48 protein-coding genes and 2 pseudogenes (2 of these 50 running past the window's edge) are annotated in these 57,671 nt (G+C 70.2%); 16 read left to right on the top strand and 34 right to left on the bottom strand.

Translation table 11 applies throughout. The features are described from left to right. The 8 genes from JIG36_RS01805 to JIG36_RS01770 all read right to left on the bottom strand — a co-directional run. Positions 1–935, bottom strand: partial view of an ABC transporter ATP-binding protein gene (locus tag JIG36_RS01805; protein ID WP_203374193.1) — the 5' portion only. The gene continues 781 nt to the left of window position 1, outside the view; only the first 935 of its 1,716 coding nucleotides appear in the window; it begins with the start codon at positions 933–935; its stop codon lies beyond the left edge, outside the window. Then, positions 925–2,610: a nickel ABC transporter ATP-binding protein NikE gene (gene nikE, locus JIG36_RS01800; protein WP_203374192.1), complete on the bottom strand. Its 1,686-nt coding sequence runs from the start codon at positions 2,608–2,610 to the stop codon at positions 925–927. The genes JIG36_RS01805 and nikE overlap by 11 nt, the downstream gene beginning before the upstream one ends. Further along, positions 2,607–3,479 carry an ABC transporter permease gene (locus JIG36_RS53850; protein ID WP_307872523.1) on the bottom strand — a complete coding sequence of 291 codons (873 nt, stop codon included), beginning with the start codon at positions 3,477–3,479 and terminating at the stop codon, positions 2,607–2,609. Before JIG36_RS53850 ends, nikE begins: the two co-directional genes overlap by 4 nt. Beyond that, entirely contained in the window at positions 3,476–4,432 is a 957-nt protein-coding gene (locus JIG36_RS01790) for an ABC transporter permease (RefSeq protein WP_203374191.1), read from the bottom strand. The genes JIG36_RS53850 and JIG36_RS01790 overlap by 4 nt, the downstream gene beginning before the upstream one ends. A gap of 5 nt (positions 4,433–4,437) precedes the next feature. Beyond that, a complete protein-coding gene (locus JIG36_RS01785) occupies positions 4,438–6,060 on the bottom strand; it encodes an ABC transporter substrate-binding protein (protein ID WP_203374190.1) in 1,623 nt (540 codons plus the stop codon). Positions 6,061–6,067: 7 nt separating this feature from the next. Continuing rightward, positions 6,068–7,207, bottom strand: a complete 1,140-nt coding sequence (locus JIG36_RS51475; protein WP_203374189.1) for an acyl-CoA dehydrogenase family protein — start codon at positions 7,205–7,207, stop codon at positions 6,068–6,070. Further along, positions 7,204–8,397, bottom strand: a complete 1,194-nt coding sequence (locus JIG36_RS01775) for an LLM class flavin-dependent oxidoreductase (RefSeq protein WP_203374188.1) — start codon at positions 8,395–8,397, stop codon at positions 7,204–7,206. The genes JIG36_RS51475 and JIG36_RS01775 overlap by 4 nt, the downstream gene beginning before the upstream one ends. Positions 8,398–8,588: 191 nt before the next feature. Next, entirely contained in the window at positions 8,589–8,903 is a 315-nt protein-coding gene (locus JIG36_RS01770; protein ID WP_203374187.1) for a hypothetical protein, read from the bottom strand. 411 nt (positions 8,904–9,314) lie between these two features. On the opposite strand from JIG36_RS01770, the gene JIG36_RS01765 reads away from it, so the two are divergent. The 3 genes from JIG36_RS01765 (at position 9,315) to JIG36_RS01755 (ending at position 14,453) form a co-directional block, all read left to right on the top strand. Next, a complete protein-coding gene (locus JIG36_RS01765) occupies positions 9,315–11,474 on the top strand; it encodes a tetratricopeptide repeat protein (protein WP_203374186.1) in 2,160 nt (719 codons plus the stop codon). A 92-nt stretch (positions 11,475–11,566) separates the two neighbouring features. Further along, positions 11,567–13,891 (top strand): putative bifunctional diguanylate cyclase/phosphodiesterase, encoded by a 2,325-nt coding sequence (locus JIG36_RS01760; RefSeq protein WP_307872522.1) that lies wholly within the window; start codon positions 11,567–11,569, stop codon positions 13,889–13,891. 4 nt (positions 13,892–13,895) lie between these two features. Then, positions 13,896–14,453 carry a TetR/AcrR family transcriptional regulator gene (locus JIG36_RS01755; RefSeq protein ID WP_203374185.1) on the top strand — a complete coding sequence of 186 codons (558 nt, stop codon included), beginning with the start codon at positions 13,896–13,898 and terminating at the stop codon, positions 14,451–14,453. Here the strand turns inward: JIG36_RS01755 and JIG36_RS01750 are convergent. Both JIG36_RS01750 and JIG36_RS01745 read right to left on the bottom strand, forming a co-directional pair. Beyond that, complete coding sequence (locus tag JIG36_RS01750; protein ID WP_203374184.1) at positions 14,416–15,324, bottom strand: pyridoxamine 5'-phosphate oxidase family protein; 909 nt, start codon at positions 15,322–15,324, stop codon at positions 14,416–14,418. The two genes, JIG36_RS01755 and JIG36_RS01750, sit on opposite strands and share 38 nt — an antisense overlap. Before the next feature lie 85 nt (positions 15,325–15,409). Beyond that, a complete protein-coding gene (locus tag JIG36_RS01745; RefSeq protein ID WP_307872521.1) occupies positions 15,410–18,295 on the bottom strand; it encodes a glycosyl hydrolase in 2,886 nt (961 codons plus the stop codon). A gap of 182 nt (positions 18,296–18,477) precedes the next feature. Here JIG36_RS01745 and JIG36_RS01740 point away from each other — a divergent pair, with 182 nt between their 5' ends. Further along, positions 18,478–19,281 carry a hypothetical protein gene (locus tag JIG36_RS01740; protein ID WP_203374182.1) on the top strand — a complete coding sequence of 268 codons (804 nt, stop codon included), beginning with the start codon at positions 18,478–18,480 and terminating at the stop codon, positions 19,279–19,281. Between the two features lie 61 nt (positions 19,282–19,342). On the opposite strand, the gene JIG36_RS01735 is transcribed toward JIG36_RS01740, so the two are convergent. The 3 genes from JIG36_RS01735 to JIG36_RS01725 form a co-directional block, all read right to left on the bottom strand. Then, on the bottom strand, positions 19,343–20,857 hold the full coding sequence (locus JIG36_RS01735) for a glycosyltransferase family 2 protein (protein ID WP_203374181.1): 1,515 nt from the start codon (positions 20,855–20,857) through the stop codon (positions 19,343–19,345). Then, a complete protein-coding gene (locus JIG36_RS01730; RefSeq protein WP_203374180.1) occupies positions 20,854–21,462 on the bottom strand; it encodes a hypothetical protein in 609 nt (202 codons plus the stop codon). Before JIG36_RS01730 ends, JIG36_RS01735 begins: the two co-directional genes overlap by 4 nt. Before the next feature lie 130 nt (positions 21,463–21,592). Next, positions 21,593–22,525 (bottom strand): helix-turn-helix transcriptional regulator, encoded by a 933-nt coding sequence (locus JIG36_RS01725; protein WP_203374179.1) that lies wholly within the window; start codon positions 22,523–22,525, stop codon positions 21,593–21,595. 62 nt (positions 22,526–22,587) lie between these two features. On the opposite strand from JIG36_RS01725, the gene JIG36_RS01720 reads away from it, so the two are divergent. Next, complete coding sequence (locus JIG36_RS01720) at positions 22,588–22,977, top strand: VOC family protein (protein WP_203374178.1); 390 nt, start codon at positions 22,588–22,590, stop codon at positions 22,975–22,977. A 128-nt stretch (positions 22,978–23,105) separates the two neighbouring features. Here JIG36_RS01720 and JIG36_RS01715 read toward each other — a convergent pair whose 3' ends face one another. Both JIG36_RS01715 and JIG36_RS01710 read right to left on the bottom strand, forming a co-directional pair. Continuing rightward, positions 23,106–23,729 (bottom strand): hypothetical protein, encoded by a 624-nt coding sequence (locus JIG36_RS01715; protein WP_203374177.1) that lies wholly within the window; start codon positions 23,727–23,729, stop codon positions 23,106–23,108. Positions 23,730–23,856: 127 nt separating this feature from the next. Further along, entirely contained in the window at positions 23,857–24,327 is a 471-nt protein-coding gene (locus JIG36_RS01710; protein WP_307872520.1) for a MarR family winged helix-turn-helix transcriptional regulator, read from the bottom strand. A 59-nt stretch (positions 24,328–24,386) separates the two neighbouring features. Between JIG36_RS01710 and JIG36_RS01705 the strand changes: the two genes are divergently transcribed. Both JIG36_RS01705 and JIG36_RS51465 read left to right on the top strand, forming a co-directional pair. Continuing rightward, positions 24,387–25,226, top strand: coding sequence for an alpha/beta fold hydrolase (locus JIG36_RS01705; protein WP_203374176.1), 840 nt, complete (start codon positions 24,387–24,389; stop codon positions 25,224–25,226). A 178-nt stretch (positions 25,227–25,404) separates the two neighbouring features. After that, complete coding sequence (locus tag JIG36_RS51465; RefSeq protein WP_236045480.1) at positions 25,405–25,680, top strand: hypothetical protein; 276 nt, start codon at positions 25,405–25,407, stop codon at positions 25,678–25,680. Between the two features lie 66 nt (positions 25,681–25,746). Here the strand turns inward: JIG36_RS51465 and JIG36_RS01695 are convergent, their stop codons facing one another. From JIG36_RS01695 to JIG36_RS01660, 8 genes are all read right to left on the bottom strand, one after another. After that, entirely contained in the window at positions 25,747–30,207 is a 4,461-nt protein-coding gene (locus tag JIG36_RS01695; protein ID WP_203374174.1) for an NACHT domain-containing protein, read from the bottom strand. 21 nt (positions 30,208–30,228) lie between these two features. After that, entirely contained in the window at positions 30,229–31,188 is a 960-nt protein-coding gene (locus JIG36_RS01690) for a LacI family DNA-binding transcriptional regulator (RefSeq protein WP_203374173.1), read from the bottom strand. Next, complete coding sequence (locus JIG36_RS01685) at positions 31,185–32,345, bottom strand: hypothetical protein (RefSeq protein ID WP_203374172.1); 1,161 nt, start codon at positions 32,343–32,345, stop codon at positions 31,185–31,187. Before JIG36_RS01685 ends, JIG36_RS01690 begins: the two co-directional genes overlap by 4 nt. A gap of 8 nt (positions 32,346–32,353) precedes the next feature. After that, complete coding sequence (locus JIG36_RS01680; RefSeq protein ID WP_203374171.1) at positions 32,354–32,983, bottom strand: ABC transporter ATP-binding protein; 630 nt, start codon at positions 32,981–32,983, stop codon at positions 32,354–32,356. Beyond that, complete coding sequence (locus JIG36_RS01675) at positions 32,970–35,669, bottom strand: hypothetical protein (protein WP_203374170.1); 2,700 nt, start codon at positions 35,667–35,669, stop codon at positions 32,970–32,972. Before JIG36_RS01675 ends, JIG36_RS01680 begins: the two co-directional genes overlap by 14 nt. A 19-nt stretch (positions 35,670–35,688) precedes the next feature. Beyond that, the gene (locus JIG36_RS53845) at positions 35,689–37,842 is read right to left on the bottom strand and encodes a rhamnogalacturonan lyase (RefSeq protein WP_203374169.1); all 2,154 of its coding nucleotides are present in this window, start codon (positions 37,840–37,842) and stop codon (positions 35,689–35,691) included. 58 nt (positions 37,843–37,900) lie between these two features. Continuing rightward, complete coding sequence (locus tag JIG36_RS01665; protein WP_203374168.1) at positions 37,901–38,380, bottom strand: hypothetical protein; 480 nt, start codon at positions 38,378–38,380, stop codon at positions 37,901–37,903. Between the two features lie 70 nt (positions 38,381–38,450). Continuing rightward, positions 38,451–38,963, bottom strand: coding sequence for a CGNR zinc finger domain-containing protein (locus JIG36_RS01660; RefSeq protein ID WP_307872519.1), 513 nt, complete (start codon positions 38,961–38,963; stop codon positions 38,451–38,453). A 90-nt stretch (positions 38,964–39,053) separates the two neighbouring features. On the opposite strand from JIG36_RS01660, the gene JIG36_RS01655 reads away from it, so the two are divergent. Beyond that, positions 39,054–40,160, top strand: a complete 1,107-nt coding sequence (locus tag JIG36_RS01655; RefSeq protein ID WP_203374166.1) for an epoxide hydrolase family protein — start codon at positions 39,054–39,056, stop codon at positions 40,158–40,160. Here the strand turns inward: JIG36_RS01655 and JIG36_RS01650 are convergent. Then, positions 40,122–40,625 (bottom strand): hypothetical protein, encoded by a 504-nt coding sequence (locus JIG36_RS01650; protein WP_203374165.1) that lies wholly within the window; start codon positions 40,623–40,625, stop codon positions 40,122–40,124. The genes JIG36_RS01655 and JIG36_RS01650 overlap by 39 nt on opposite strands. A gap of 99 nt (positions 40,626–40,724) precedes the next feature. Between JIG36_RS01650 and JIG36_RS01645 the strand changes: the two genes are divergently transcribed. The 5 genes from JIG36_RS01645 (at position 40,725) to JIG36_RS01625 (ending at position 45,591) form a co-directional block, all read left to right on the top strand. After that, on the top strand, positions 40,725–42,680 hold the full coding sequence (locus tag JIG36_RS01645) for a bifunctional copper resistance protein CopD/cytochrome c oxidase assembly protein (protein WP_307872518.1): 1,956 nt from the start codon (positions 40,725–40,727) through the stop codon (positions 42,678–42,680). Between the two features lie 141 nt (positions 42,681–42,821). Next, positions 42,822–43,196 (top strand): hypothetical protein, encoded by a 375-nt coding sequence (locus JIG36_RS01640; protein ID WP_203374164.1) that lies wholly within the window; start codon positions 42,822–42,824, stop codon positions 43,194–43,196. Between the two features lie 79 nt (positions 43,197–43,275). Next, complete coding sequence (locus JIG36_RS01635) at positions 43,276–43,815, top strand: copper chaperone PCu(A)C (protein ID WP_203374163.1); 540 nt, start codon at positions 43,276–43,278, stop codon at positions 43,813–43,815. 73 nt (positions 43,816–43,888) lie between these two features. Beyond that, positions 43,889–45,061: a Dyp-type peroxidase gene (locus JIG36_RS01630; protein ID WP_203374162.1), complete on the top strand. Its 1,173-nt coding sequence runs from the start codon at positions 43,889–43,891 to the stop codon at positions 45,059–45,061. After that, a complete protein-coding gene (locus JIG36_RS01625; RefSeq protein WP_203374161.1) occupies positions 45,058–45,591 on the top strand; it encodes a copper resistance CopC family protein in 534 nt (177 codons plus the stop codon). The genes JIG36_RS01630 and JIG36_RS01625 overlap by 4 nt, the downstream gene beginning before the upstream one ends. Here the strand turns inward: JIG36_RS01625 and JIG36_RS01620 are convergent. Then, positions 45,588–46,505: a LysR family transcriptional regulator gene (locus JIG36_RS01620; protein ID WP_203374160.1), complete on the bottom strand. Its 918-nt coding sequence runs from the start codon at positions 46,503–46,505 to the stop codon at positions 45,588–45,590. The two genes, JIG36_RS01625 and JIG36_RS01620, sit on opposite strands and share 4 nt — an antisense overlap. Before the next feature lie 82 nt (positions 46,506–46,587). Here JIG36_RS01620 and JIG36_RS01615 point away from each other — a divergent pair, with 82 nt between their 5' ends. Then, a complete protein-coding gene (locus tag JIG36_RS01615) occupies positions 46,588–47,478 on the top strand; it encodes an SDR family NAD(P)-dependent oxidoreductase (RefSeq protein WP_203374159.1) in 891 nt (296 codons plus the stop codon). Here the strand turns inward: JIG36_RS01615 and JIG36_RS01610 are convergent. From JIG36_RS01610 to JIG36_RS01600, 3 genes are all read right to left on the bottom strand, one after another. After that, positions 47,421–48,833 (bottom strand): PepSY-associated TM helix domain-containing protein, encoded by a 1,413-nt coding sequence (locus JIG36_RS01610; RefSeq protein ID WP_203374158.1) that lies wholly within the window; start codon positions 48,831–48,833, stop codon positions 47,421–47,423. The two genes, JIG36_RS01615 and JIG36_RS01610, sit on opposite strands and share 58 nt — an antisense overlap. A gap of 144 nt (positions 48,834–48,977) precedes the next feature. Next, a complete protein-coding gene (locus JIG36_RS01605) occupies positions 48,978–49,604 on the bottom strand; it encodes a hypothetical protein (RefSeq protein ID WP_203374157.1) in 627 nt (208 codons plus the stop codon). Positions 49,605–49,744: 140 nt separating this feature from the next. Continuing rightward, positions 49,745–51,940 carry a glycoside hydrolase family 3 N-terminal domain-containing protein gene (locus JIG36_RS01600; RefSeq protein ID WP_203374156.1) on the bottom strand — a complete coding sequence of 732 codons (2,196 nt, stop codon included), beginning with the start codon at positions 51,938–51,940 and terminating at the stop codon, positions 49,745–49,747. 78 nt (positions 51,941–52,018) lie between these two features. Here JIG36_RS01600 and JIG36_RS54605 point away from each other — a divergent pair. Next, positions 52,019–53,098 (top strand): annotated as a pseudogene (locus JIG36_RS54605) (cation:proton antiporter); the annotation flags it as partial. Here JIG36_RS54605 and JIG36_RS53095 read toward each other — a convergent pair. Continuing rightward, on the bottom strand, positions 53,075–53,200 hold the full coding sequence (locus tag JIG36_RS53095) for a hypothetical protein (RefSeq protein ID WP_268919485.1): 126 nt from the start codon (positions 53,198–53,200) through the stop codon (positions 53,075–53,077). The pseudogene JIG36_RS54605 and the gene JIG36_RS53095 sit on opposite strands and share 24 nt — an antisense overlap. On the opposite strand from JIG36_RS53095, the gene JIG36_RS01590 reads away from it, so the two are divergent. Further along, positions 53,193–53,951, top strand: coding sequence for a cation:proton antiporter domain-containing protein (locus JIG36_RS01590; protein ID WP_203374155.1), 759 nt, complete (start codon positions 53,193–53,195; stop codon positions 53,949–53,951). The two genes, JIG36_RS53095 and JIG36_RS01590, sit on opposite strands and share 8 nt — an antisense overlap. A 635-nt stretch (positions 53,952–54,586) precedes the next feature. Here the strand turns inward: JIG36_RS01590 and JIG36_RS01585 are convergent. The 5 genes and pseudogenes from JIG36_RS01585 to JIG36_RS01560 all read right to left on the bottom strand — a co-directional run. After that, entirely contained in the window at positions 54,587–54,985 is a 399-nt protein-coding gene (locus JIG36_RS01585; RefSeq protein WP_203374154.1) for a DUF3592 domain-containing protein, read from the bottom strand. A 672-nt stretch (positions 54,986–55,657) separates the two neighbouring features. Continuing rightward, complete coding sequence (locus JIG36_RS01575; protein ID WP_203374153.1) at positions 55,658–55,864, bottom strand: hypothetical protein; 207 nt, start codon at positions 55,862–55,864, stop codon at positions 55,658–55,660. A 16-nt stretch (positions 55,865–55,880) separates the two neighbouring features. After that, on the bottom strand, positions 55,881–56,879 hold the full coding sequence (locus JIG36_RS01570; protein WP_203374152.1) for an SEC-C domain-containing protein: 999 nt from the start codon (positions 56,877–56,879) through the stop codon (positions 55,881–55,883). Between the two features lie 441 nt (positions 56,880–57,320). After that, positions 57,321–57,446, bottom strand: a pseudogene (locus tag JIG36_RS54760) (ClpX C4-type zinc finger protein); the annotation flags it as partial. 19 nt (positions 57,447–57,465) lie between these two features. Continuing rightward, positions 57,466–57,671, bottom strand: the final stretch of a protein-coding gene (locus JIG36_RS01560) for a hypothetical protein (RefSeq protein WP_203374150.1). Its footprint extends 763 nt past the window's final position; 206 of the gene's 969 nt are visible here — the last part of the coding sequence; its start codon lies off the right edge, out of view — the gene reads right to left on this strand; it ends in the stop codon at positions 57,466–57,468.

The raw sequence follows: 57,671 nt of genomic DNA, 5'->3' as shown, positions 1-57,671 counted from the left end.
CTCTCCAACCCAGCGCCGGACATCGGCAGCATCGACAGAAACCGGCTGATCACGTTGAGCGGAATCGCGATCGTGATGAGCAGGTAGACCACCCCGACCAGATCGCCGGGGGTGAGCGCGCCATGCTGCACGCGCGGCGCGCCCACAACCAGCACCACGAGCACGGCCGCCGTGGGCAGCAACTCCAGAAGCGGATCGAACACCGAGCTGACCCGGGCCATCCGCAGATCGGCCGCGCGCAGCCGCTCGACCCCGGCACCGAACCGGGCCTCCTCGACCCCGGCCAGCCCCAGGCTGCGCACCACCGGACCGCCCTCGACCGACTCGTGTGCGACCGTTCCCACCGCACCGCGGGCGGCCTGGACCGCACGGGCGCGCGGCGCCAGCAACCGTTGGTAGACCGTGTTGAGGCCGAGCACGAGCACGACCAGGCCCAGCCCGATCAGGCCGAGCGCGGCATCCCGGCGGAACAGCTCGACGAGGGCCAGCACCAGCATGAACGCCATGCCGAAGGCGAAGTAGGCGAACTGCATCGGCGACCACAGCGCGTCCACATCGGACACAGCGTGGGCGAGCAGGCGTCCGGGGGAGCGGTGGCGGTGCCAGCCCTCGTCGAGCGCGAGGAACTGCCGTACGACGGCCCGGCGCGTCTCGGCCTGAGCCCGGTACTGCACCTGGCCGGTGGCCACACCCCGGACGAAAATCGTGCTCCACCGCACCGCCGAGATGCCGAGGATCAGCAGCGCGCTGATCCACCACGCACTCGCCTCCCGCTGGTCCGGGACGACCAGGTGATCGGTGGCCCAGCCGACGGCCGCCGCGCCCGCCACCATCGTGGCGCCGTTGAGCAGCCCGGTCGCGGTGGCGAGCAGCGCGGGGCCGGGATGAGCGCGGGCGGCGGCGAACTGGGCCGCGATCGGGTGGTCAGGCAGCATGGATCCGCCGGCCCGGGATGGCCTCGATGAGCTCCCGGGTGTAGTCGCTGCGCGGGTTGCCGAAGACCTCGGCGACCGGCCCCTGCTCGACCACGCGACCCGCGCTCATCACCGAGACGGTGTGGGCGATGCGGGCCACCACCGAGAGGTCGTGCGAGACGAACAGGTAGCTCAGGCCGAGCCGGGCCTGCAGATCGGCCAACAGCGTGAGGATCTGCTCCTGCACGAGCACGTCGAGGGCGCTGACCGGCTCGTCCAGCATGATCAGGTCGGGTTCGAGGGCCAGGGCGCGGGCGATGGCGACCCGCTGGCGCTGCCCGCCCGAGAGTTCGCGCGGCCGCCGGTCCAGGTACGCGTGCGGCAGGGCCACCTGGTCGAGCAGCTCCCGGGCGCGGGTCTCGCGGGTGCGGCGGTCGCCGACGCGGAACGACACCAGGGGCTCGGTGATGGACTGCCGTACGGTGAACTTGGGGTCGAGGGTGGCGAACGGGTCCTGGTGTACGAGCTGGGCTTTCCGGCGCAGCGGGCGCATGCGGTTCCAGGACAGACCGCGGATCTCGGTGCCGGCCAGCTCGATCGAGCCGTTGGTGGCGGTTTCGAGGCCGAGGGCGATGCGCAGGGTGGTGGTCTTGCCGCAGCCGGACTCGCCGACCAGTGCGTGGGTGCCGCCGCGGGGCACCTCGACGTCGACGTTGTCGAGGGCGTTGAAGCCGCGGTGGCCGCGCCGGGGGTCCCTGATCGCGAACGTCTTGCTGACGCCCGCTAGCACAAGAATCGGCTTTTCCGAGTCGGATATCTCTCCGGGGGCGGCGCTGCCGACGGCCTGTGGATATTCCGTTTTGTCGCTCGCGGGCGGCGTAGTGTCGGCGCCGTCCCGGGGTGGTTGGGGGTGGATGGTGGGTAAAAAGGAAAGAAAATCCGTCGGCGGCGCGGCGGCTGCGATCAAGCGCCGGGTATAGGGCGAACCGGGCGTGACCAGCAAAGACTCGGGCGTGCCCTCCTCAACTTTGCGACCGTGCCGCATGACCACCACCCGGTCGGCCCGGTCGGTCGCCACCGCCAGGTCGTGCGTGATGATGAGCAACGAGATGCCCTGCTCGCGCACCAGACCTTCGAGATGGTCGAGGATCCGCTTCTGCACCGTCACGTCGAGGGCGCTCGTCGGCTCGTCGGCGATGATCAGCTTGGGCTTTCCGGCCAGCGCGATCGCGATCAGCACCCGCTGCCGCAAGCCGCCCGAAAGCTCGTGCGGATATTGCCGGGAGCGCATCTCGGGGTCGGGCACCCCGGCCTGCTCGAGGAACGTCAGCGTCTCGGAGCTGGGGGCCCCGCGCAGGCGTACGGCCTCGGCGACCTGGGCCCCGATCCGTTTGGTGGGGTTGAGACCGACCATCGGGTCCTGGGGAATCAGGCCCACCACCCGGCCGCGGAGAGCCCGCAACGTACGCTCCCGGGCCCCGGCTGTCTCCACGCCGTCGACGACGGCCGAACCCGCGGTGATCCGGCCGTTGGTGGGCAGCAGACCGATCAGCGCGTTGGCCGTGGTCGTCTTGCCCGAGCCGGACTCGCCGACGACGGCCACCACCTCACCCTGGCCGACGGTGAGGTCCAGCCCCACCACCGCGGGCTGCCGGCCGTAGCTGACGTCCAGGTTCCGGATGTCGACGAGGCTCATCGGGTCAGCTCCTGCAGCGTTTTGGAGATGTGGTTGAGGCTCAGCACGAGCAGGGCCACGAACAGGCCGGGCAGCAGCGACAGCCACCACGACGTGACGAGGTAGTTGCGGCCGTCGGCGATGAGCGTTCCCCACTCGGCGGCGGGCGGGGCGGCGCCGAAACCGAGGAAGCTCAGCGACGCGATCGCGATGATGGCCACGCCGGCGTCGAGGACGGCGAGCACAGCTACCGGTCCCCACGAGTTGGGCAGGATGTGCCGCAGCAGCACCCGCGTCCACGAGGCACCCCCGGCCCGGGCCGCTTCGACGTACGGCAAGGTCTTGACCCGCAGCACCTCGGCCCGGGTGGTGCGGGCGAAACCGGGGACGATGCCGACCCCGACGGCCACGGCGACCGGGATCGTGCCGTAGCCCAGCGCGGTGACGATGGACAGGGCCAGCAGCAGGCCGGGGATTGCCAGAAGCACGTCGACGAAGCGCATCAGGATCGAGTCGGTGATGCTGCCGAAGAACCCGGAGACGATGCCCAGCGCCAGCCCGGCCACGACGGCGATCCCGAGCGCGATCAGGGTGGCCTTGATGGTCAGCGGGGAGCCGTAGAGCACCCGGGTCCACAGGTCGCGACCGTAGATGTCGGTGCCGAACAGGTGGTCGAGGCTGGGCGCGAGCGCCACCGAACCGGGGTCGGTGTCGATCGGTCCGTACGAGGTGAACAGCTTGGGCCAGAACGCGGAGGCGAGCACGAAGACGACGTAGAAGGCGGCGATGAGGAACAGGGGCCGGCGCACCAGGGGGATCCAGCGGCTGCCGGGCCGGACGAGGGGAGGGGCGACATCGACGTCGACGGGTTCGGCGATCGTGGCGGTCACAGGGCAACTCCCTCGACGGAGGCGACGGAGGCGGCGGCGGGCCGCGTATGCGAGATGCGCGGGTCCAGCAGCGGGTAGAGCAGGTCGACGACCAGGTTGACGAGGACGAACACGGCGGCGGCGACGGTCACGACGGCGAGTACGACCGGCACGTCCTGCGACAGCACCGCCTCCTGGGCCAGCTTGCCGATGCCCTCGCGGGTGAACACGGTCTCAACCACGATCGAGCTGGTCACCGTCAGACCGACGATCACGCCGAGGATGGTCATGGCGGGCAGGGCGGCGTTGCGGAACGCGTGTCTGAGGTGCACCGCCGAACGGGACAGGCCCTTGGCTCGGGCCGTGGTGACGTACGGCTGGGAAAGGGTTTCCTCGAAGCTGCGGATGAGCACCTGGGCCAGAACCGAGGACGCCAGCACCGCGATGGTGATGACCGGCATGACCAGGCCGCCGGTGGCCGGGAACCAGCCGAGCTGGAACGAGAAGAACTGGATGAGGAACAGGGCCACGAAGAACTGGGGGAACGACGCGCCCAGGGCGGGCAGGCGGGTCAGGAAGGTCAGGCGGGTGAAGGTGGCCAGGTAGGCGAGGGCCGAGCCGAGGACCAGCGCCACCGTGGCGGCGCTGACGCTGAGCAGCAGGGTCGGGCCGATCCGGTCGGCCAGCAGCTGACTCACCGGCACCTGCTGGGTCAGCGAAGTGCCGAAGTCGCCCCGGAGCAGCCCCGCCAGATGGTGCCAATACTGCAACCAGATGGGCTGGTCGAGCCCGAACTGGTGCTTGATGGCGGCCACCTGCTCGGCGCTCAGGCTGTCCGGCTGCACCCCGGCGGCGGCCAGCTGCAGCTCCATCGGGTCGCTGGGCAGCAGATAGAGGATCGCGAAGGTCAGCGTGTACGCGGCCCACAGGACCAGCACCGCCTGCCCGATCCGGCCCAGCACATACCTGGCCATTCCCGTCAGCCCTTCGTCACGTCGTTGAGCCGCAGGAAGCTCTCCGAGGTGAACGCGAAGCCCTGCACCTTGTCGCTGACGCCGGCGTTCTGCACCCGCTCGAACAGCGGGATCGTGACGCCCTCGTCAATGAGGTAGTCCTGCAGGTCCGCGTATGCCTGCCCGGTCTGCTTCTCATCCGTCGTCTCGAGTGCCTTCGCGAACAGGGTCTGGATCTGCTTCACGCCCGCCGCCGAGGCCGACCGCTGCGCGAGGGCCTTGGAGTTGGCGACGTCGGGGTTGAGGATGAACTGCAACGCCCCCGGGTCGGCCCGCGTGAAGTAGGTGTTGGCCAGGTCGTACGCGCCCTCGGTGGTGTAGGTGGCCTGCTGCGCGGTGGTCAGGGTGCGCAGTTCGAGGTTGATGCCGGCCTGCTTGAGCTGGGCCTGCAACAGTTCGGCGCCCGCGCTGTACTGGGTGATCGGGTATTCCAGCTTCAGCTCGGTGCCGGCCTTGGCCCGGAAACCGTTGCCTCCCACGGTCCAGCCCGCCTCGTCGAGCAGCTTCTGGGCGCCCGGTAGGTCGTAGGCGAGCTTCGCCGACTCCGGCTTGAAGTAGGGCGTGGTCGAGTTGAAGGCGCCCTGCACCACGGGGTAATCCGGGCCGAAGATCGTGGACGCGTACGTCTTGAGGTCGATCGCCTTGATCAGGGCCTGCCGCACGGCCGGGTCGGCCAGGGGCTTGCCGGGCGCGGTGTTGGCGAACAGCGTGTAGGCGACGCCCGGCAGCGCCCGCTTCTCCACCTTGTCGCCGCTCTTCGCGATGAGCGCGGTGTCCTGCGGGGTGAACGGGTTGCGCGGCCAGGCGATGTCGGTGGCGCCGCTGATCAGGTTGCCGGTGCGGACGCTGTCCTCGGCCACGTAGTTGAAGGTGACCTGGTCGAGCTTGGCCTCGCCCTTGTTCTGCACCAGTTCCGAGCCCCAGGCATAGCCGGCCCGCTTGGTGAGGACGGTCTCGACCTTCGGCGTGTAGTGGTCGAGCACGAACAGGCCCGAACCGACGACCCCCTTGCCGGCGCAGCGGTCGGCCGGCGACAGCTGGAACTCGGCCGGGTCGGTGATGGCCAGGTTGGTGGTCGAGGTGGCCTGCAGGAACGACGAGTTGGGCTTGCTCAGCTGGAACTGCACGGTCAGCGGGTCGACCGCCTTGGCGCCGGTCAGGCCCTGCACGTACGAGGCGCCGAAGGCCGCGCCGTTGGTGGCCTTGACGGTGGCGATCCAGCCGGCCGCGTTGTCGGCCACCGCTTGCGCGTCCAGCTTCTTGCCGTTGCTGAAGGTGACGCCGTCGCGCAGCTTGAACGTGTACGTCTTACCGTCCTCGCTGATCTCCCAGCTCTGCGCGAGCCAGGGCACGATCTTGCCGGTCTCCGGGTCCTGGTCGGTGAGCGAGTCGGCGAAGTTGCGGATGATCGACCGGTGCTCGATCCAGTAGACCTGGAACGGGTCGATGCACGAGAACGACGGGTTGTCGGGCCAGAACGACACCTTGAGGTTGCCGCTGCCGCCGGCGGAGGCGTCGTCGCCGCTGCCGCAGGCGGTGAGCGCCATCACGGCAGCGGCGGCCACGGCGAGGGGTGCAGTGATTTTCATGATGTCCTTAAGGGAAGAGAACGCGTCGGCCGCTCGCGAGGACGACGGCGTCCTCCTGAGGCGGGTGCACGCGGATGCAGAGGGCGTCGCGCAGATGCCGTTCGAGCGGGAGGTGCCGCGACAGCCCCGGGTTGCCGAGGGCGGCCACGGCGGTCTGGGTGGCGGCGATGACCGAGCGGGCGATGGCCACCTTCACGGCCGAGAGGTTGGGCTTCTCGCCCGCCTCGACGCGCAGCAGGGCGCCGTGCAGCAGGGTTTCGGCCTGTTCGATCTGCAGGTCGATCTCGCCGGCCACGGCCTGGATGCGTTCGGTCTCGGCGATCGGCCGGCCGAGCGAGGCCGGCACCCGGTTGCGGGCGAACTCGGCGAACGCCGTCCGGGCGGCCCGGGCGACTCCGATGTAGAGCGCGGGATGCCCGAAGCTACCAGCGCTCGCGGCCGCGGCCGGGTCGCGGTAGACACCGTCGGGCCCGCGCGGGATCTCGGCGAACGCATCGGCCGGCACGTGGACGTTCTCGTAGACGACGTCGTGGGTGTTGGAGGCGCGCAGCCCGAGGTGGTCCCACGTGTCGATCCAGGTGATGCCCTCGGCGTCGCCCGGCACGATCACATGGCCGACGCGCTCACCCTCGACGGCCCACACGACGTGATAGGCCAGACCGCGGCCACCGGTGGCATAGGCCTTGCGTCCGTTGAGAACAAAGCCTTTCCCGTACGGCGTGAGGGTGGTCTTCGGTAGCCCGCCGCGAGCCGGGGCGCCCAGTTCCGGTTCGGCCCGGATCGCGTTGGCGAGCGCGGGCCCCTCCTGGGAGCGTCGCAGCAGATCGTCGTAGGCGGCGGCCGGCCACGACGAGTGTACGGCCTGCGCGGAGTGGGTGTTCAGCAGGTTGGCCGCCAGCAGGCCGACCGACGCGTCCCCCTCGCCGATGGCGGTCAGGATGCGCGCGGCGTCGCGGGCGCCCAGACCGGGCCCGCCGTAACGCTTTCCGACGGTCGCGGTGAGCAGCCCCGCCCGGTGGGCCGCCTCGACGCCCTTGACCGGGAACTCGCCCGTACGGTCGTAGTCGGCGGCGGTCGAGGCGATCTCGGCGGTGACGAGGGCGAGGGCGCCGGGGGAGAGGTCCGGGGCGGCGAACGTGTGCGTCACGACTGGCCGGCCGTGGCGAGCTGGGCGTACTCGGGCGCGTAGTTGCCCGGGTGCTGCGCCTGGAACCCGCTGCGGCGGCCGGTTGCCCTGCGGTGGGCGATTTCCTGCCGTACGAGGGGAAGGATGTATTTGCCGTAGTCGACCGCGTCCGCGAGGGTGTCGTAGCCGCGGATCGACACCAGCGACGCGCCCTGGTCGACGTAGTCGAGGATCGCGGCCGCCACCGTCTCGGGCGACCCGACGAGCGCCGTCGAGGCCCCGGCCGCGTTCGTGACCGCCGCCGTCTTCGTCCACAGGGCCCGGTCGTAGAGCTCGGACCGCTCGGCGAAGGCCAGCGCGCGCTGCGAACCCGCGTTCTGCGGCTCCCCTTGCCGGTTGATGCCGAACTTGGTGAAGGTGGCCGCGACCTTGGCCACGTACTCGTGGGCCTTCTCCCAGGCCAGGGCGTCGGTCCGGGCGATGATGGGCCGGAAGGTGACCCAGATGCGGGGGAGCGTGGTGCGGCCCGCCGCCCGCGCGATGTCGTGCACCCGGTCGATCTCGCTGCGCAGGTCGGCCAGAGGCTCACCCCAGAAGCTGAAGATGTCGGCCTTCGCGCCCCCGACCGCGAACGCCTCGTCCGACTGCCCGCCGATCGAGATCGGGATCGGGCTCTCGTACGGGGCGAAACCCGGTCCGAAACCGTCGAACTTGTAGAACTCGCCCTCGTGGTCGAACGGCGCCGGCTCGGTCCAGGAGCGGCGCATGACGTCGATGTATTCCGAGGTGCGGGCGTACCGCCGGTTCTTCGGCAGGTAGTCGCCCTGGCGGGCCTGCTCGGCGTCGCTGCCGCCGGAGATGAGGTGCACGACCGCGCGGCCCTCGGTGAGCTGGTCGAGGGTGGCGAGCTTCTGCGCCCCGACGGTCGGCGGCGTGGTGTTGGGCCGCAGCGCGACGATCGGCCGGATCCGTTCGGTGAGCTGCCCGACCGCGCTCGCCACAACGAACGAGTCTGCGGTGCCGGAGCCGTACGGAAGGAGGGTGTAGTCGTAGCCCCCGTCCTCCAGAGCCCTCACGTAGCGCCGGAAGTAGGCCAGGTCGATGCCCCGGGCCGGGATCGGCGCGAGCTCGGTCGACGGGTTCAGGTGCGAGAGGCTGATGAACTCGACCTCGGGCGAGGCGGTGGTCGGAATGCTGTCGTCAAAGCTCATGCTCGGTCCCATCACGCGCCGATTGCCTATAACACCCATTAAACTAGTAGGGTTTAGGAAAGCATGTCCAACAACAATCCGCAATCACGCCGATCACGACCGCTTATCAGAGCCGAGCCTCCCTGGGGTCGCGCTCAACGCCGCCAGGGGTGCAGCCCCGTGTCTGCACCCCTGGACGGTCTGAGCGGGCTCTACCCCAGGAGCTGCAGGGTGGGGTTGTACGCCCGGTGGGTGGTTTTGTCGCACCAGACGGCGCTGGTTGTGGTGCCCGGGGTGGTCCACGGGCTCCAGCGGGTGTAGTCGGGCCAGTTCGGCTTGTCGCAGTCGATCCGCACCCGGAACTGGCCGGTGCCGCCGGAGCAATAGGCGGAGTAGCCATCGGTATGACCGGCGAGCTCCACATCGCAGCCGCTGGGGAACGCCGCTGCCGGTGACACCAGCATCATCGACGAGAGGATTCCGGCCGCTACCGCCGCCGTGACAAGTCGCGTTGTCTTTCTGATCATGCCTCTGGCCTTTCTGTCCGGTCAGTTTCCGTTGACTCAGGCGCCGTTGCGTGCTGCGGGCGCGACCTCATCGTTGATGACCGGCGGCCGTCATGGGTCCGGTACCGGACGGAACCGGAAAGCGGACATTTGACATAGATCCTCGACGATTTTGAGTAAACTCGTGTCGTGGCTCACGGGGATCGGGATCCGGTGGAGGAGTTTCGGGCCGGACTGCAGCACGTCTACGAGCTGGTGCGACGGCCCACCTACCGCACCCTGGAGAGACAAGCCGATCTGGCCGGGCAGAGGCTGCGGAGCTCGACGATCGGAGACCTGCTCAACGGGCCGAGCACCCCTCGCTGGGAGACGGTGGCGTCGTTCCTCGGAGCGTGCCGGCGGAACGCGCAGGCACACGGGATCCCGGTGCCGGTGGAGCAGTTGGATCTGGACCGATGGCATGCTTCGTATCGCAAGTTGGAGATCCTTCTCGCCGATCGCGGCACCCTGACCGAGCGGGCCGCCAAGCCGCGGCGGCCGACACGGCGTGGGCCGGCCCCGGTGGTGCCGGCGCAGTTGCCCGCCGACGTGGTCACCTTCACCGGCCGGTCACATCAGATCGGTGAACTGGACGAGCTGTTGAGCGCCGGCCCGGCCGGCGGCGCGGCCCACGCTCGGCCTTCGACCGTGGTGATCTCGGCGATCGACGGCACCGCGGGGGTCGGAAAGACGGCTCTCGCCGTGCACTGGGCGCATCGGGTCGTCGACCGGTTCTCCGATGGCCAGCTGTATCTGAATCTGCGGGGCTTCGATCCCGACGGCAATGCGATGAACCCGCACGAAGCCGTGGGAAATCTCCTGGACGCCTTCCATGTGGAACCGCATCGCATTCCCGCGTCGCTCGACGCCCAGGCCGCCCTGTATCGCAGCTTGCTGGCCGGCAAACGGGTGCTCATCCTTCTGGACAACGCCCGCGACAGCGACCAGGTCCGTCAACTGCTGCCGGGAACGCCCGGGTGTTTCGTCATGGTCACCAGCCGCAATCTGCTCACGGGGTTGGTCGCCGCGAACGGGGCCCACTCCGTCACACTGGACCTGCTGTCGTACGACGAGGCCCACAGGTTCGTGACGCATCGCCTGGGCGCGGATCGGACCATCGCCGAGCCGGAAGCGGTGAAGGCCATCATCACCGCGTGTGCCCGGCTTCCCCTCGCGCTGGCGCTGGCCACCGCACACGCCGCGACGCGGCCGACGCTGACTCTCGGCATGCTCGCCGAGGCTCTGGCCGATCGCCGGCACCGGCTCGAAACCCTGGCCGGTGATGCGCCGAGCACGGATATCGAGGCGGTGTTCTCGTGGTCCTACCACACGCTCACGGCATCCGGCGCCCGCCTGTTCCGGCATCTCGGGCTTCATGTCGGCCCTGACATCTCCGCCTCCGCGGCAACGAGCCTGGCCGGGGTTTCCGTCTCGTCGGTGGGTCCACTGCTGGCGGAACTCACCCTCGCCAACCTGCTCGTCGAGAATGCGCCGGGCCGATACGCATTTCATGACCTGCTCCGGGTGTACGCCGCGAAGACGGCCGCCGCCGAGGAATCCGACGAGCAGCGTCGCCGGGCCACGCGGCGCATGCTCGACCATCTGCTGCACAGTGCACACACGGCGGCGTTGCTCGTTCAGCCCACCCGGGAACGCCTCGAACTCGCGCCGTTCGAGCCGGGCGTCAGCCCCGAGAACCCCGCCGGTCAGGTGGCCGCGATGGCCTGGTTCACCAGCGAACTTCCGGTCCTTCTGGCGGCTGTCAACCAGGCCGCCACGACCGGCTTCGACGTCCATACGTGGCAGCTGGCGTGGGTGCTCACTGACTTCCTCGAACGACGAGGTCATTGGCGCGACTGGACCACAGTGGCACAGGCGGCCGTCGCCGCCGCCGACCGGCTGGGGGACCCCGCCGTACAATCTCGTTCCTACCGCCTTCTCGGATACTCATACATCCGTCAGGGCCAGTTCGACGAAGGCCTGACGCAGCTGCAGCGTGCGCTCGTCCTTTACCAGCAACTCGGGGACCTCACCGGGCAGGCTTACATCCACCTGGCCTTCACCGGCATCCGCGAGCGGGTCGGGCGCTACGCCGACGGGCTGCACCATGCGCGGCAGGCTCTTGACCTCTACCAGGAGACCGCGCATGTGGCCGGCCAGGGCAACGCCCTCAACAGCATCGGCTGGTGTCTCGCCCATCTTGGCCGCCACGAGGAGGCTCTGAGCTATTGCCGGAAGGCCCTCGGCCTGCATCAGGAGATGAACAACCGTTACGGTCAGGCCCAGACCTGGGACAGCATCGGTTTCATCCATCACGACGCCGGTCACCATCCGGAGGCCGTTGCCTGCTATCTCCGTGCGATCGAGCAGTATCGCGAGCTCGACCGTTTCGAGGAAGCCGACACGCTGGTCCGCCTGGGCGATACCTATGACGAGATGAAGAATGCGACTGCCGCCCAGGAGGCCTGGGAGGCGGCCCTGGTCATCCTCGAGGACATCGGCCACCCCAACGCTGTGCCGGCCCGGGCGAAACTGGAGACGCTGGCCCGGTAGCCCGCGCACGCCAACCGGCCGGCACTCGGAAAGACGAACGTCGAACGTTCGGGGGAGATCCGTTACGCGACCGGACCGTTAATGTCGGGCGGGTGACGGTGGAAGCGCTGCAGTCGACGGCCCGGCGGTATGTCCAGGCCAGCGCCGCCGTCGCCGCGGCCGGCGCGATCTGGTGCGTGGCCTACCTGCAGGCCGGCCTCGGTCCCGAAGCCGTCGCGTACCTGTTCGTCCCGGTCGGCGGGGCGCTCGCCACCGCCGCCGTCTTCACCCTGACCCGCCGGGGCCGCGACCTCGACCCGGTGGAGGCGCGCTTCTGGCGCGGTGTCATGTGGGCCATCGGGCTCATCACGGTCGGGTACGCCTGGCTGGCCGTGGACATGTTCGCCCACGCCGACGAGGTCCGCACCCGCAGCATGCCGCTGCCCGCGGCCGCCCTGGCCGTCATCGGGTTCCTCATCGCCATCTGGTCACTGGCCCGGGTGCCGGTGGTCTCGGCCGGTGGCACCGAGCAGTGGCGCATGATCCTCGACCGGCTCATCGCGTTCCTCGGCTGCGCGGCCGTGCTCTGGTATCTCGGCCTGGCCCCGATGCTCTCGGCCCGCGAACCGTGGAGCCGCCAGGCGATGGTGCTGGTCGGGCTCGGCCTGCTGGTCGCGGTCGGCGCCGCCACCAAGGTCTCGTACATCGCCGGCGGCCCGGTCGACCGCGTCGCGATCCGCTTCATCGCGGCCTCGGGCGGCGTCCCGGGTGCGGCGGTGGCCGTGCTGGCCGTTCAGTACGGCTATCTCGGCAGCGTCTATGCCCAGGCGGTCGTCATGCCGCTGGCCCCGGTGCTGATCGCCCTCGGTGTCGCCGCCCAGGACCGCGCCGACCGGGGCCTGCGCCGCGAACCGGTCCGCGTCGGCATGGTGCTGCCCTACCTGGCGATGGTCCTGGCCGACGTGCCGCTGATCGCGCTGGCGTTCGGGGCGCCGCTGCGCTGGCCGGTCCGGGTGGTGCTGATCCCCGCGGTGGTCGTGACCGGCCTGGCCATTGTCCGGCAATACCTGGCCTACCGCGAGAACGCCCGGCTGCTGCGGACCTCCCGCATCCAGGAGGAGCGGCTGCAGCACGAGGTCAGCCACGACGGCCTGACCGGGCTGGCCAACCGCGCGCTGTTCCGGCAGCGGCTGACCGCCGTGCTGGCGACCGGGGCCCCGGCGTCGGTGCTGCTCATCGACCTGGACGACTTCAAAGCGGTCAACGACCTGCTCGGCCACGAGGTCGGTGACCGGTTGCTGGTATCGGTGGCCGGGCTGCTGCGCGCCGAGGTGGGGGCCCAAGGCCTTCCCGTACGGGTCGGGGGCGACGAATTCGCGGTCCTGCTCACCGGCCCGGGCGCCGATCCCGAGGTGCTGGCCGAGCGGATCCTGGCCTCGCTGTCCCACCCGATCAGCGAGCACCGCCTGCTCATCCAGGCCAGCATCGGCATCGCCACGGCCGGCCCCGGCACCGGCGTCAACGCGGTGCTGCGCAACGCCGACGTCGCCATGTACACGGCCAAGCAGCAGGGCAAGGCGGGCTTCGTCCGCTATGCCGAAGGCATGGGCGAGCCCGTGCTGGCCCACATGCAACTCGGCAGCGAGCTGCGCCGGGCCCTCGACAACAACGAGTTCCGGGTCGTCTACCAGCCGATCGTGCGGCTCGGCACGGGCCGCCTGATCGGGGTCGAGGCCCTGGTCCGCTGGCACCACCCGGCGCGTGGTGTCGTCTCCCCGGCCGAGTTCATCCCGGCCGCCGAACGGACCGGCCTGATCGTGCCGCTGGGCCGTCTCGTGCTCCGCGAGACCTGCCGTCAGGCGGCCATGTGGCTGGCCGACTTCGGCCCCGACGCGCTGCGCGAGGCCGGGCTCAACGTGTCCGCGCGGCAACTGCACGACCCCGACTTCGTGGCCGACGTGGCCGACGCGCTGGCCGAGAGCGGCCTGCCCAACGAGCGCCTGGTCCTCGAGGTGACCGAGTCGGCGGTGCTGCGCGGCCAGCAGATCTCGCGGGCCCTGTTCGAACTCGACCGCATGGGCATCCGCCTGGCCCTCGACGACTTCGGCACCGGCGAGTCCTCGCTGAGCCTGCTGCGCGCCTTCCCGGCCGCGATCGTCAAGCTCGACAAGTCGTTCGTGGACGGCATCGAGATCGACGACGGCAACCCGGCCGCCGCCGACGCCCGCCAGGCGGTCGCCCGGGCCGTGATCCAGCTGGCCCGCGCACTGAGCCTGGACACCGTGGCCGAAGGCATCGAGAGCCCCGAGCAGGTGGCCGTGCTGCGCGAGCTCGGCTACGCCCTGGGTCAGGGCTATCACCTGGCCGAGCCGATGTCGGCCGACGGCATCTCCCGCCTGCTGGCCCGCCAGGCGATTACCGTACGTTCGGTAATATAGGTGGGTGGGACGCGCACCGAGCATCGACGACGACGCCCTGCTGGCGCGGCTGTCCGAGGTCTTCCGGCACCACGGCTATGAGGGCGCCTCGCTGACGGCTCTGTCGTCGGCCTCGGGGCTGCACCGGGCCAGCCTCTACCACCGGTTCCCCAGCGGGAAACCCGGCATGGCGGTGGCCGTCCTGGAGTCGGTCGAGGCGGCGTTCGGCGACATTCTCGAGCCCCTGAAGTCCGAAGCCGACCCGGCGGTGGCCGTGGCCGAGATGGCCCGCCGCCTCGGGGAGTTCTATGCGGACGGGCGGCTGTCCTGTGTTCTCGACACCATGACGTTGCTCGGCGCGCCCGACGACATCCGGGCGCGCGCCGCGGGCCTGGCGACCGGTTGGCTGGCCGCGATGGCCGCGGTGGCCCGGCGTTCCGGGGCCTCCAAGGCGGAGGCCGAGCGCCGGGCCGGGGACGCGCTCGTGCGCATCGAGGGGTCGCTCGTTCTCGCGCGGGTGCTCGACGACCCGGCCGAGTTCCGGCTCACGCTGGCCGAGCTGCCCCGGGCGCTGGTCGGGTGACGGGCGGGTTGTGCCGTGAGAGGGCCGGGGCCGACCAGTTCGTGGAGAGGTGGCGGGGGAGCAGCACGGCCTCGTCCAGGTCGAACTCCACCGACCGTGACCCGTCGTCGGCCCAGCGCACCGCGGCCGATCCGGTGAGGTGCAGCGTGGTGCCGGTTTGCCAATCGAGGAAGACCAGGCCCGCGTACGGGTTCTCGGTGAAGTTCCCGATCGTCATCAGCATGCTGTTGCCGACATAGTCGGGCCAGCGCAACCTCGTCGGCGACAGCAGCTCGACAAAGCCCGGGTTGCCGCCCCGGTGCGAGACATCGGGGTCGCCGTTCTCCGAGGCCGAAGCCACGAAGAAGGTGTCGGCCCGGGTGACGAGCCGGCCCACCTCCCCGGTCAACTCCGACACTCGGGACGTCTCGCCCGGCTCGCCGTCGCCCAGACCGGCCACCGAGCGCTTCTGGATGTACTTGGGGCAGTTCGGGAAGCTCTGGTCGATGGTCAGGCTCAGCCCGTACGGGAGGGGCCGCGCGGCGCCGTTCATCCGGAGCCGGATCCGCGTCTCCAGATCGATCGCCAGCAGCCCCAGCCGCCCCTCGCGGCGGGTCATCGGCTCGACCGGGTCGGCGGCGGCCAACCGGCCCAGCACCTCGACCGTGGTGTCGTCGGGGGCGCCGAGAAAGCCGGGCGGCCCGGTGAACAGCGAGGCCCAGAGCCGGCCGTCGTCGGCCTGGGCGCCGACCACCAGCATGTTCTGCTCGGCCAGAAACTCGTCGGCGCCGCCGGGAAGGGTCGGCTTGACCAGCCGCGAGACACCGGCCGCGCGCTCGCTGAACCCGGCCCGCGCCTGCGCCTCCAGCTCGCCCCAGTGAAAGACCGTCATGGAGACTATAATTACCGAACGTTTGGAAAAATTCCAGCACGGAGGAAACGCCGCGCAGCCGAGGCCACGCGGCGCTCCGGGAGGATCACTGGTAGGGCAGTGTCACCGTGGAGAGCGAACCCAGCGAGACCGTGCTCGGCGCCGAGCCGATCGCGCTCCAGATCTCGACCTTGACCGTGCCGTTGGCCAGGTTGCCGAGCGAACCGGTGGCGCCGATCAGGCCGGCCGCGTCGGTGTACCGCTCCCAGCCGGTGACCGGGTCGGTGGCGAAGTAGCGGTACGTCTCGACCCGGTCGAAGCTGCCGTCGCCGGTCAGGTCGTACGAGACGCGGGCCTGGGTGGCGTTGCCGACCGACGTGCCGGCGTCGACCGAGATGCCGAACGTGGTCGCCGCGCCGGAGCGGTAGGTCAGGTTCAGGCCGGTGGCGGTGAACGTCGTCGGCGAGTGCGGCTGGTTGTCGTTGACGCCGGTCGACTTGGCCACGGTCGCGGTTCCGGCCGTGCCCGCGGCCCCGGCCAGGGCGCCGTTGGCCTGCAGGTAGCGGACGGCGCCACCACCGGTCGGCGGAGTGGTGGGAGGCGTCGTGGGAGGCGTGGTGGGGGGCGTAGTCGGGGGAGTGGTGGGCGGAGTCGTCGGCGGGTTCACTCCTCCACCGGTGGCGTTGCCGCCCGACCAGTTCTGCGCGCCGCTCGCCACGGTCTTGCCGGCGGGGACGGCCAGGACCTTGCCGTCCGAGAACGTGACGGTGATCGCTGCGTTCGTGATGTTCGAGGCCACGTACGTACGGGAACCGCTCTTGGTGAACACCCGGTAGAGCGGATGGTTGGCGGTGACGCTCAGATCGTTGGTGCCCAGGGCGGCCAGGTTGCGGATCCAGTGGAACGTGTGCGCCTTGGTCTCGCCCTCCTCGGGCGTGTAACCGCTGTTGGCCCGGAACTTCGACAGGGCCGAGTCCCCGTCGCCGAGGGCCAGGTACTGCCAGGCGATGTCCTGCCACAGCGCCGGTTCGTGGCCGGCGTTGCGCACCATCTCGGCGTAGTTGCTGCGGACGTACGCGGGGTCGTTGCCCATGTAGAAGTGCCCGCCGGTGACCGGGAGCATGTTGATGCCGTGGATCTGCTCGGGGGCCGAGGCGAACCACGTGGCGTACGCGCCGCCGTCGCCCCAGACCATGCCGACCGTGCCGTGGCCGAACGCCGCCGGGAAGTTCTCGTTACGGGTGTCGAACCAGTACTCGTTGATGGCGGCCGACTGCGTGGTCCAGATGAAGATGCCGGCGTCGCGGATCGCGGTGTTGCCGGTGGCCTGCCCCCACTGGATCAGCCCGTTGGCGAAGTTCATGCCCTCCGACGAGGATTCCTGGTTGTTGCCGGCGAAGAACGCGCCGTGCCCGGCCGCCCAGTCGTGCCCGGCGTAGATGTCGAAGTCACGCAGGTACGGGAACCGGTTGTCGCCGCGGTCATAGTTGTTGGCGTCGCGGATGAGCAGGTCGACCATGCCGCCGTACTGGGAACTGGCCGCCCATGAGGGGTCGAACTTGGCCAGGGTCGCGGCGGCCGCGATGTAGTAGCCGTAGTGGAAGTGGTGGTCGTTGAGCTCGGCGTCGGAGCCGTAGGAGGCCGGGTAGCCGATCAGCGTGCCCCAGTTGCGGTCGTAGTAGAACAGCTTCTGCGTCTTGCCCGACGAGGCCGTGAACCAGTCGGTCAGCTGCGACTTGATGGCTGACAGGGCGGCGTCCCGGACGTCGGTGCGCCCGAGCTGGTCGGCGATCTCGGCGATCCGCGCCCCGATGCCGAGAGCCTTGCCCGTCCAGTAGGTGTCGTTGTTGCGTACGGGAACCGGGTTGCCCTTGACCTGATCGAGGTAGCCGTTGAGCGTGGTCAGGTCGGCGCCCGCGCTGTCGGCCACGGCCGGAACCTCGGGCAGCACGCCGTTGTAGACCGCCGACGTGGTGTAGGACGACGCGCCGACGAGCACCTTCATGGCGCCGCGGGCGGTCACGTAGGTCGGCGTGATCGGGGTGGCGCCGGTCAGGGCCCGCCACTGGTGCGGATAGAGCCCGATGACGGTTCCGCTGCCCGAGCCCTCGCGCGCGGTGGTCGTGTAGGTGTAGGTGGTAGCGACACGACTGGTGCCCTGGTTGTACGAATAGGACACCCGGGTGCCGGTGACATGGTTGTGCGCGTACTGGCCGTAGCTCTCGGCCAGCGCCGCCCGGTCGCTTCCGCTCGGCAGCACGGCGATCGAGAAGTAGCCCTTGCCGCCCAGCGTCGAGGTGATGACGCTGCCGCTGACCGTCCAGGTGGCCCCGGTCGGCGCGTAGGCGACGTAGTCCTTGCCGTTGACCGAGTAGCCGATCCGCGAGCCGCTGTTCGACCAGACCGTCGGGGTGCTCTTCGCGGTGATCTGCGCGTTGCCCCCGGTGATCTGGAAGTACGCGAACGGCAGCCCGTGGCCGATGGTCGCCTTCATGGTGCGGGTGCCGTCACTCCAGTACGGCGTGACGGTCCAGTCGGTCCAGCCGTCGACCAGCGTGCGCGGGGCGTTCAGCCCGGCCACGCCCGCGGTGAAGTCTTCCTGATAGATGTAGTGGTACTCGCCGACCCCGGTGGACGAACCGCTGATCTGGGGTGTGGTCGTGTAGGAGAAGCCGAGCCCGGCCGAGGTGGTGTCGTAGCTGGCCGGGTGCGCGTGCAGGTTCTCGCTGTAGGCGCAGTCGAACTTCTTGTAGACCAGCGACGACCACCAGTCGTTGGTTGGCACCGGGCCGGCCGGGGCGTTGGCCGTCATGAACTGGCGCGGGTTGGTGGCCAGGTCTCCGCAGCCGGTGGGCAGGCTCGCGCCGGCCGGCAGCGTCTCGGTGTAGCTGCCCGCGCCGACCGTGGCCGCGTCGGCCGTGCCGCTCAGCGCCACCGCCCCGAGCCCGGCCGCGACGGCGGCCACCACCGCGACGATTGTTCTCCGTTGCACGACCGATCCCATCAGGCCTCCTGCCGTGAGAGCGCTCTCTCGTGCCGAGAACTGTAGGGAGGCCATCGCATGTCGTCAATGTTTCCAATCTTTTAAGAACCCGTTCCGTACGACCCGGGGCAGCGCGGTCCGACCCGGCGCCCGCATACTGTTCGCCCGATCGCGCTCACGGGGGTAGGCGGATGAAGCGACGACTCAGGACACTGGCGCTCGTGTGCGCTCTCGCGGTGACCGGGTGCGGCGGCCCGGGCACGACGGCATATCCGACGCAGGCCGTGCCGAGCGGCGTCACGGTGACCACTTCGGAAGACGCCTCGGCCGCCGCCGGCCCGTTCGAGGGCACCGCGGCCGAGAAATATCCGCAGGGCGCGGCCGGCATCACGCTCCCCGCGGCGAAGGCGGTCAAGGGTTTCACCGCCAAGGAGGTGACGGCCGCGCTCAAGAAGGTGCGGGCGGCGATGATCGCGGCCCGGCTCGAGAAGGCGATGCTCGTCGAGCACCGGTCGGCCACGCTGCTCGATCTGCTGGCACCCACCAACCGGCGCGACGTCGCGACCTGGTTCTCCGACGACGGGCTCATGAACATCGCGACCTGGATCTCGCCGAAGGCCCAGCTCGACCCGGCCCACCCGCCCCGGGTGAGCGGCCGGATCACCTACGCCTCGCGGATGGTCGACGGTTTCCAGACGTTGCAGGTGACGACCAACTTCATCTGGGTGTACGCGTTCGTCCGCCCCGACAAACCCATCGCCGCCGTGCACGACGAGATCGTGTGGGAGTTCACCGACCCGGCCGACGTGCAGCCCGCCGACCGTGGCATGTGGATCGCCGAGGCCGACTCGTACAGCTCGATGATGGACTGTGCGGAATCCGACAAGGGCCTGCTCGCACCCGGCGTTCCCGAACTGGTCGAACCGACGTCCTCGACGAACATCGAGGACACGCTCAAGGCCGACCACAGCCTCGACATCGGCAACGACTGCTGACACGCAACGGCCCGGCCGGTCGTGGTGACCGGCCGGGCCGCGGGACCCGTGGAGCGCAGAATCAGACGGCGAAACCGCGGTGGCGGCGCACCAGCTTGCGGAGCATGAAGACGGTCTGGGCGATCGTCGCGATGTAGAGGATCGGCCAGCCCAGCGACAGGATCGCCGACTGCACGCCGACGCTCTGCTGGGTCCAGGCGAAGACCGCGCCGCCCATGATGGCCAGCAGCACGACCAGCGGCATGACGTAGGCCGAGCCCTTGCCCTTCTCGGCGTTGGCCTGCGCGGCCCAGTTGTCCTGGTCGGTCTTGGCCAGGAACTGCGCCCAGGCCGACACGAAGTGACCCATGCGGATCCACATGTACAGCTCGGCGGGCACCATCAACGCCGCGTACATGAGGTCGGAGGCGCTCTTGTCCTTCATGGCCAGGGCCAGGCGCAGGTTGAGCAGGATGGCCACGGCCGGCGGGATCAGCCAGATCGGGTTGAACACGAACGCGTCGATGGACAGCGCCGCCACCAGCAGCAGCAGGAAGCCCAGTCGGGAGGCGATGTTGAAGGCCATCGAGATGTTCTCGAACCAGCGCAGCCGCAGGTTCGGGTGCAGCGGCTGGCCCTTGCTGTCGCCGCGCTGGCCGGGCCAGAACAGGTCGATGGCGCCGAAGTTCCACTTGACCTGCTGGCCGTGCAGCGCCCGCAGGTTGGTCATCGGGCCCACGAACGCGCGCGCGGTGGCGCTGATCTTCGTGCTGTAGCCGGCGTCCTTGATCTGCAGCGACAGCTTGCTGTCCTCGACCTCGGAGTCGCGCACCCACGGCGCCTGCTGGTGGTGGCGCACCATCACCATCTCGAGCGCGCGCACATTGAACAGGCTGCACTGCCCGCCCAGTACGGCCATGTTGCGGCCGCGCAGCAGGTTGTCCATGTTGAACGCGGCGAACTGCGCGCGCTGCCCGGCGACCAGGAACCGCGCCATCAGGCCCTTGTAGCGGCTCTTGTCGATGCTGTAGATGGCGCTCAGGCCGCCGATGCGCGGGTCGTCGGTCATCTCCAGCTCGAGCCGCTCGACGGCGTCGCGGGCCAGCGTGGTGTCGCCGTCGACGCCCAGGATGAAGTCGTAGCCACGGGACAGGAAGTAGCCGTAGTTGAGCGCGCCGACCTTCTTGTCCGGGTTCACGCCCATGTCGTGCACGTGGATGTGAGTCGTGAACTCCTCACCCTTGATCGTGCGGGTGTGTTCGCCGGAGAACGTACGGGCAATTTCCGGGGTGTCGTCGTCGGTGTTGTTGATGATGACGTGGATGACGTCGGGGAGCCGGGTCTGGGCGAGCAGGCTCTTGAGCACGTCAGCGATCGTGTCCTGCTCGTTGTAGCAGGGGATGATGCAGCTGATCGTGGCGTGGCGGGGAGCGTTGGCGGCCCGGGCGGCGATCTCGCCCGACACCGTCTCGATGGTTTCCAGGTCGGTCAGCTGCGGGGTGGCCGGCGGCAGGGCCAGCTGACCGGCCTTCGCGCTGCGCGGCAACAGGATCTGGCGATCGGAGGCCCGGCGGAATCCGGGCACGGTGTCGGTCACTGGTCAGCACCATTCGTGAGCAGCGGCAGAGTCAGGGTGTCGAGGGCCGTGGAACGGTAGTAAGAGTTCGACTTGGGTGCGGTCTCCACGAGGAGATCCAGCCGGATGGTCAGCGTGAGCGACTTTGCTCCCGCCGTCGCCGCCGGCAACGTCACGACCGTGTTGTAGGGGTACGGCGGGGTGACGTCGAACTTGCCGCTGTCGGTGGTGACCTCGGCCCGATTCGTGCCGTCGTCCTGGGTCACCTGGAAGGTGGTGAGCCGGATGCGGTGGGTGCTGTCGGCGTCCTCGATGTGGGCGGCGACGTTGATGGTCTTGAGCGACTCCGCGGTGTAGAGCTTCGCGTTGTCGGACGTCCAGTAGGTGAGCTGCACCGAGAAGGTGCCCTGCTTGAGGCTGTGCGTGACGGTTCCCGTGTCCAGCGGGCCGCTCGCGCGGGTGGGTAGCTTGACCGCCTGCGCGGAGGCCGAGGCGGACGGCGAGGGCGAGGTGGAGGCGCTCTCGCTGTCCGACGACGTGCCGGGGAGCAGGGGCTTGCTGCTGCTGGTCACCTCCTTGAGGCTGGCGCAGCCGGTCAGGCTGCCGGCGAGCACGGCCGCAGCCATGCCGAGGGCAGCACTTCGGGGGAGAAAGCTTCGTGTCATTCGACCTGTCCCGCGGGGTTCGATTCGGGTCTGGGGACGTTGCAGATCGGCTCCCGAAGCCCGTTGTTGAGCAGTCCCGCTGTGATCGCGGTCACTCCGCCGCGTAGAGACCCGTCAACTCGGCGCCGATGCGGGCCAACTCCGCCCGTACGGAGGAAGGTTCGAGCACTTCGGCGGTGGCGCCCCAGCCGGACAGCGTGCGGGCGATGTCTGTCGGGGTGGGCGCCCCGACCCGGACACGCACCCGGCCGTCGTCCCGCTCGTCACCCGGGTGGCAGTGGCGGCCGAAGTGGTCGCGCAGCACCCACAGGAACCGCGCCGGGATCAGCAGCGTGGCCCACGTGCGGGACCGCCGCTCCTCCATCTCGCCGACCACCTCACCCCAGGCCGCGTCGAGCGTGAAGTCCTCCGGCCGTACGAACGTCTCCGCCGTCACCTCGAGCCCGCCCAGCCGGTCGAGCCGGAACGTGCGCCGCCCGCGCGCCGTGCCCGCGATCAGATACCAGGTGCCGTCCTTGTCGACCACGCCCCACGGATCGGCCGTGCGCCGCGAGCCCTTGTAGTCGAACCGCACCCGGTGCCGCCCGACCACCGCCTCCTGCAGCCGGCGCACCTCCTCGGGCCGGCCGCGTTCCTCCTCACCCCAGCGCGCCGGGTCGATGAGCGTGGCGCCGGCCGCCGCCCGGGCCTCGGTCCGGTACGTCTCCGGCAGCGCCCGCATCAGCTTGCGCAGCGCCGCCTTCACCTCGTCCGACGACTCCGCGGCCGGCCCCGCCAGCAGGAACAGTGCCTGTGCCTCACGCGCCGACAGCCCGCTCAGGTCGGTGCGGGCCCCACCCACCAGCTGCCAGCCGCCGTTGCGGCCCGGCTGCGGATAGACCGGGACGCCGGCCGTGGACAACGCCTCCAGGTCGCGGCGGGCGGTGGCCACCGAGATCTCCAGTTCCCTGGCCAGCTCGGCGGCGGTCACCCGGCCGCGCGTCTGCATCAGCAGGAGGGTCGCCACCAGGCGGTCGGCTCGCATGCCCGGAATTCTGCCCGGAAAAGTGCTCAGAAGGTGAGCACTTCAGTTCCGAGAATGAGGTCATGACTGCTCTTCGTGGATTCACCACCGTCACGTTCTTCGCCGACGACCTCGACGCCGCCCGCGCCTGGTACAACCAGGTCTTCGAGCTCGACCCCTACTTCGTGCGCGAAGGCGCCTACCTCGAATGGCGCGTCGGCGACTACCAGCACGAGTTCGGCCTGCTCAACACGAAGTTCGCACCCCACACCGGTTCCGGTGGGGCCGTCGTCTACTGGGCGGTCGACGACGTCGAGGCTGCCTACCAGCGCCTGCTCGACCTCGGCGCCACCTCGCACGACAAGCCGACCTCACGCGGGCCCGGATTCGTCACCGCGTCGGTCCGCGACCCGTTCGGCAACATCCTCGGCGTGATGTTCAACCAGCACTACCTCGACGTGCTCAACAAATGATCATTTCGTACGCGCGGTCGCCTCGTCCAACCGCATCGGGGCCGAACCCGGCGTGTGCCGCGATGTGCGGAAGGCTCACGGCCGTAGCGCGGCCGCCGGGACGTTACCCGGTGGCCGGGCCGGCCTCCTTACCCCGCACACTGCGGTGACGCATAGCGCCCGCGCTGCACGGCCGTCGACAATTCCTTGCCGCCGAGGCTGATCGAGCAGGTCACCGGCCCGGTGCCGCCCTTCTTGCGCTGCGCCACGATCACGAGCGGCGGCTTGTCCCCGACGATGCGGAAAGTGTGCCGCCAGGGCAGCGCGACCTCGCCCTTCCGGATGATGTCGCGGTCCTGGTCGGTGTACTGGACGCTGGCGACGTCACCCTTGTTGGTCGAGGAGACCACGTAGACCACCAGGTCGGGACTCACCGTGGCCACGATCGGTTGTGCCCCGCCCTCGCTGCCCGTGCCGGTGCTCGCGCTCGCCTTGGGCTTGGCGGTGCTGCGCTGTTCCGGCGAGGCCGTGGTGGTCGTGCCTGGCTTGGGCCCGGCTCGGTCGGGCGTCTTGTCGTTGTCGAACGGGTTGAAGAGGGCGCCGCCGAGGCAGGCCAGCACGGCAACCGCAGCGGCGGCGACCAGCCACCCGCGCCGTCCGCGTTCCCGCCGCGCCGGCGCTTCGCCTTCGTTGAACGCGGGCGCGAACGGGTCCACCGTCGTACGCTCGTCGAAGCTCACATGCTCCATGGGCGAGGTCGGCGCCGTCTCCATCCAGGGATCCGCTGGCGCCGCCGCCCGGCGGTCATCGTTGCCGCCGTCTTGATCGATATTCTTCACAGTCTCCACGGTAGAGGCCGCCACCAAACAGCGGCTTGATCTCGCCGCGGTCTGTCGGCTCTCAGGAATCCTCCATGTAGGCGACCATGGTCGACCGCAGGAGTTCGACCGCGGTCTCGATGAGGTCGAGCTCGGCCGGCGAATAGTCGGCGAGGACGGCGCCGAGCTGGTCGCCGAGCGGCTCGTAGAACGTGGCCGCCGCCGCATGGATGGCCGGTGTCGAGTGCAGGGTGACGATGCGACGGTCGGTGTGTTCGCGGGTCCGCACGATGTGGCCGGCCTGTTCGAGCCGGTTCAGCAGGATCGAGGTCGCGCCGGTGGTCAGCGACACCCGCTCGGCGAGCCGGGCCGGGGTGAGCGGCCGTCCGTGCTGCTCGGCGTTGATGATCTCGACGACGGCCGCCGCGTCCGTGGCGTGCATCCGGCGGCTCCGCGCGAACGCCCGTCCCAGTTCGCTCTGGACCGAGCCGAGGTCGCGGAGGCCCTGGAAGACCCGTCGCCGCTGCTCGTCCGCCGCCTCGTCGTCGGTCACGGTTGCAACTTATCACGTCCCAAAGTAACTTTGCGGCAAAGCTATCTAGGGAGTGGGCCATGGCGACGGTGACCTCGCGTGACGGCACCAGCATCGGCTACCTGAGCCGGGGAAGCGGTCCCGGCGTCGTCCTCGTCCAGGGCGCGATGGGCACGGCGTACAACTTCACCGACCTGGCCGACGCGCTTTCGGCCGACTTCACTGTCTTCACCCCCGACCGCCGGGGCCGAGGCATGAGTCCGAAGCCCTACGACGACACGCACGACATCACCCGCGACGTCGAAGACCTCGACGCACTCCTGGCCGAGACGGGCGCCGGTTTCGTCTTCGGCCTCAGCTCGGGCGCGATGATCACCCTGGAGGCCGCCCGGACACTGCCCCGGATCACCCGGGCCGCCGTGTACGAGCCACCGTTCTACCCCGACGGCATCTCCCACGAGGGCATCCGCCGCCTCAACGCCGACCTCGAACAGGGCCGCCTGGCCGCCGCGCTCGCCGAATCACTGCGCACCGCCCGTACGGCCCCCGCCCCGCTCGAGGCCCTCCCCGCTCCCGCCGCGCGCCTGCTGGCCGCCGCCGCGCTCGCCGCCGACGCCCGCCGACCAGGTCCGGCGCCCAAGCTGCGCGACATGCTCCCCGGCATCCGCTACGACTTCAACGCCGTCGGCGGACTGGACGGAAAGATGGCCACATTCGCGTCCCTCACCAAGCCGGTCCTGCTGCTCAGCGGCACGAAGAGTCCCGCCTTCCTGCGCCGGAGCATCCGCGACCTGGCCCGCGTCCTCCCACGGTCCACCCACATCGAGTTCGAGGGCCTCGACCATTCCGGCTCCTGGAACACGGCCCGAGGCGGTCGCCCCGACCTGGTAGCGGCGGCCCTGCGTGACTTCTTCTCCTGACAGCGCAGGCGCGACCGGCAGGCACGGCAGTTCGCCGCCGGACGACTACGTCTGCGCGACCGATCTCGCCAGGCAGCACGTCCAGAAATACCTACGGGCGCCGATCATCGCCGAGAACGCCCGTCGCCTTCGCGCCGCCGAGCTGGCACACACCGGCCGCCGAGTCGTGGACGGCGGAATGACTTCAGCTACCCACTGGGAGCTGCACGACTGGCTGACCGGCGAGCTCGTCGCCCACGGAGACAACCCGGCTGGTCTCCGGGCCGCCCTCGCCGGCGTCTGCCACGCCGACAGCATGTACGACGAGATCCCCGAACCGGACACCGCGGATACAGGACTTCCGCCTTCGCTGAGCCGCGCCCTGGAGGAGTGGGTCTGTGACCCCGCGACGCCGGACGAAGACATCGCTCAGATCGCCGGCTGGCCGGTAGCGAAGGTCCGCGACCACCGTTAGCCGCTTCTTGCTCCGACTCAGGCAATCGTTCTCACGTATGGCGGTGAGCCGCCGGCACGGCATTCATCAGCGCTCAGCACGGTCCACGGCATCGTCGATTCCGTATGCACCGACCCTCATCAGGGCGTCGATGACGTCCAGATACGCGGAGCGCCGGAGGGGAGTCTGCGCCTGGGTCAGTCCGCGCACAGCCAGATTGCAGACGTGGCGTGCGTCGGCCGCCGCGCCGGTCCGGATGTCTCCGGTGGCTGCTCCGAAGACCTCGATGAATCGCCGGACGCAACGGAGGGCCAGCGCATCCACCCGATCCGGTGCGTGTTCGAGTGTCAGGAAGATCTGCGGTGTTGCGGTCTCGAATGCCGCGGAATCGATCAGCTCGTTGAGGACCCCCTGGTAACCGGAGAGATATTTTCCCCGCAGATGGGCGACCACGGCAGCGGCGGCTTCGCGGACACCGGCGTCGCTGTCGCCGAAGAGGCGGATCAGCGTCTCGGCCACCAACGCCGGGTCATTGTTCGAGGTGAGCCTGGCGGCTGCTGCCTGGGCCACTCCTTTGCGACTCGGAGCATCGGTGCCCTCCATTATCCGATCGAAGGGGCCGCGCTCGCCCCACGCGACGGCGGCCACCAACGCCAGGTCCCCGCCGCGAAGACGTACGGCCCTGTCGTCTGAATCGACCATCCGCTGGATGACCGGCAAGACAACGTTCTGGCTACCACCGTTGCCGATGTACATCATCAGGCGGCACACGTACCTGCCGGCCAGCAATTCATCGCTGGTCTCGACAAGTTTCGTAAAGGCAGCGACCGCGTGGGGGCGGGCAAAACGAAGAGCAGCCGCCAGCGTGTGCGCAGCCTGAGCGCGTACTGCTACAACGTGGTCCGTCGCCAGGGTCTCCAAGGCAGGGACGACCGCAGCCGTTCGCGTTCCGTCCACGTCGTAGATGAGCAGATCGCCGAGTGTCTCGGCGAGAGCTCCGCGCGCACAGTTCATGCCGGCAAAGCGGAGCCGATCCCCAGGCTCGCGTCCGGTGGATGTGTCGAACACGTCCGAAGCTGGGTCCGGAGCCTCCAGAGCTCGATCTCGCACGAGCTCGACCAGATCAATCGGCGCGGACTTCAGGTACTGCCGTAAGGGATGCCCGATCCAGCGATCCGTCTCTGGTATGCCGAGGGTCGCTACGTATCGCACGGCGCTGAAGACGCTGGCTTCGTCATCGGGCGAGACCGGTGCGGCTTCGCCGAGACCGATCAGGATCGCCGAAGCGTAGGACGCGTTCGTCTCGGTGGTCAGCTTTACCGCCAGCCGTGCGAATCGAGTGGGGTTCTCCCTCGTCTGCCGTTGCAGGACATGGGACAGTTCCCGCGCCCCACCCCTGGAGGTGGCCCAGTTCGCGCGGTCCTGGTCGTGCCTGGCCATCGCTTGGAGCCAGTTCCTGTCGGTCATGTGCGAGGCGGCCACGTCCCCGACAGGAGACTCGATCAATACTGCTGTGACGCCTTCCGGCTCAGGCGCAAGCTCAGATCGGAACTTGCGCTGGTATTCGCCGAGCCGACGCCGACCGCGTTCCGTCAATCGACCAGGGTCGAGCGCGGAGAGCAAGGTGAAGGCGTAATAACCGGCAGCTCGCTGCTCCCACTCGAACCGAAGATCCCGGACCGCATTTTCGAGAGCCTGATGCGTGGTTTCGTCGATGTGGGGACCGATCGTCTGGATGAGTTCGCGGGCCACCCATACCGAGTTGGAATCGGTGCCGCAGAACAAGCGGTCCGTACTTTCGAGCAACAACTCGGCGGCCCAGTCGGCCAACGGGGCTTCAGCTGCGATCAAGCCGAGGTAGAGCAACGTCTGCGCTCCGCTCAGCTTGACGGCGGCCAGCCCTTCCAACACGGGCTTCGTGGCAGCGGGATCGGATCGGACGACAGCCTGCACCGCCAGCCGCATCGCGGCCAGGAACGCGTTTTCCGCCTCGCTCGTCTCGGACATCCGATCGTAGTGGTGCGAGAAGTGTTGATCGCTTGGGAAACCAGGGGGTGGTTCGTTGCCGGCTGTCATGACCATGACATCGGTCATGTAAGGCAAGAAGATGGCGACGAACTTGGCCGGATCCGACGAGGCTGACTTCCGGACCGACTCGGCTAGTGAGTAGTCGTTCTGCGTCAGGGCCTCGACTCGCCCCTCGCCGTCGATCGCGAGTGCCCCAGGACGATCGATGAAGTAGGCCCCAAGCAGATCGATGGCCCAGCCCGGCTCATGCTCGGCAAGGCTGTCGGCAGCAAGCCAGAGCGTCCGCTCATCGCCGTTGGCGCCACCAACCCGGACGGCGTCAACGAGGAGATCGAAGAGCTCCCGGCTCAGGTGGAGTTCGGCGGCACGCATGCTCCTGAGAAGCCAGTTGTGGTACTCAGATCGGTCCTTGAAAGAAGCAAGGACTGCCGCCACCCGTGCCGGGTAAACGCGCGCCGCCGAGCCGAGAATACTGATGGCCCGGTTCCGTTCGTCAGCCGTGCCATGGCCCAGCCATGCCTGAATTTGCGCGTCGCCGTCGAGCCGGTCGAACCAGTTCGTAGATAACAGCATCCTCCACACTCGGTCGCCGAGATCCGCGTCGATGGTGGCGGCGTCAAGAACGATCTGCAGCTCCGCCGATGTCGGCTCGGCCACGCCTGCGAGCACCGCCAGGATCGTTTCCTTGATGTGGAAGCGCACATCGGGACTGGCGAGGGTCGTCTCGAGTTCGGCCAGATAGCGTTCGGAGTCACGTTCGCGGAGATGGTGCAGAATCTGGCGAACCTGTGCCCGCCGGAAGAGCTCCTGTTCTCCGGAAGTCAGGAAGTCCGCAAGCGCCTGGGGGCGCGTCGCCCACTGACGAGCGAACGCGTAGTCGAAGAACGCCTCGTGGAAGAACGCGACCTGGTTCCCGTCGCGAACGAGCACGTGCTCCGACACCAGAGCATCCGCATCGGCGGCGAGTTCGTCGGAATCGAGGACGGAGTCCGAGACCGAAAGCCGCCGGCGATCGCTGATGGCGCGGGCCACCGTCGTGATGACCTCGTTGAAGCGGACGCCCGGCTTGCGCTCAGCGACCGCGTGACGCTTCCGGCTCCAGTACGCGTCGAACAGGTGCGCAGTGCTCTGGAAGTTCAGCGCATCCGGTTCATCGGCGACGCCGGCCAACAGGATCAGGTGCAGAGGCAGCCGCAGGAGTCGTACCTGATGAGGTTGAAGCTTCGACTGGTCGAGTCCCATCGCTTCCACAGCTGCGCTCACCGTTTCGACGGAAAGATCAGGAACCGTGAGCGATTCGGCCTTCAGGTCGTTCTGAAGCGTCCGGATTCGGTAGTCGTTGTCGACGTCGAACTGCCGGCAAGCCAGCACAACCAGCATCGACGGGAAAGCGGCGGCTTCGCGGACCAGATCCTCGACGGCGCCGAAGCTGGTCGGCATCCGGCCGGAGGCGAGACTGACGGCATCGAGTTGGTCGATCACGAGGACGCAGGGCTTGCCGCCTGCCGCGGCTGCGAGTGCGGAAACGGGTGACACATCCAAGCCCAGTTTTCGGCCGATGTCGTCGGTTGCAGCGAAGTTCTCCAGCCGGTCGAGTCGGAAGCCGAGAACGGGAACGTCTGCGGCTAGCAGTTCCGCGACGGCCTGGGAGAGGACTGCGGTCTTGCCGCCTCCTGCTGTCCCCACCAGGAAGACGACGGACGACGAGCTATCCCTGGCTTTGATGGCCAGATCAGACGCCTCGGCACGCTTGATCGTCGGCTTCAGCAGCTCGCGACCGACCGATGCGCACCAGTTCGCCGTGATCTGATCGACCCTCGTTTGCAGACTCTGACGTCGGCTGCCATCGGCGAGTTTGAGCCGGTAAGTCGAGAGCCTTGACTCGATCGTGGTCGATGTCAGCTCGACGCCAAGATGGTTCACGACGATGTCGCCGAGCCCGGTCGCTGCCAGCTCGCCACCGTCCCCATCGAGGAGCACGCCGCACATCGAGGCGTTCATGCTGACCACGGCTCGTTCGTCCTGACAGCGGAACCACATCTGCCGCAGCATCGCCCACGAGGTGGCGGGTGAGCCGTAGATGTCTGCCGTTGACAGCGCGTCGTGGAGCTCGCGCAGCTTCTCGTTCAGCCAGTTCTTGAGGAAGTCGTCCAGGTTGGCGGAGCGTCGAGCCCGGTCGGCGAGTTCGGTCAGGTTGACGGCCGGCACGGTCGAGACGAAATGGAACTCGCGACCGGCATCGATGTGCTTCTTGGCGTTGGTCCAGATGTCCTCGCCGGCGAGAGCTTTGACAGTCCAGCTGTTCGCGCTGCTGTTCTGGCGCTTCAGCTGGTGCGCCTCGACGACGCCGTCATTGTCCCGGGTATAGAGGAACTCGGCGCCGTCGTCGAGCTCGCCTGCCTTCTCGACGACGATCGACCGGCCCGTGCCGGCAAGGATGTGCAGCAGGTGCGAGACGGTCCACGCACCTTCGTAGCGACTGCCGAACTTGTCGGCCTCGCCTCCCGGCCGTGGACTCATCGGCGTCCTTTCCTGGGTCCGTCAGCTGGAACTGCGAACGGTGAGTGTTGTGGGCAGGCGGGGCGGTGGCGGCAGAGCCGGGTCGAGCAAGTGCCGGACCGCGGCCTCGGCCTCATCCTCGACCGGCATGTAGACCGATGACAGGTCGGCCGCCTCGGAGAGGGTGCTTCCGTCGAAGCCGACCACTGCCACGTCGTCGGCTATGCGGCGGCCGGCCTCGCGCAAAGCCTGCAGCACGCCCATCGCGCTGACGTCGCATGCTGCGAAGACGGCGTCGAGGGCAGGGGAGCGGGCCAGCAACTCGCGGGTGGCCTCGTAGGCGCGGGCCCGTGTGAAGTTGCCCTCGGCAATGCTGACGGGGTGGGCCGCGGCGGTCATCACGCGCAGGAAGCCCGCCCGTCGCTCGTCGGCGCACGGCGTGGGTGGGCCGAAGACCGCGCCTATGTGTTGGCGGCCCGTGGCCAGCAGGTGGACCGCCGCCTGGTGGCCGCCGCTGTCGTTGTCGGGGGCCACGAACGCCACGCCGGGAGCCGCGCGGCCCAGGGCGATGGTGCGGCCGCGGCGGGCGTATGCGGCGCCGGCTGGGCCGGGGACGTTGATGAGCAGGCGGCCGAACGGCGGGTCGGGGTCGTCGGCCGGCAGTGCGGCCACGCGGCGTACCTCCAGGGAAAGGTCGCCGCCCACGGCGCGCATGGCGCCGGTCAGGACGCGGGCGTAGAAGGGCTTGGCGCTCATCGCGTCGGGGTCGGGGTCGACGATCAGGATCTCGATGCGTTCGCGGCGGTTCGCGGTCTTGCGGCCGGTGGCCAGGGCGCGGGCCACCGCGTGGGGCTCGAAACCCAGTTCGGCGGCGACGGCGCGGACCCTCGCCCGTACGGCCTCGGAAACGCCGTAACTGCCGTTCATGGCTCGGGAAGCGGCGGCCATCGAAACCCCGGCGGCCCGGGCCACGTCGGCCAATGTCACGCGCCGGCCGGTCATGCGGCGGCTCGCAGCGAGCGGTAGACGGCGTGGACCAGCATGGGGCGCCGGATGCCCTGCAGGACGGGGGCGAAGAACTCCTGGCGGTAGTCGGTGTTGGTCATCGACGTGGTGGCGAACGAGACGCCGCCGAACGAGGCCAGCAGCGCGGCCAGTTTGAACAGGGCGACGGGCACGCCGAAGAAGGCGGAGCGCTGCGGGTCGTGGCCGATCCAGGTGGCGGCGGTCTCGTACTGGACGGTGATCAGGCCCAGGGCCACGAAGAACAGGAACAGGCCGAGGCCGATGACGGCGGCCTGCACCAGCTGGCGGACGGTGAGCAGCACCAGCACGTTGACGGCCTGGCGGGGGTCCAGCGGCGGTATTTGGCAGGGCCGGATCTCGACGCCGGCCAGCGGGGTGCCCTCGCACGCCTCGGCCAGGTCGGACTCGGAGGGCGGCGGGCCCACCGGGTCTTCGTCGTAGCCTTTGACCACCCGCCAGGTGGCCAGGCCGACGATGACGGTCAGCAGGGCCAGGACCAGCCAGACACGCGGCCACGACAGCTGGTCGAGCAGTTGCCACAGTTCGCCGGTGAAGAACAGGAACAGCGTGCCGAACAGGACCACCGGCAGCGACCGGCCGAACGAGCGGGGGATGTCGGACAGGCCTTTGAACAGGTCGCCCACGGCGTGGCGCATGGCGGCCACGACGCCGTACGAGGTCGCGATCCAGCCGATGCCGAAGGCGGCCACGAAGATCAGCAGCCCGGCCGCTCCGACCACCAGCGGGGCGTCGCCGGTGGGGCCGGCCAGCTCACGCGAGACGAACCCGGGCCGGACCGTGTGCACCAGCACGGCGCCGCCGACGAACACCACCGCGTAGACGGCGATCACCACGGCCAGCCCGGTGCGGGTCAGCCGGGGCGGGCGGCGGCCGTTCAGACCGGTTGTGTACGGCCAGATCAGGCTCATCACGAGCAACGGCACGGCCAGCGACACGAACGCGCCGGCCGACGCGACCTGCAGCAGCCAGTAGATCGCGGCGCCGGTCAGGAACGGCAGCATCCGCGGCACCACCTGGGCGCGGGCGGTGAAACCGTCGACCAGCTGGGGCAGGGCCGCCCGCACGAACCAGTTTTCGGTGCGGTTCAGGGTGGCCGCTGGAGATCCGCTCACGGGGACGATCAAACCACTTCGAGGCGACCGGAGTGCAGCGGCAGCAGTTCGTCGGCCAGGTCGATGATGCGCTGGTCGTGGGTGGCCACGACGACCAGCGTGCCCTCGGCGACGGCGGCGGTCAGCGCGCCCAGCACCAGGGCCACGTGTTCGTCGTCCTGGTGGGCGGTGGGCTCGTCGAGCAGGGCGACCGCGGGGGTGAGGACGAGCGCGCGGGCGATCGCCGTGCGCTGCTGCTCGCCCAGCGACGTGTCGTGGGCGGGGCGGCCGGCCAGGGGGTCGAGGCCCAGTCGGGTCAGCAGGCCGGGCGGCGGGGTGCGGCCGCGCAGCCGGGCCGGCAGGTGGGCATTTTCGGCGACGGTCAGCTCGGGGGCCAGGGCCGGGCGCTGGGGGAGCAGGGCCACCCGGTCCCACTCGTGGTGGGAGACCGCCGGTCGGCCGTCGACGGTCACCGTGCCCGAGGTCGGCGGCATCACGCCCGCCATCAGGTGCAGCAGCGTTGACTTGCCCGAGCCGGACCGCCCGGCCAGCACGGCCAGCCGGGCCGGGGGCAGCGACAGCGAGATGTCGGTGAGAACGGGCGTCGAGCCGTGCGTGTGGGTCACGGACTCCAGGCGTACGAGATCAGCCGTCGTCACGGTAGGAGGCCTCCTCGGCTGAGCGGCTGGTGGTGAACAGGACGGCCGGAACCACGGCGGCCACGGCCACGGCGGCGGTGACGGCGAGCCCGGGAACGGTGAGCCCGAAGTGGAGCGCGGGCAGGCGGGTGGGTTCGTCGTCGAGCAGCCGGGAGCCCAGCGGCAGCAGCGCGGCGACCCCGGCCACGGCCCCGGCCAGGGCGACGGCGGCGAGCAGCGACAGTTCGAGCAGGCGGGCGCGCAGGGCCCGGCCCGGGCCCAGACCGACGCGGATCAGCATGAGGTCGCTGGCCCGGCGGGCGGCCGCGGTGCGCTGGGCGTGGACGCAGAGGGCGAGCACGGCCAGCAACGCGAGGTAGGCGGCGACGGCGACCTGGTAGCCGCGGGACCGCGACGCTGCCACATAGATGTCGCGCTGCCGCAGCTCGGCCGCCGTGGTCACCCGTTCCGGCTCGACGCCGAGCGGGGAGGTGATGGCGTCGGTGCCCCGCGAACTCCACACCAGCGTCCGGACGAACGCGCCGGTGTAGGCGTTGGAGTCGCGCGGCCTGAGGCGCGGATCGGCCGAGCCGAACTGCGCGAAGAAGGCCTTTTCCGAGACCACGTACGTCGGTTTGGCGTCGAGCCCGGGGAAGGCGTCGACATGGGCGACCACGTCGAGCGTGCCCTTCCACGCGCCCACGTCGACGGAGACGGCGCTCTGGCCGGCCGCGGCCGGGTCGGCGACCACGATGGCGGGCACCCGGTCGGCTTCCGGTTCGCCCTCCAGCCGGGGGAGGGCGTCGCGGGCCTCGGCCAGGTCGGGGCCCCGGCCCCAGAGGGCGACTTCGCGGAACTTCACGGGGTCGACCACGAGCAGGTCGTGCTGGGCGGCGTCGAGCGAGGTCCAGGCGTCGTAGCGCCAGACCACCGTCGCGTACGCGGGGAGGGGTGGGGTGCGTACGCCGGGAACCGGGTCTTCCGACGGCTTTTCGGGCACCTCGGCCGCGTCGGGGTCGAGCTGCGCCGAGCCGCCGTCGAGGACCGCCACCGATTCGGCGCCGGCCTGGACGGCCACCCGGTCGTCCACGGTGGTGGCGGACGCGGTCAACGCGCACAGGGCGAACAGCAGCATGCCCAGCCCGGCCGTCATCACGGCCACCGCGAGACGCCGCTCGGCCGAGTTGTCGGCCAGGCGCCGCCGGGCGAGCCAGACGACGCCACGCAGCGAGCCCCCGCGGAACGAGCGGCGCAACCCGGTGAGGCGGCTCAGCAGCAACCCGCCCAGCACCCCGGCCGCGGCCAGCACCAGCAACGGCACGAGCAGATCGACGCTGCGTACGCCCTCACCGCCCGAGGAGGCCAGGCCCGCGCCCGCGACCAGGGCGACCACCAGCACCGGAGTGGCCCAGGGCAGCGGCCGCCGCGGCGTGGCCGGGGGGAGCGGGCGCACGTAGCGGGCCGTGGCCAGCGCCGGCACCGCGGCCGCGATGAGCAACCCGGCCGCGGCCGCGAGCCCGGCCGAACCCAGCGCGGGCAGCATCGACGACGCGGTGACGGCCCCCGGCGGCCCGGCCCGGGTGACCAGCAGCCACGCCACACCCCAGCCGGCGGCCGACCCGAGCACGGCCGGCAGCAGATGTTCGGCCAGCCACAGCCCGCCCACGGCGAGCGGCGCGACCCCGGAACCGACGGCGTGACGCAGTTCGACGACGCGGCGGCGCACCGACAGCAGCACCATCGCGAGCACGGTCATGAGCGCGACGGTGACGGCCGCCCACTCGATCGGCCGGGTCTTCTGCCGCACGGTCTCGGACGCGGCCCCGGCCTGGTCGGCGATGCGCCCGATGCCGCTGGCGAGCCGGCCGGTCACCGCGTCGGTCCCGCCGTCGAAGCTCTGCTCGCTGACCCGGCGCCGCAGGTCGGCGACGCCGCGGCCGGTCTCGCGGGCCTCGGCCAGGGTCACGCCCTCGTCGAGGGTGGACTCGGCCGCCCAGAGGATCTGGTCGTCGATCCCGTCGGCCAGCCGCTCGGTGGTGGGCACGTCACCGATGACCAGGTAGGCCTTGAGGGTCGTGGTGCGGGAGTCGAACGGCAGGTCGCGGTCGCGCAGCGCCCAGGACCGGCTTCCGGCGACGTCGGCCGGCCGGCGCCCGCCCGGGACGATCGCGTAGAGCCCGCTGACCTTCGCGGTGGCGCTCTTGTCGGCGACCGTGACGGTGACGGTCTCGCCCGGGCGGAAACCCAGCGGCTCGGGCAGCCAGACTCCGCCCGCGGGGCCGCTGCCATCGGTCACGACCAGCTCGGCGGCGGGCTCGGTGACCGCGTAGAGGCGGGCGTCGGCCTGACGGGCGCCGGCCGAAACAGTGGACGCCCACGGCTTCGACCACGACAACTCCTTGCCGGCCGATCCGCCGTCGAGGCGTGGCGGGGACAGGTGGGGGATCGTGCGCAGCTCGGTCAGCAGCCGCTGCTGGCCGGCGCTGTCCGGGGAGCGGGAACCGGTGAGGCGGACGAGGGCGGCGTCATCTTGCCGGGCGGTGTCGGGCACGGCGTCGCGGCCCGCCTGGAAGGCCGCGTTGCGCCCGGCCTCGGCGAACATGGCCGGCGCGGCGAACGCCACGCCGGCCACGACGAAGGCGAGCACGACCAGCACGGACCACAGCCCGGCGCGGAACAGCGCCCCGAACGCGGCCCGTATGAGCATGCAGGCCATCCTGCCCTAATCAGCGCAGCGGCACGTGCCCCCAATCGGTGTCCGAGGCCAGATAGAAGCTCGGGTAGGACGGCTGGTTGTAGGTGGTCTGCTGACGCGCCACCTCGACGCGGTACTGCCGGTCCTGCATCAGCGTGTAGAGCTTGTGGTTGGTGACCTCGGTGCTGAGATAGACGCGGATGGCCGAGCTGTCCGTCGTGCGGACGAGAAGCTCCTCGCGCCAGTCCCCGAGGATGTCGGCCACCAGGCTCGGATTGCCCTTCGTGCCGTTGTTGGCGCGGGTGCCCTCGGCGGTCAGCAGCGTGCCGCGCTTCCAGTCGTCGATCGTGGGCGTGACGTCGCCCGCGCCGTTGACGATCTGCGTGGTGCCGTCGGCCGCCCAGCGGATGCTCATGTTGGTGCCGGGAATCGGGCCCGGCTGCACCTGCCCCTTCGCCGTGTGCAGGCCCAGCGCCTCGGAGCCGCCCGGCATGCTGGCCCACGACTCGAGTCCGGGCGACTCCGGCAGCACGTCGCCGACCATGCCCCGTCCGGTGTCACGGCCCGAATAAGTGCCGAACAGGACCTCTCCCGTACGGGCGTCACGCATCGCCATTCCGTACGGGGCGGTGGTGCCGTTCTCGTGCACGGTGAAGATCTCGAGGCCGGGCCGGTCGGGGGCGACATCGGTGACATGCATGGCGTCGCCGTGCCCCAGCCGCATGCGCTCGCCGGTCGGAAGGTTGCCGAACGAGGAGTAGAGCAGGCTCCCGTCGTCGTCGATGGTGGCCGAGCCGTACACGATCTCCTGCCGCCCGTCACCGTCCACATCGGCCGCGCTCATCGAGTGGAAGCCCTGTGTGGTCAGGGTCGCGAACTCCGGTGAGGTGCCGTCGCGGCCGTGCGGGGTGTCGTTGAACGGGTTCGTCATCGGCACCCAGCCGCTGTCGACGTACCAGCCCTCGGTGAGGTGCCGTCCGTTCCAGCGGTACGACACGAGCGTGGACCGCGTGTAGTAGCCGCGCGCGAAGACGGCGCTGGGATGCCGGCCGTCCAGATACGCGACACCGGCCAGGAAGCGGTCGACGCGGTTGGCGGGCTCGATCCGCGGCATCGCGTAGTCGCCCCACATCAGCCCGTCGTCGGTGCGGCCCGGCTTGTAGCGGATCGTCTCCAGCTCGCGGCCGGTGGCGCCCTCGAAGACGGTCAGATATTCGGGGCCGTCGACGATGAAGCCCTGGAACGCGCGCAGGGCGTTGCGGGTGCTGCGGGCGGGCGCGTACACGTCGATGAAGTAGTCGGCCACGGCCTCCGCATCAGGCAAGGGGTCGATCCCCAGGGCCTGCTCCGGGGTGGCCGGCCACCGCCCGGCGAGCACTTCGGGATGCGTGGCCCAGCCCCGGAACATCGTGACCAGGTGGTCGTAGTAGCCGGCGGCGCTGAGCCGGTAGTCGTCGGTGTTGCGGTAACCGGCCTTCAGGTCGGCCGGGAGCATGGTGATGTGACGGGACCGGCCGTCGCGCAGCGTCCGGGTGCCGGGCGCGGTCTTCATCATGATCTCGGCCCGGCCGTCGCCGTCGAAGTCGTACACCAGGAACTGGGTGTAGTGCGCCCCGGCCCGGATGTTCACGCCGAGGTCGATGCGGTGCCGCAGGGTGCCGTCCAGCTCGTACGTGTCCACGAACACCGGCCCGGTGTACCCGACCTGCGAGACGTCCTTGGAGTTGGACGGGTCCCACTTGACGACGTATTCGTACTGCCCGTCGCCGTCCACGTCGCCCACGCTCATGTCGTTGGCCGAGTACGTGTACGCCTCCCCGGCCGGGGTGACGCCGTCGGCCGGTTTCCGCAGCGGCAGCTCGAAGTAGTTCGTGGTGCTCGTCGCGGTGGGCCGGCTGCCCGCGACCTCGTACCGTGACGCCGGGGTGCCCTCGCGGTCGAGGTAGTTCGTGCTGTCGGTGACCGTGGCGATCCGCTGGCCGTCGCGGTAGACGGCGAAGTCGCGGCCGGTCAGCCCGGTCGCCGAGTGCCCGGTGGCTTCCCGCTGGAGCAGCCGCCAGCTCAGGAACGTGCCCTCGCTCGTGGCCGCCACGACCAGACCACGGTCGAGCTCCGCCCGGGGCCCCGGCGCCGGCGCGGGTGCCCCGGGTCCGAACATCATCAACGCGGCGAGGACGATCTTCACGGCAAACCTCCTGAGGAAAGCGCTTGCCTGAGAAGTCTCCATCGAGTGTTGTCAATGGTCAAGGATGCATCGACGGGACCGTCACGAGGGTGCCGAAGTGCACGACGGCGCCGGACTCCAGCACCGCGTCCACGCTGACCGGGCTGCGCTGGCCGGGCCTCAGGGGTGCGGCCGCGAGGGCCAGCCGCTCGCCCAGGCGCTGCACCGCCGCCGGGCTGCGGCCGGTGGTGACGAGCCAGGCTCGGACCGGGCCGATCGACGTGCCGGCGCAGAGGTGCAGGAGCGTCGAGGCGCCGGGCTCAGCCCGTACGCGCAAGGTGTGTCCGGCTGTTGTGGCGACCTCGGAGCTGCGGGCGGGGCAGGGCCCGTCGGCGGCCGATGCCCAGGCGCCCGGCCGCGCGGTGAACAGGGCCGTCAGACAGATCGCCAGGAGTGCGGCGATCGAGGTCAGGGCCGTGCCGCCGTGATCGGGGGCGGGGATTCGCAGCCGCCGCCGGGAACGAACCGTCAGGCCGCCGCCGACGTGCCTCACGGTCACCGGGGACCACCCTGCTCCGGTTCGCCGACGCCGGGCGTGGCATCGCGGTCGTACGGCCTGTTCGTCCTGGTCACTCACTCGGTGACAGTCGCTCCCCGCGCCGTGATAGTTCCCGCTCGCGATAGGCGCGCGTCTTGTGCCGGTTGCCGCAGACCCCCATCTCGCACCAGCGGCCGCGGCCGTTGCGGGAGGTGTCGTGGAACGCCCAACGGCAGTCCGGCGCGTCGCAGAGCTTGACCCGTTTCCAGTCGTCGCGGGCCACGCTCGCCGCCACCGCCTCGACGATCTCGTCGAGCCAGGGCCGGCCGGTGGCCGCGGCCAGGCGCAGGTGGCCCGCCGGACCTGGCGTCAGACGAACGGGGAAGTCGGCGAGGGTGGCCGGATCGCTCTCGCGCAGGGCCGTCCGCAGCGCGATGGCGGCCCGCAGGTCGGCCGGTCGGGCCTCGGTGCCATCGGCCAGCCAGTCGGACAGGGCCTGCGGAGACGTCAGTTGCTCACCCCCGACGTGGTGCTCGCCGTGGCGGCGGAACGTGCGTTCGTCGAGCGTGTTGAGGAATTCCACGACCCGGTCCAGATCAGCCACGACACCATCATAACGCTTCATCGGTGTTTGACATGCGCCCAACACCGGTATTAGCGTTTGATGGTGTCGACAGGAGATGAGGGAGGAACGATGACTCTGCTGAACGTTTCCGACGCGGACCTTGACGACCTGCGGGCCCGCCTGCGGGCGACCCGATGGGCCACGCCGTGGCCGATCGCGCCCGGTGAGGCCGGGGTCGACGGCGGCGAGCTGCGGCGGCTGGTCGACCGCTGGGCGTCGGCCTACGACTGGCGCAAGCACGAGGCCGCCATCAACGCGCTGCCGTCCCACGTCGCCGAGATCGGCGGCCAGCCCGTGCACTACCTGCGCTACGACGGCGAGCAGGCCGGCGCGCCGCCGCTGCTGATCGCCAACGGCTGGCCCAGTTCGTTCCTCGAGCTGACCGGCCTGGCCGAGCGTCTGTCCGCGCCGTCCCGCTTCGGCGGCCGCGCGGAGGAAGCGTTCACCGTGATCGTCCCGTCGCTGCCCGGCTACGGGCCCGCGCCGCAACGGCCCGAGCTCGGGGGAGCCCACACTCACGACCTGTGGCACCGGCTCATGCACGACGAGCTGGGCTTCCAGCGGTACGGGGTGCACGGCTCGGACATCGGCGCCGGTGATGTCATCCGGCTCGCCGAGGCCTATCCCGAGGCCTTGACCGGCATGCACGTGCTCGACGTGGCCGATCCGCCCTCGTGGGACCCGGCGTCGCTGACCGACGAGGAGCGGGTGTTCCTCCAGACCAAGCGGCAGTGGCTCGAGGCCGAGGGCGGTTACTCGCACGAGCAGTCCACCAAGCCGCTGACCCTCGCGCAGGGATTGACCGACTCGCCGTCCGGGCTGCTCGCCTGGATCGTCGAGAAGTACCGCACGTGGAGCGACGACTACGGCAAGTTCGACGACGACTTCCTGCTCACCCAGGCGTCGCTCTACTGGTTCACCGGCTCGATCTCGACGTCGTTCCGGCCCTACTACGAGCGCGAGCACGGCCTGGTGCCACCGGTCGGCCGGGTGGAGGTGCCGACGGCGGTCGCGTTCTTCCCGGCCGACATCAAGGGCATCCAGCCGCGCAGCTGGGTCGAGCGGGCCTGCAACGTGACCCGCTACACCCTCATGCCGCGGGGCGGCCACTTCGCGGCGTACGAGGAAACCGAACTCTTAGCCGCTGACCTGGTCGCCTTCTTTCGCGGGCGGTGACGAGGCCTTCTCCAGCCGTTCCACCTCGGCGATGAACTCCTGAGCCCAGCTGCCGAACCCGGCCTGGTCGGAGGCCCGCAGGTCGTCGAGGGTCTGGCGCAGCGCGGAATGGCGGAGCCCGGCCAGCATCGCCTTCGAGAAGAAGCCGTCCCACATGCCGCCGAACTCGGCCCGCGACAGCCGCTCCGAGAGGTACCACTCGTCCCAGCTGTGATGCCAGTAGGCCACCCGTGCCAGCCGCAGCTCCGGATCGTCGGCCGGGCGGGTGTCCTCGAGCTCGCCGAGTTTCTGCAGGAGCTCGATGAAGCGGGACCGCAGCGACAGGTAGGTCTGAATCTTCAGGACCTCACGGGATCGGCGGTCGGTGCGGATCGCGAGGATCACGGCGATCAGCGCGATCAGCAACGACGCGAGAGCCGTGGCGAATCCGGCGATGTCGGTCCAGGTGGCTCCGTTGTCGTCCATCGTGCGACGTTAGGACTTTTCCCGCGTCGGGGCTGGCAGGTCGGCGACAGCCGGGAACTCGGAGGGCCGATCGGACGACTAACCCTGGTGCTAGGTGGTGTGAAGACTCCGGTTGTGGCCGGGACGGCCGTGGGCGCGGCCGGTTTGGTGATGGTGACGGCTCTCGTTCTCTCCGGCGGCGTGGACGGGGAGGTGCTGCCGGGCATACCCGCTCCGGGCGCCCTGACCGAATGGGCGCTGCCCGGGTTCACGCTGCTGAGCGAGATCCTGGGGGTGCTGACTGTCGGGCTCGCGGTCACGGCGGCGTTCCTGCTTCCGGGTGACGGGCGCAGCGTCGCCGCGTACGGGTGGGTGCTCCTGCGCCGCATCACCTGGCTGGCCCTCGGATGGGCGCTCAGCTCGGCCGCCGTCGTGGTCTTCACCGTGTCGGACATCCTCGGTATGCCGGTCGGTGGGCTCAGCCGGCAAGCCGTGGTCAGCTTCGCGTTCTCCATCTCGCAGGGGCAGGCGCTGCTGCTGCAGATCGGTGCCGCGCTGGCCGTCGCCGTGCTCAGCCGGGCCGGGCTTTCGCGGGGAACGGCCGCGGTCACGGCGGGCCTGGCGATGGTGGCGCTGCTGCCACCGACGTTCACCGGGCACTCGGCCGGCGCCGGCAACCATCAGATCGCGGTGACCAGCCTGGCCCTGCACGTGCTGGGCGCCGCGCTGTGGGTGGGTGGTTTGACGGGCGTTCTTCTCGTACGGCGTCACCGCCGTTTCACCGACACGGCCGCGCGCTACAGCCGGCTCGCCCTGGCGTGTTTCGTGGCCACGGCGGTCAGCGGCACCGTCAACGCGGCCGTCCGGCTCGGTTCGTGGGATGCGTTGTCCGGTTCCCCGTACGGGACCCTGGTGCTCCTCAAGGTTTTGGCGCTGCTAGCGGTGGGGGCGATCGGGGCCGTGCACCGCACCCGGACCCTGCGGGCCGCCACCACGTTCGCCTTCGTCCGCCTGGCCGCCGGGGAACTCGTCGTGCTGGCCGCGGCGAGCGGACTGGCCGTGGCGTTGTCGCGCAGCCCCACCCCCGTACCGGAAAACGTGACCGAGCCGGACCCGCTCGTCGAACTCCTCGGCTTCGCGATGCCCGGCCCGCCCACCGCCCGCGACATGCTGGCCAACCCGTTGCCCGACATGTTCTTTCTGACGATCGTGGCCGTCGGCATCGCCGCCTACCTGACCGGGGTCGTCCGCCTGCGCCGAGCCGGGCACGCCTGGCCCCTCGCGCGCACCGCCTCCTTCGTGGGCGGCCTGCTGCTGCTCGGCGCGGTCACCGGGCTCGGCGTCGCCCGTTACGCGTACGTGCTGTTCAGCGTCCACATGGTGCAGCACATGGTGCTCTCGATGGCCGTGCCGATCCTGCTCGTCGGCGGCGCCCCGGTCACCCTCGCGTTGCGGACGCTGCGCCGCCCGGCCGACCCGCAGGTGCGCGGCGCCCGCGAATGGCTGCTGCTGGCCCTGCACAGCCGCGCGGCCCGGTTCCTGAGCCATCCGCTGGTCGCGCTGGTCATCTATGTGGCCAGCCTCTACGGGCTCTACATGGGTGGCCTGCTGGGCACACTCATGCGCTACCACCTCGGCCACCTCGCCATGCTGGTGCACTTCGTGCTGGCCGGCTACCTGCTGTTCTGGGTGCTCATCGGCACCGACCCCGGGCGGCGGCGGGTGCATCCGGCGCTGCTGACGGTCGTGCACTTCCTGGCCATGGTGGCGCACGCGTTCTTCGGGTTCGTGCTGCTGCAGTCGACCACGGTCATCGCCGAGGACTGGTACAGCGCGGTGCACCCGCCCTGGGCGGCGTCGCTGCTCGCCGATCAGCATCTCGGGGCGTCGCTGGCGTGGGCCTTCGGCGAGTTGCCGGCGGTGGTGGTGATGCTTCTGCTCGTACGGCAGTGGGTCCGTTCCGACGAACGCGAACAGGCGCGCCTGGACAGGGCCGCCGACCGGGCCGACGCCTCGGGGGAGGAGGACGAACTGGCCCGGTACAACGCTTTCCTGGCCGCACACCGGGACTCGTGAGGTGGCCCGCTTTCCGGGACTCGTGACGTGCCGCTTTAGGGACTCGTGACGCGGGCCGCGACGGGTTGCTTCGGCGCGTTCGTGACCCCGTACGGGGAACGCTTTAGCGATTTTTTGGCGGCTCGGCTCAGCCTTACCTGCATGAAGATTCGTGTTGCCCTTGTCGCCCTCCTGGCCACCGTCTCGCTGTCCGGTTGCGCGAGCCTCTTCGACGACATTCCCGACGCGAACGACGCCATGCCGACCTCGACGCCGGCCCCGAAGTGCGGTGACGACACCGTGAAGGCGGTCGCGGGCGTGATGACGTCGGACGCCGTCGAGGTGGTCGAGGTGATCGGGAGCTGCACCATGGTGTCGATCCTGACGTCGCTCGCGCCGACCGAGAAGGAGACCGCGCGCGAGATCTGCGAGGAGGCGGCCAAGGTCGCCTACACCGGTGACATCTCGTCGGTCAGCGTGGAGGGTGACGACGGGCACGAGCTGTCGACGGGCCTCAAGGGCGCGCGCTGCATCTGAGATTTCTTTGTTTCGGCGGGAACTTCCCGGGCCTCGATCGGGACCAAAGCATCGCAGTCCCCGACGAGGAACGGACATCATGCGAAATCTCCGCACCCTGGCCGCAATGGCGCTGGCCGGCGCACTGACCACATTCGGGCTCGCCGGTTGCGGCGGCAGCGACTCCGCAAGCGGCGGCACGCCCGCTCCGGCGACGTCGTCGTCGGCGGCGACGCTGACCATCAAGGACCCGTGGGTGAAGGCGGGACCGGCCGGCGAGATGACGGCCGCGTTCGGCACCCTGGTCAACGACACCGGCGCCGACGTCACCATCACCGCCGCCGAGTCCCCGGCGTCACCGCTGGAACTGCACGAGATGACGATGAAGGACGGCAAGATGGTGATGCAGCCCAAGGAGGGCGGCTTCGTCATCAAGGCCAACGGCACGCACGAGCTGGCGCCCGGCGGCGACCACCTGATGCTGATGAAGCCCGCGAAGGCGATCGAGCCCGGCGACGAGGTCACGTTCACGCTGAAACTGGCCGACGGGTCGACCGTGCCGTTCACGGCGATCGCCAAGCCGTTCGTGGGCGCGCAGGAGAGTTACGACCCCGGTCACATGGGGAGCATGGCGCCGTGACGTCACGCCTTTCCGGTGCTGCGGCGTCTTTTTCTGATGGTGCTGCGGTGTCGCGTGGCTTTTGGGTGGCGCTGTGACGTCGCGGCGTCGGCTGCTGGCCGGGGGTGCGGCTGTGGCCGGGCTCGGTGTCGCGGGTGGCGCCGCGGTGGCCGCCACGACCGGGCGGGACGCTCCCGCCCCGGTCGCGGCCGCCGTGGCGCTGACCACCGGCACGGCCACGGTCCCGTTCCACGGGCCGCGCCAGGCCGGCATCGCCGAGGACCCGCCCGCGCACGCCTCGTTCGTGGCGTTCACCCTGCCCGCCGGCGCCGACCGGCGGGCCCTGGCCCGCATGATGCGGCTGCTCACCGACGACGCCCGGCGCCTCACCCAGGGCGTGCCGGCGCTGGGCGACACCGACGCGACGCTCGCCGTGCTCCCGGCCCGGCTGACCGTCACGTTCGGGTTCGGCCCCGGCCTCTATCGCGCCGCCGGCCTCGAGCCGCCCGTCACCGACCTGCCCACATTCAAGATCGATCGCCTGGAACGGCGCTGGTCGGGCGGCGACCTGCTGCTGCAGATCTGCGCCGACGACCCGCTGACCGTCGCACACACCCAGCGGATGCTCATCAAGGACACCCGCCCGTTCGCCTCGGTGCGCTGGGTGCAGCAGGGTTTCCGGCGCAGTCCCGGCGTCCAGGCCCCCGAACACACCCAGCGCAACGTGCTGGGCCAGATGGACGGCACCGCCAACCCGCGCGGCGCCGAGATCGAGCCTGCCGTGTGGAATCAGGACGGCTCGACCCAGCTGGTGGTGCGCCGGATCCGCGCCGAGATCGAGACGTGGGACATCCTGGCCGTGGCCGACAAGGAGAACGCGGTCGGCCGGCGCCTCGAATCCGGCGCCCCGCTGAGCGGCACGCAGGAGCGTGACGAGCCCGACTTCGCCAAGCTGGACGCCTCCGGCCTGCCCGCGATGCCCGACTTCTCGCACGTGACCCGGGCCCGCGTCACCGACCCGGCGATGAAGATCCTGCGCCGCCCGTACAACTACGACGGCGCCCCGAACGCGGCCGGTCACCCCGACTCGGGCCTGATCTTCGCGTCGTACCAGCGCGACATCGCCCAGCAGTACGTCCCCATCCAGCAACGCCTGGCCGACAAGGACCTGCTCAACGAGTGGATCACCCCGATCGGCTCGGCGGTCTTCGCCGTACCACCCGGCTGCGACGAGGACGGCTGGATCGGCGAGCAGGTGCTGGCGTGACGCGATCCCGTTCCGTTGCCGTGATCGTGGCCGCGGTGGCCGCCGTGGCTGTGCTCGCGCCCGCTGCGCCGGCGTCAGCCCACGCGCAGTTGCTGTCGTCCGTTCCCGCCGCCGGCGCCGCCCTGCCCGAGGCCCCTTCGGTGGTGACCCTACGGTTCAGCGAAGACCTGAACCCCGAGTTCACCACGGTCGTCCTCAGCAACGCGGCCCAGCAACGGATCCCAGCCGCGCCGCCCGTCGTAGCGGCGGCGACGGCCACGGTGAGCGTGGACGGCCCGCTGACCGCCGGCGCCTACACGGTCGCCTACCGGGTGGTGTCGAAGGACGGCCACACGGTCCAGGGTTCGTACGGCTTCACGGTCGGCCCTCCGCCATCCGCAGCAGCCGCGCCGAGCGCAGTGGCCGCCGTGTCCAACGATTCTGGCGGAATCCCGGCCGGGCTGCTGATCAGCTTGGCCGTGCTCGGCGCTGCCTTGATCGCCGCGGCGGCCTACTTCGCCACTTCCGGACGGCGGCCGAAACGCACCTAGCGGCCACCACGATCGGCGATCAGGCGGGCCTCCTGGAACAGGGCCACACGCACGGCCGCCGCCTGAGGGGTCAAAGCGCCGATCCGGGCCAGCCCCATCGAGCGGCCCTCCCAGCCCGGATCGTCGACCTCGACGGCCACGACACCCGAGGGCAGCGCGTCGGCGGCCAGGCTGGGGACGGTGGTGATCCCCAGGCCGGCCGCCACGAAGCCCAGCCGCGCCGACCAGTCACCCAGCTCGGCCACGACCGAGGGGTGCGGGACCGTCGGCCACGCCCCGAACTGAGGCTCACCCCGAGCGCCCCGCCCGGCGATCCAGGCCTCGTCCGCCAGCTCGGCCACCCCGACCCGGCCGGCGCGAGCCAGGCGGTGCCTCCGGGACACCGCGACCATCAGGCGGCCGGACGGGAGACGTTCGAGTTCGACGCCGGTCAGGTCCCAGTCGGGCAGGCCCTCGCCCGAGGACAGGATCGCCAGGTCGAGCCGGCCCGCCCGCAACCGCCGGATCTGCACGGGCGTCGACGACTCCTGGAAGTCGATGCCGACCGACGGATGCTCGGCCCGGACCCGGGCGATCGTGCGGGGCACCAGGGCCATGGCCGTCGTGGGGAAGCCGCCGAGGGCGACCCGGCCGCCGAGCGGGGCCGCCAAGTCGTCCAGCTCGCGCTGGGCCGCGTCGAACTGGTCGAGGATCGCCGCCGCCCGTACGGCCAACCGGTGGCCGGCCTCGGTGGGTTCGACGCCCCGTGGGCCGCGGCGGAACAGCTGGGTGCCGGCGGCGGTCTCCAGGGCCGCGATCTGTTTGGAGAGCGCCGACTGCGTGAACCCGAGCTGTTCGGACGCGGCGGTCAGCGATCCGGTGTCGAGCACGGCCCGCAGAGCGCGCAACAGCTGCGGATGAACGTCCAGGCTCATGACCCCAGTATTCCAGTACGGAATATCCGACCTGACGATCAATCGCTGGTGGCATGCCGGAACCGGCGCAAGACTGGGTCGCATGAGCAAAATCTGGTTCATCACCGGTACGTCGAGCGGGTTCGGTCGCCTCTGGGCCGAGGCCGCTCTGGAGCGCGGTGACCGGGTCGCCGCCACCGCCCGCGACACGACGAAGCTGAAGGACCTCGTCGAACGGTTCGGGGAATCGGTGCTGCCGCTGGAACTCGACGTCACCGACCGCGAGGGCGTGTTCGGGGCCGTGGAGCATGCGGTGCAACGGTTCGGGCGGCTCGACGTGGTCGTGAACAACGCCGGCTACGGCCACTTCGGCATGGTCGAGGAGCTGACCGAACGCGAGCTGCGGCAGCAGATGGAGACGAACTTCTTCGGCGCCGTCTGGGTCACCCAGGCCGCGCTGCCGTTCCTGCGCCGACAGGGCGGCGGGCACCTGCTGCAGGTGACCAGCGAGGGCGGAGTCCGGGCATATCCCGGCATCGGCGCCTACCATGCCTCGAAGTGGGCGCTCGAAGGGCTGTCGGAGGCCCTCGCGCAGGAGGTCGAGGGCTTCGGCATCCGGGTCACATGCGTCGAGCCCGGCCCGTACGCGACCGACTGGCTCGACCGGGGCTCACGGCGCAGCGCCGAGCGGGCCGACTACGACGAGGCCCGGGCCGCGACCGCGCCCGAGTTCGAGGTCGGCGATCCGGACGCCACCAAGCCCGCGATTCTCGAGCTGGTGGACGCCGCGGATCCGCCTCGGCGCTTGATTCTGGGCAAGCTGTTCCCGGTGATCGAGGCCTTGTACGAGGAGCGCCTGCAGACGTGGCGCGACTGGCAGCCGGTGTCGGTCAAGGCGTTCGGCGCCAAGGCTGCTGCCCCGACAGCGGTAGCGGCTCAGCTGCCGGCGGGCGCCGGGGAAACGGGGATCTCGGGTCGCCGCCGGCCTCGATAAGCGCCCACCAGGATGTCGATCAGCAGGAAACCGGCCAGCGGAATACCGAACATCGGCACCACCCAGGCCAGCCCGAACACCACCGGCACGCCGACGACGATGCCCCAGGTCGGCATCCGCAGCCAGGAGCCGCGGGCGGGCGGCGCCCCCACCACGGCTCGGCGGCCGGCCCGGGTGGGGCGGCGCTGCCACCACATCCGGTATCCCCAGACGATCACGCACAGCAGGCCGATCGCCAGCAACGCCAACAGGATCTGGTTGGCCAGGCCGAACAGGTTGCCCATGTGCGCGGACACGCCCAGGCTGGTCAGCTTGGCCAGCAGGGGAATGTCGGCGAAGTCGATCCGGTCGACCACGGTCCGGGAGGTGGCGTCGACGGCGAGCTTGTCCTTGCGTACGGGAAAGGTGTCGTCGTTCTGCGCCACCGACCACGCCGTCGTCGCGTCGGCGGGGACGGTCAGCTCCAACGGGCCGTCCAGGCCGTTGTCCCGGGCGACGGCGACCACCGAGTCCACAGTGGCCGGATCGAAACCGGCCGTCGAGGCGGAACCGCCGTGGTGGGCGCCGGCGGGGGCGGTGACGCCGGTCGAGAGCGTGGGGGTACGCGAGTTGAGCGCGTCGAGGGCGGCGCCGAAGTTCTCACCCGCATAGCGCGACCACGTCAGGCCGGTCGCGGCCAGGAACAGCAGCCCGACGGTGAGCCAGACGCCCGTCGCCGCGTGGAAACTGCGCGTCCGCCGTACGCCTTTTCGTGCGCTCAACTCCGGCGTGAGCATCTTGCGGGCGGTGCGTTGCCGTCGCCACCAGAGGGCGAGCCCGCCCAGCGCGATGATCGCCAGCCAGCTCGCCGCGAACTCGGAGTAGTGCCGTCCGAGGTCGCCCAGCTGCAGGTTGCGGTGGAAGTCGTCGAACCAGGTCTTCACCGGCGTGTAGGAGAACCAGGTGGTGAGCTGGCCCTTCACCTCGGCGGTGTACGGGTCGACGTAGACCGTGTGCTGCCGGTCGTTCTCGAGGCTGGGCACGTTGAAGTCGACCTGCGTGGTGGCGTCGCCCTCGCCGGGGCGGATCGTCGCGATCTCGCCGTCGGGGTGCGCGGTGCGGGCGGCGGTGATCTGCTCGGCCAGCGGCCTCGGTGTGCCGTCGGTGCTCGCCACGGTCAGCTCGTCGGCGTACACAATCTGGTCGATCTGCGGGGTGAGGGTGTAGGCGAGCCCGGTCAGGGCGGCTACGAACAGGAACGGCGCGACGAAGATGCCGGCGTAGAAGTGCAGGCGTAACAGGAGCGGACCAAAAGTGCGGGTGTCGCGGGGTTTCTGCGCCGGGCGTACGGCCGTGGGTGGGGCGACGGTCGACATGGGCCACCTCGTGGTCGGGGGATGAGAGCCGGGGAACCAAGCGTTGGTCGTCCCCGCTTGTCAGAAAGTTCCCAGGCGCACATCCGGCGGCCGTCTCCCTATCGGGAGGCGGCCGCCGGCGAGGGTGGCGGCACCGGCCCGGGGTCAGTCCCGGGCCCCGGTCAGGTGGGGGCGCAGGGCCAGGATGACGCCGAGCGTGGTGTAGCCGATCAGCAGGTGGGTGACGGCCGCGATCTGACCGATCCCCATGCCGAAGATGCCCATGATCGGGACGCAGACCACGGCCCAGCTCTCGGCGACCAGCGGCCACCCACGGGCCAGGCCCTTCCAGCGGCCGGTGAGGGCGATCTTCACGCCGATCACGAACATGCCGAGCATCGACAGCGGCCAGAACATGTCCAGCACGTGCATCCAGACCGCGTCCCGAGAGCCGGGCAGGGCGGCGTGCAGCACGGTCCAGAGCGTGGCCAGGGTGAGAAGCGCGTACTCGACCCGCAGCATGCCCCGGGCGACCCGCGAGGTGCCGGTGGCGGCCGTCCGCAGCTGCATGGTGACCAGCGCGAACAGCCCGATCTGGAAGGGCAGCGCGCCCAGGTCGGTGACCACGACGCCGACCGGGTCGGTGGTCTGCGGGCTGTAGAGGGCGGTGGCGCCGGCCCAGATGGCGGCGCCGGCGGCGACCAGCCAGCCCGTACGGCGTACGGCCGTCGCGGTGGCTCGGGTGGTGGGGTCGTCGGTGCGGGCCGGGGCCGGGTTGACGGTGACGGACATGGCCGTTCTCCTCGTTCGTTGGTGCGTCATTGACGAGGAGAACTCTCTGATGGGCGCGTCCCGGGCGGGCAGGGCTGCGTGCCACTCCCGCTGTCCCTGATGTGTCCCGATCGGGCCGGGACACATCAGGCCGCGGTCGGTCAGCTCACCTCGAACGTGCCGTGCAGCGAGGCCTCCGAGCTGCCGCCCACCCACACGTCGAAGGTGGACGCGTCGAGCACCCAGTCGCGGGCGCCGGCGTTCCAGTAGCGCCGCTGCTGCGGGCCGACCGTGAACTCCACACGCCGGCTCGACCGGGCGGGCACGACGACACGCTGAAAACCCTTCAGTTCCCGTACGGGCCGGGACGCCGTTCCGTGGCGCTGGTGCAGATACAGCTGCACGACCTCGGCCGCCTCACGATCGGAGTCGTTGGTCACCTCGACCGAGACGGCGACGGGCTCATCGCGTACGGAGGAAGGGTTGTCGATCGTCAGCCCGGAGAAGCCGAACCGGGCGTAGCTCAGGCCGTGACCGAACGGGAACAACGGCGTGCTGGCCTCGTCCCAGTAGCGGCGCGCCTGGTTCTCGGGCTCGTGCGAGGTGGTGTGCGCATAGATCATCGGGACCTGCCCGACGGTCCGCGGCCATGTGAAGGGCAGCTTGCCGCCGGGCGAGACCGCCCCGAAGAGCAGGTCGGCCACGGCGTGGCCGCCCTGCGTGCCCGGGTACCAGATGTCGAGGATCGCCGGCACGTGCTCGGCGGCCCAGCGCAGGTCGAGCGGGCGGCCGTTCATCACCAGCAGGACGGTCGGGGTGCCGGTGGCCACGATCGCCTTGAGCAGGTCGAGCTGGCGGCCGGGCAGCTCCAGCGACGAGCGTGACGCCGCCTCACCGATCATGTTCTGCCACTCGCCGAGCACCACCACCGCGACGTCGGCCGCGGTGGCCTTGGTGACGGCCTCGGCGAAGGCGGCCTCGGGGTCGAAGCCCTCGGGGTCGCTCGGGGCGTTGCCGCCGAACATGTCGAACATCGACGGGAACGTCCGCTGCGCCACCGGGATGCCCTGGGCGTAGTCGACCCGCAGGCGGTCGCCGGCCGCCTGGCGCACACCGTCGAGCACGGTGACGGTCTCGGACAGGTCGTAGTCGAACACCCACGGGCCGAGCGTGTCGCGCCGCGAGTCGGCGAGCGGGCCGATGACGGCGATCGAACCCAGCGTGCCGGCGTCGAGGGGGAGCAGGTCGCCCTCGTTGCGCAGCAGCACCGCCGAGCGCTGGGCGGCCACTCGGGCCACGTCGCGGTGCGCGGGGTCGGCCAGCACCTGGCGGGCGTTGTCCTCATCCACGTACGGGTTGTCGAAGAGCCCCAGCTTGGCCTTGGCCTCCAGGACCTTGCGGGCCCGCTGGTCGAGCACCTCGACGTCGACGTTGCCGGCCAGGTGGGCGTACGCCGGGTCGCTGATCGCCATCTCCATGTCTACGCCCGCCGTCACCGCCCGGGCACCGGCCTCGGCCAGGTCACGTGCGTAGCCGTGGGTGACCAGGTTGCGGGCGGCGTTGGCGTCGGTCACCACGAAGCCGTCGAAGCCCCACGTGTCCCGCAGCACCTCGGTGAACAGCCAGTGGCTGGCCGAGGCGGGCACACCGTTGAGGTTCATGTACGCCGTCATGACGTTGCCGGCGCCGGCCTCGACCGCGGCCTGGAACGGCGGGAAATAGACGTTCCAGAGCTCGTGGTCGGAGATGTCGGCCTGGTCGTAGTCGCGGCCGCCGATCGCCGCGCCGTATCCCGCGAAGTGCTTGGGGCCGGCGATGACCCCGTTGTCGTTCTGGAAGCCGCGCACTTGGGCAGCCGCGACGACCGCGCCGAGGTACGGGTCTTCGCCGGCCCCCTCGACGATGCGGCCCCAGCGCGGGTCGCGGGCGATGTCGACCATCGGGGCGAACGTCCAGTGGATGCCCACGGCCCGGGCCTCGCGGGCGGCCACCGCCTGCCCGCGCTCGATGGTCTCGGGGTCCCACGAGGCGGCCATCGCGATCGGCACCGGGAAGATGGTGCGCAGGCCGTGGATGACGTCGAAGCCGAACAGCAGCGGCACGCCGTGCGGGTTGCCCTCGATCGCCAGGCGCTGCAACCGGTTGATCTCGGCCGGGTCGGTGACGAAGAGCAGCGAGCCCGCGCCGCCGGTCCTCAGCGACTCCTCGACCGCCCGCGGCTGGGCCTCGCTGTCGAACCCGAGGGCCGGATCGGGCTTGGCGGCCTCGGCCGGCAGCTTGAAGTAGAAGAACTGCGTCAGCTGGGCCGCCTTCTCCTCGGGTGACATGCGCGCGAGCAGGTCGTCGACGTCTTTCATGCGATCTCCCTGGTTGACCGACGTGCGGGTGGCTTACACGTGTAAGCGAATGATACTCCGGTTCGCCGGAGCGGCCAGATGCTCTTTTCGCGGCCTGGCCGGGATGGCGTTTCGCGGCGCGGCCGGGATGGTGTTTTGGCGGTGTGGCCGGGATGGTGTTTTGGCGGTGTGGCCGGGATGGTGTTTTGGCGGTGTGGCCGGGATGGTGTTTTGGCGGTGTGGCCGGGATGGTGTTTTGGCGGTGTGGCCGGGATGGTGTTTTGGCGGTGCGGCCTGGATGGCGCTTTGGCTGTACGGCCCAGATTGCCGACATTACGATCGCCGGGCGCCGCTTGCTGCGAGTCTGGGAACGTGACCGAACTGCTCGTGGTCGGGGTGACCGCGCTCGTCGTGATCGCCGCCGCGACCGTCGTCGGTCCCCGCCTGGGCATCGCCTCCCCGCTGGTGCTGGTCGCGATCGGGGTCGGGGCGAGCTTCCTGCCGGTCTTCTCGGCGGTGCACATCGAGCCCGAATGGATTCTCGAGGGCGTCCTGCCGCCGCTGCTCTACTCGTCGGCGGTGGCGATGCCGGCGATGAACTTCCGCCGCGAGTTCGGCGCCATCGGCGGCCTGTCCGTCGTGCTGGTGGTCGGCAGCGCGCTCGCCCTTGGTCTTTTCTTCCACCTGGCCGTGCCCGACCTGGGCTTCGCGTGGGGCGTCGCCCTGGGCGCGATCGTCAGCCCGACCGACGCCGTCGCCACCTCGATCATCAAGCAGACACCGGTGTCACAGCGGGTAGTGGCGATGCTCGACGGCGAGGGCCTGCTCAACGACGCCACCGCCCTCGTCCTGCTGCGGACGGCGATCGTCGCCTCGGCCGCGATGTTCTCGTTCTGGAGCGCCCTCGGCACGTTCGCCTGGTCGGTGGTGGCCGCGAGCCTGGTCGGCTGGCTGGTCGGGCGGTTCAACCTGCTGATCCGCCGCCGCGTGACCGACTCGACCGTCAACACCGTCATCTCGTTCACGGTCCCGTTCGCCGCCGCCGTGCCCGCCACCCTGCTCGGCGCCTCCGGCCTGGTCGCCGCCGTCGTAGCTGGCCTGTTCACCGGCGTCCGCGCGCCGCGCGACCTGTCCGCCCGCAACCGCCTCTCCGACTCACAGAACTGGCGTACGGTCGAGCTCGTCCTGGAGGGCGCCGTCTTCCTGACGATGGGCCTGCAGATCAAACACATCGTCGAGAACGTCGAACAGGACCACACCGGTCGCCCCCGCCGTGCTCATCGCGGCCGGCGCGCTCGCCCTGACCGTGCTGGTGCGGGCCGCCTACGTGGCTCCGCTCCTCGGCGTCCTGGCCGTCCGGGCTCGCCAGAACGCCTCCATGCAGGGCCGGATCCAGGACATGCAGGAACGGATGACCACCCCCGAGGGCAAGCAGGAGACGCTGCAGCGGATGAGCCACCGCGGGCGCCCCGCCTCGCAGAAGGACCTGGACCGTTTCGCGCTGCGGATGACCCGTTTCCTGGCCACCATCGAATACTTCCTGCGCGAGCCGCTGGGCTGGCGCGAGGGCCTGACGGTGGTGTGGGCCGGCATGCGCGGCGCGGTCACCGTGGCCGCCGCCCAGTCGCTCCCCGAGGACACCCCGCAGCGTTCCATGCTGGTGCTGATCGCGTTCGCGGTGGCGGTGATGTCGCTGCTCGTCCAGGGCGGCACGATCGGCCCGCTGCTGCGCCGGATCACCCCGGAGCCGGACCCGGAGGCAGCGGCCGCCCGTTCCCGAGCCGAACGCGACCGCATCTTCGAGCTCATGCGGGTGAGCGCCTCGGCCGTTCCCGAGCCGCCCGACCCGAACGACTTCGACGCCAACCGCCGGCATCGCCTGGAGGTCCTCGACGCTCAGCGCACCGCCCTGCTGGACGCCCGCGACAACGGCACGTTCGACGCCGACGTCCTGGAGCTGGCCTTGGCCAACCTGGACGCGTCCCAGATCGACATCGAGATGCGCGGCCAGTTCCTGGTCAGCCGCTCATGAACGGCCGTCGCCCCTCAACCGCTCGTTCAAACGCGCAGGCGTCGCCTGCAACCGCTCGTTCAAACGCGCAGGCGTCGCCTTCAACTGCTCGTCCATGAGCGCGGCGCCGTCCTCAACTGTTCGTTCTCAGCGCGGCGTTGCCTTCAGCTGCTTGCTTGTGAGCGTGGTGTTGTCGTCAGCTGCTCGTTCGTGAGCGCGGCGCCGTCTTCAGCTGCTCGTTTGTGAGTGCGTTGCCGTCTTCAGCTGCTCGTTTGTGAGTGCGGTGCCGTCTTCAGCTGCTTTCTTGTGAGCGTGGTGTTGTCGTCAGCTGCTCGTTCGTGAGCGCGGCGTCGTCCTCAACTGCTCGTTCGTTAGTGCGGTGCTGTTGTCAGCTGCTCGTTTGCGAGCGTGGCGCCGTCTGTCTCAACTGCTCGTTCGTGCGCGCGGCGCTGTTGTCAGCTGCTCGTTTGTGAGCGTGGCGCTGTTGTCAGCTGCTTGTTTGTGAGCGTGGCGCCGTATGTCCTCATCTGCTCGTTTGTGAGCGTGGCGCTGTTGTCAGCTGCTTGTTTGTGAGCGTGGCGCCGTATGTCCTCATCTGCTCGTTTGTGAGCGCGGCGCTGTTGTCAGCTGCTCGTCAGTGAGCGCGGGCCACGCTGTCAGCTGCCCGTGACGGACTTGACCGCGAGCGTCGCCCCGGCGGCGGTGAAGCCCAGCCCCAGGATGAGTGTGAGCAACAGGCTGCGGACGTTCTCGCGCCGCTCGTCGATCCAGGCGCTCGCTGTGTCACCGGCCAGGTAGCGCACGGTCACCGTCTCCCCGATCTCCATCGTCGGCTTCGAGGACGACAGGTTGCTGGTGAGCTCATGGGTCGCGCCGTAATCGTCGGTCCAGCTCACGACCACCGACCGGCTGCCGCTCGTGCGCCGATGATGACCCGTGACCCGCCCGTACGTCTGCCGGCCCTCACTACGCAGGCGACGCAGATGCATCATTTCCCGTACGCCGCGATAGATCACGAACGCACCGATGAGCGCGAGGACGACGGCGAGGACCATGCCCGCCATGCTGGATCACCCACGCGCCGCCGTCGATCGCCCCGACGGCTGATTCACATTCGCGCCTTCAGTCTTCGGGCGCTCGTTTGCGCGCTCGAATGCTAATGCGCGTTTGCGCGCGGTGTGCGTTCGGAGGGTGCGTGCTCGAATGCTAGTTGCGCGTTTGCGCGGTGCGTGTTCGGGCCCTGCGCGCTTGGGCGGTGTGTGCTCGGGCGGTATGCGTTCGGGCGGTGCGTGTTCCGGCGGTGTGCGTTGAGGCGGTGCGCGTTTGCGCGGTGCGTGTTCGGGCCCTGCGCGCTTGCGCGGTGCGTGTTCGGGTGGTGCGTGTCCCGGCGGTGTGCGTTGAGGCGGTGCGCGTTTGCGCGGTGCGTGTTCGGGCCCTGCGCGCTTGCGCGGTGCGTGTTCGGGCCCTGCGCGCTTGCGCGGTGCGTGTTCGGGCGGTGCGTGTTCGGGCGGTGCGTGTTCGAGCGGTGCGCGTTCGGGCGGTGCGTGTTCGAGCGGTGCGTGTTCGAGCGGTGCGTGTTCGAGCGGTGCGTGTTCGAGCGGTGCGCGTTCGAGCGGTGCGCGTTCGAGCGGTGCGCGTTCGAGCGGTGCGCGTTCGAGCGGTGCGTGTTCGAGTGGTGGGCGTTTGGGCGGTGTGTGTTCGGGCGGTGCGCGTTTGGGGGGGTGCGCTCAGTTTTCGCGCGCGACCGACTCCAGGTACTGGTCGATGCCGTCGCCGACCCAGGCGTGCAACACCAACAGGGCGCCACCGCAGACGACGATCAGCACGAGGACCGTCGCGATCAGCCAGCGCCAGTCGGAGCGCCGGGGCTCTTCGGGCGCGTCGGGCGACGGCTCCTGATAGGGAACCAGCGGATCCTCATCAGGAGCGGTCACCCCACGATCGTATGGGTCAGCGCGAACGCGGCAGGCAGCACTTCTTGTATTTCAGCCCCGAACCGCACCAGCAGGCGCCGTTACGCTCCGGCGGCCACGGGATCTGCCCCTCGCGGCCGGCCAGCTGCTCGGCGTAGCCCGCGCGCACCTTGGCGTCGGCCGGGTCGCCGTCGGCCCCGGCGAACCCGGTCAGGCCCACCACCGTGGCCGGCAGCAGGGTCAGCCCCGACCGGCCCGCGGTGGTCAGGCGTACGAGCTCGCGTTCGAGGATGCCGCGGTGCTCGTCCCAGTTCGCGCCGAACGGCTCGGCCAGCGCGGGCAGCTTCTCGAGCAGCCGGTCGAACTCGGGCTGCCGGAAGAACAGCAGGTCGGGAGCGGCCGCGGCCGCGGTGGCGGCACCCGCGTTGGTCAGCCGGGTCTCGAGCCGCTCGGCCAGGTTGTCGTGCGTGTCGTGCTGCAGGCCGAGCGCGTGGCGCAGCCGGTGCCGCTGCTGCAGCAGGAAGAAGAGCACGCCCGCGTCCTCGGCCGAGGACGGCTCGGCGGTGTTGCCGGAATCGGCCAGCGCCTGCTCCACGGCCTCGGTCAGCCACTGCTGGGCCACCCGTGCCTGCCCGCCCGCGGCGAGAGCGGCCGTGATGTAGGCCGGCGCGTCCGTGTGCCGGGTCAGCAGCGGGCGCAACGGTTCCAGCGCGGCCAGCGCGTCGTCGGTGCGGCCGAGGCGGAACAGGATGCGAGCCCGCAGGGCCTGCGCGCCGCCGGCCTGGCTGTCGTCTCTTTCCCCGTACGCCTCGACGCTGCGCTCCACGTAGCGGAGCGCGGCATCGAGCTTGTTGCGGCTCTCCGCGATCTCGGCGGCCAGGGCGAGGGCATAGCCCGCATCGTCCTTGTCCGCGAGTCGCCCCGCCTCGGCTGCGTCGGCCAGGTCGGCCGCAATGCCGAGCGGGTCGGCCGCGCCGAGTGCGGACTGCCGGATGTCACTGAGGTCTTCGCTGGTCAGCTCGGTTTTGAACGCCACGCCGCCACCGTACTGCGCCGGGCGCTCCACCGGCCATTGATCGACACTCCGGCATGGCGCAGATCTCCCTGCCGCGCCGGGTCGGTTTGCCCGTCGCGCCGGCGCCGATCTCCCCGCCGCGCCAGGTCAGTCTGCCCGTCGTGCCGGCTCAGTTCTCCCAGTCGCGGGGGCTCAGTCCTCCGAGTCGCGCGGGGGCTCAGTCCTCCCAGTTGCGCGGGCTCAGTCCTCCCCGGAGAACCGTTCCCAAGCTGACTGCTTGGTGATGCCCAGCGCCTCCCCGATCGTGGTCCACGTGGTGCCCCTGGTGCGCAACAGGCGGGCGATTCGCCCCACCGCCCGGTCGACGTCGTGCTTCAGCGACGCGACGCGGACCATCGTGGCCAGCAACTCCTCATCGGACTGGTCGGCCCACAGCCGTACGCCCTCGAGGCGCTTGCCGGCCAGCACGTCGTTGCAGAGCCCGACGCACTCGTCGCAGATGCTGGGCCCGGGCCCGGCGATCAGTTGGGCCACTTCTTCCTCGGTCTTGCCGCAGAACGAGCAGCGCGTGACGGTCACCGTGGTCATGGCGTCTCCTTTCGGATCGTCAGGCCAACCCTGACGCCGTCAGGATATCCCTGACGCGGGTGCGGCGCCAGGCCACAAAGATGAGCACGATCGCCCCGGCCGTGAAGACCGCGTTCCCGACCAGATCGATGGCGACCTCGGTGGCCCCGACCGGCGATTCGGCGAAGGAGTGCCACGCGTACGTGAGCAGCAGACCCGCGCCGATCGCGAGGTAGTGCATGTCGT

It is taken from the genome of Paractinoplanes ovalisporus (assembly GCF_016834655.1).
Classification (GTDB): domain Bacteria; phylum Actinomycetota; class Actinomycetes; order Mycobacteriales; family Micromonosporaceae; genus Actinoplanes; species Actinoplanes ovalisporus.
This window is presented reverse-complemented; position numbering and strand designations above follow the sequence as displayed.

What these genes read in the sequence shown, in the direction of transcription:
- nikE (WP_203374192.1), bottom strand. Translation starts at nt 2,610, where the DNA reads ATGAGCCTCGTCGACATCCGGAACCTGGACGTCAGCTACGGCCGGCAG.
- JIG36_RS01790 (WP_203374191.1), bottom strand. Translation starts at nt 4,432, where the DNA reads ATGGCCAGGTATGTGCTGGGCCGGATCGGGCAGGCGGTGCTGGTCCTG.
- JIG36_RS01785 (WP_203374190.1), bottom strand. Translation starts at nt 6,060, where the DNA reads ATGAAAATCACTGCACCCCTCGCCGTGGCCGCCGCTGCCGTGATGGCG.
- JIG36_RS01775 (WP_203374188.1), bottom strand. Translation starts at nt 8,397, where the DNA reads ATGAGCTTTGACGACAGCATTCCGACCACCGCCTCGCCCGAGGTCGAG.
- JIG36_RS01770 (WP_203374187.1), bottom strand. Translation starts at nt 8,903, where the DNA reads ATGATCAGAAAGACAACGCGACTTGTCACGGCGGCGGTAGCGGCCGGA.
- JIG36_RS01750 (WP_203374184.1), bottom strand. Translation starts at nt 15,324, where the DNA reads ATGACGGTCTTTCACTGGGGCGAGCTGGAGGCGCAGGCGCGGGCCGGG.
- JIG36_RS01740 (WP_203374182.1), top strand. Translation starts at nt 18,478, where the DNA reads ATGAAGCGACGACTCAGGACACTGGCGCTCGTGTGCGCTCTCGCGGTG.
- JIG36_RS01730 (WP_203374180.1), bottom strand. Translation starts at nt 21,462, where the DNA reads ATGGCTGCGGCCGTGCTCGCCGGCAGCCTGACCGGCTGCGCCAGCCTC.
- JIG36_RS01725 (WP_203374179.1), bottom strand. Translation starts at nt 22,525, where the DNA reads ATGCGAGCCGACCGCCTGGTGGCGACCCTCCTGCTGATGCAGACGCGC.
- JIG36_RS01720 (WP_203374178.1), top strand. Translation starts at nt 22,588, where the DNA reads ATGACTGCTCTTCGTGGATTCACCACCGTCACGTTCTTCGCCGACGAC.
- JIG36_RS01715 (WP_203374177.1), bottom strand. Translation starts at nt 23,729, where the DNA reads ATGGAGACGGCGCCGACCTCGCCCATGGAGCATGTGAGCTTCGACGAG.
- JIG36_RS01705 (WP_203374176.1), top strand. Translation starts at nt 24,387, where the DNA reads ATGGCGACGGTGACCTCGCGTGACGGCACCAGCATCGGCTACCTGAGC.
- JIG36_RS51465 (WP_236045480.1), top strand. Translation starts at nt 25,405, where the DNA reads ATGACTTCAGCTACCCACTGGGAGCTGCACGACTGGCTGACCGGCGAG.
- JIG36_RS01695 (WP_203374174.1), bottom strand. Translation starts at nt 30,207, where the DNA reads ATGAGTCCACGGCCGGGAGGCGAGGCCGACAAGTTCGGCAGTCGCTAC.
- JIG36_RS01690 (WP_203374173.1), bottom strand. Translation starts at nt 31,188, where the DNA reads ATGACCGGCCGGCGCGTGACATTGGCCGACGTGGCCCGGGCCGCCGGG.
- JIG36_RS01675 (WP_203374170.1), bottom strand. Translation starts at nt 35,669, where the DNA reads ATGCTCATACGGGCCGCGTTCGGGGCGCTGTTCCGCGCCGGGCTGTGG.
- JIG36_RS01655 (WP_203374166.1), top strand. Translation starts at nt 39,054, where the DNA reads ATGACTCTGCTGAACGTTTCCGACGCGGACCTTGACGACCTGCGGGCC.
- JIG36_RS01650 (WP_203374165.1), bottom strand. Translation starts at nt 40,625, where the DNA reads ATGGACGACAACGGAGCCACCTGGACCGACATCGCCGGATTCGCCACG.
- JIG36_RS01640 (WP_203374164.1), top strand. Translation starts at nt 42,822, where the DNA reads ATGAAGATTCGTGTTGCCCTTGTCGCCCTCCTGGCCACCGTCTCGCTG.
- JIG36_RS01635 (WP_203374163.1), top strand. Translation starts at nt 43,276, where the DNA reads ATGCGAAATCTCCGCACCCTGGCCGCAATGGCGCTGGCCGGCGCACTG.
- JIG36_RS01620 (WP_203374160.1), bottom strand. Translation starts at nt 46,505, where the DNA reads ATGAGCCTGGACGTTCATCCGCAGCTGTTGCGCGCTCTGCGGGCCGTG.
- JIG36_RS01615 (WP_203374159.1), top strand. Translation starts at nt 46,588, where the DNA reads ATGAGCAAAATCTGGTTCATCACCGGTACGTCGAGCGGGTTCGGTCGC.
- JIG36_RS01610 (WP_203374158.1), bottom strand. Translation starts at nt 48,833, where the DNA reads ATGTCGACCGTCGCCCCACCCACGGCCGTACGCCCGGCGCAGAAACCC.
- JIG36_RS01605 (WP_203374157.1), bottom strand. Translation starts at nt 49,604, where the DNA reads ATGTCCGTCACCGTCAACCCGGCCCCGGCCCGCACCGACGACCCCACC.
- JIG36_RS01600 (WP_203374156.1), bottom strand. Translation starts at nt 51,940, where the DNA reads ATGAAAGACGTCGACGACCTGCTCGCGCGCATGTCACCCGAGGAGAAG.
- JIG36_RS53095 (WP_268919485.1), bottom strand. Translation starts at nt 53,200, where the DNA reads ATGAGCACGGCGGGGGCGACCGGTGTGGTCCTGTTCGACGTTCTCGAC.
- JIG36_RS01585 (WP_203374154.1), bottom strand. Translation starts at nt 54,985, where the DNA reads ATGGTCCTCGCCGTCGTCCTCGCGCTCATCGGTGCGTTCGTGATCTAT.